This is a genomic window from Limosilactobacillus reuteri subsp. simiae (assembly GCF_020784875.1).
Lineage (GTDB): Bacteria > Bacillota > Bacilli > Lactobacillales > Lactobacillaceae > Limosilactobacillus > Limosilactobacillus reuteri_H.
On sequence record NZ_JAJGUI010000096.1, the window covers coordinates 115,344 to 157,500 of the forward strand.

General features: G+C 38.9%; 41 protein-coding genes, 2 tRNA genes, 2 rRNA genes and 1 other annotated feature (2 of these 46 only partly in view). Of the genes, 18 read left to right on the forward strand and 27 right to left on the reverse strand.

Annotated elements, in window-relative coordinates; all coding sequences use genetic code 11:
- The 4 genes from LMC10_RS03970 to LMC10_RS03985 all read right to left on the reverse strand — a co-directional run.
- On the reverse strand, nt 1-924 hold the 5' portion of the coding sequence (locus LMC10_RS03970) for an L-lactate dehydrogenase (RefSeq protein ID WP_065533596.1). The gene continues 9 nt to the left of window position 1, outside the view; the window shows 924 of its 933 coding nt (coding positions 1-924); its start codon is at nt 922-924; its stop codon lies beyond the left edge, outside the window.
- A 291-nt stretch (nt 925-1,215) separates the two neighbouring features.
- Nucleotides 1,216-1,482 carry a hypothetical protein gene (locus LMC10_RS03975; RefSeq protein WP_086142625.1) on the reverse strand — a complete coding sequence of 89 codons (267 nt, stop codon included), beginning with the start codon at nt 1,480-1,482 and terminating at the stop codon, nt 1,216-1,218.
- 20 nt (nt 1,483-1,502) lie between these two features.
- Complete coding sequence (gene scrK / locus LMC10_RS03980) at nt 1,503-2,378, reverse strand: fructokinase ScrK (RefSeq protein ID WP_229268990.1); 876 nt, start codon at nt 2,376-2,378, stop codon at nt 1,503-1,505.
- Between the two features lie 120 nt (nt 2,379-2,498).
- On the reverse strand, nt 2,499-3,482 hold the full coding sequence (locus LMC10_RS03985; protein WP_229268991.1) for a LacI family DNA-binding transcriptional regulator: 984 nt from the start codon (nt 3,480-3,482) through the stop codon (nt 2,499-2,501).
- Between the two features lie 151 nt (nt 3,483-3,633).
- Nucleotides 3,634-3,876, forward strand: a binding site (T-box leader).
- Nucleotides 3,877-3,967: 91 nt separating this feature from the next.
- On the opposite strand from LMC10_RS03985, the gene LMC10_RS03990 reads away from it, so the two are divergent.
- From LMC10_RS03990 to LMC10_RS04010, 5 genes are all read left to right on the forward strand, one after another.
- On the forward strand, nt 3,968-4,819 hold the full coding sequence (locus LMC10_RS03990; protein WP_003671339.1) for a MetQ/NlpA family ABC transporter substrate-binding protein: 852 nt from the start codon (nt 3,968-3,970) through the stop codon (nt 4,817-4,819).
- Nucleotides 4,820-4,831: 12 nt separating this feature from the next.
- Nucleotides 4,832-5,896, forward strand: coding sequence for a methionine ABC transporter ATP-binding protein (locus tag LMC10_RS03995; protein ID WP_229268992.1), 1,065 nt, complete (start codon nt 4,832-4,834; stop codon nt 5,894-5,896).
- On the forward strand, nt 5,871-6,578 hold the full coding sequence (locus tag LMC10_RS04000) for a methionine ABC transporter permease (protein ID WP_003667163.1): 708 nt from the start codon (nt 5,871-5,873) through the stop codon (nt 6,576-6,578). Before LMC10_RS03995 ends, LMC10_RS04000 begins: the two co-directional genes overlap by 26 nt.
- An 18-nt stretch (nt 6,579-6,596) precedes the next feature.
- Entirely contained in the window at nt 6,597-7,742 is a 1,146-nt protein-coding gene (locus LMC10_RS04005) for an ArgE/DapE family deacylase (protein WP_229268993.1), read from the forward strand.
- Nucleotides 7,743-8,087: 345 nt separating this feature from the next.
- Nucleotides 8,088-9,425: a ClC family H(+)/Cl(-) exchange transporter gene (locus tag LMC10_RS04010; RefSeq protein WP_229268994.1), complete on the forward strand. Its 1,338-nt coding sequence runs from the start codon at nt 8,088-8,090 to the stop codon at nt 9,423-9,425.
- 200 nt (nt 9,426-9,625) lie between these two features.
- On the opposite strand, the gene msrB is transcribed toward LMC10_RS04010, so the two are convergent.
- From msrB to LMC10_RS04035, 5 genes are all read right to left on the reverse strand, one after another.
- Nucleotides 9,626-10,054: a peptide-methionine (R)-S-oxide reductase MsrB gene (msrB, locus tag LMC10_RS04015; protein WP_003665495.1), complete on the reverse strand. Its 429-nt coding sequence runs from the start codon at nt 10,052-10,054 to the stop codon at nt 9,626-9,628.
- 71 nt (nt 10,055-10,125) lie between these two features.
- Complete coding sequence (locus tag LMC10_RS04020) at nt 10,126-10,764, reverse strand: ABC transporter permease (protein WP_229268995.1); 639 nt, start codon at nt 10,762-10,764, stop codon at nt 10,126-10,128.
- Nucleotides 10,757-11,527, reverse strand: a complete 771-nt coding sequence (locus tag LMC10_RS04025) for an ABC transporter ATP-binding protein (RefSeq protein WP_229268996.1) — start codon at nt 11,525-11,527, stop codon at nt 10,757-10,759. The genes LMC10_RS04020 and LMC10_RS04025 overlap by 8 nt, the downstream gene beginning before the upstream one ends.
- Complete coding sequence (locus LMC10_RS04030; RefSeq protein ID WP_003674531.1) at nt 11,502-12,167, reverse strand: ABC transporter permease; 666 nt, start codon at nt 12,165-12,167, stop codon at nt 11,502-11,504. Before LMC10_RS04030 ends, LMC10_RS04025 begins: the two co-directional genes overlap by 26 nt.
- A gap of 64 nt (nt 12,168-12,231) precedes the next feature.
- Entirely contained in the window at nt 12,232-13,131 is a 900-nt protein-coding gene (locus LMC10_RS04035) for a glycine betaine ABC transporter substrate-binding protein (RefSeq protein ID WP_229268997.1), read from the reverse strand.
- Between the two features lie 148 nt (nt 13,132-13,279).
- On the opposite strand from LMC10_RS04035, the gene LMC10_RS04040 reads away from it, so the two are divergent.
- Nucleotides 13,280-13,735 carry an Rrf2 family transcriptional regulator gene (locus LMC10_RS04040; protein ID WP_229268998.1) on the forward strand — a complete coding sequence of 152 codons (456 nt, stop codon included), beginning with the start codon at nt 13,280-13,282 and terminating at the stop codon, nt 13,733-13,735.
- A gap of 2 nt (nt 13,736-13,737) precedes the next feature.
- Complete coding sequence (locus LMC10_RS04045) at nt 13,738-14,592, forward strand: NmrA family NAD(P)-binding protein (protein WP_229268999.1); 855 nt, start codon at nt 13,738-13,740, stop codon at nt 14,590-14,592.
- A 128-nt stretch (nt 14,593-14,720) separates the two neighbouring features.
- Here the strand turns inward: LMC10_RS04045 and LMC10_RS04050 are convergent, their stop codons facing one another.
- The gene (locus LMC10_RS04050; RefSeq protein ID WP_163622572.1) at nt 14,721-15,881 is read right to left on the reverse strand and encodes an RNA-guided endonuclease TnpB family protein; all 1,161 of its coding nucleotides are present in this window, start codon (nt 15,879-15,881) and stop codon (nt 14,721-14,723) included.
- 179 nt (nt 15,882-16,060) lie between these two features.
- Here LMC10_RS04050 and LMC10_RS10485 point away from each other — a divergent pair, with 179 nt between their 5' ends.
- Complete coding sequence (locus LMC10_RS10485) at nt 16,061-16,192, forward strand: hypothetical protein (protein WP_003667147.1); 132 nt, start codon at nt 16,061-16,063, stop codon at nt 16,190-16,192.
- Between the two features lie 52 nt (nt 16,193-16,244).
- On the opposite strand, the gene LMC10_RS04055 is transcribed toward LMC10_RS10485, so the two are convergent.
- Entirely contained in the window at nt 16,245-17,432 is a 1,188-nt protein-coding gene (locus LMC10_RS04055; RefSeq protein ID WP_229269000.1) for a phosphopentomutase, read from the reverse strand.
- Between the two features lie 105 nt (nt 17,433-17,537).
- On the opposite strand from LMC10_RS04055, the gene LMC10_RS04060 reads away from it, so the two are divergent.
- Nucleotides 17,538-19,346, forward strand: coding sequence for a heavy metal translocating P-type ATPase (locus LMC10_RS04060; protein WP_229269001.1), 1,809 nt, complete (start codon nt 17,538-17,540; stop codon nt 19,344-19,346).
- A 49-nt stretch (nt 19,347-19,395) separates the two neighbouring features.
- Here LMC10_RS04060 and LMC10_RS04065 read toward each other — a convergent pair whose 3' ends face one another.
- The 3 genes from LMC10_RS04065 to LMC10_RS04075 all read right to left on the reverse strand — a co-directional run bounded on the left by LMC10_RS04065 (nt 19,396) and on the right by LMC10_RS04075 (nt 21,344).
- Nucleotides 19,396-20,130, reverse strand: a complete 735-nt coding sequence (locus tag LMC10_RS04065) for a M57 family metalloprotease (RefSeq protein ID WP_003667142.1) — start codon at nt 20,128-20,130, stop codon at nt 19,396-19,398.
- 75 nt (nt 20,131-20,205) lie between these two features.
- A complete protein-coding gene (locus LMC10_RS04070; RefSeq protein WP_229269002.1) occupies nt 20,206-20,910 on the reverse strand; it encodes a hypothetical protein in 705 nt (234 codons plus the stop codon).
- 113 nt (nt 20,911-21,023) lie between these two features.
- Complete coding sequence (locus LMC10_RS04075) at nt 21,024-21,344, reverse strand: hypothetical protein (protein WP_229269003.1); 321 nt, start codon at nt 21,342-21,344, stop codon at nt 21,024-21,026.
- 285 nt (nt 21,345-21,629) lie between these two features.
- Here LMC10_RS04075 and LMC10_RS04080 point away from each other — a divergent pair, with 285 nt between their 5' ends.
- Nucleotides 21,630-22,985: an FAD-dependent oxidoreductase gene (locus LMC10_RS04080; protein WP_229269004.1), complete on the forward strand. Its 1,356-nt coding sequence runs from the start codon at nt 21,630-21,632 to the stop codon at nt 22,983-22,985.
- Nucleotides 22,986-23,111: 126 nt separating this feature from the next.
- Here the strand turns inward: LMC10_RS04080 and LMC10_RS04085 are convergent, their stop codons facing one another.
- From LMC10_RS04085 to LMC10_RS04100, 4 genes are all read right to left on the reverse strand, one after another.
- Nucleotides 23,112-23,390, reverse strand: a complete 279-nt coding sequence (locus LMC10_RS04085) for a hypothetical protein (RefSeq protein ID WP_019252848.1) — start codon at nt 23,388-23,390, stop codon at nt 23,112-23,114.
- A 70-nt stretch (nt 23,391-23,460) separates the two neighbouring features.
- The gene (locus tag LMC10_RS04090) at nt 23,461-26,310 is read right to left on the reverse strand and encodes a DEAD/DEAH box helicase (RefSeq protein ID WP_229269005.1); all 2,850 of its coding nucleotides are present in this window, start codon (nt 26,308-26,310) and stop codon (nt 23,461-23,463) included.
- A gap of 20 nt (nt 26,311-26,330) precedes the next feature.
- A complete protein-coding gene (locus LMC10_RS04095) occupies nt 26,331-26,831 on the reverse strand; it encodes a phosphatase PAP2 family protein (protein WP_229269006.1) in 501 nt (166 codons plus the stop codon).
- Nucleotides 26,831-27,784 carry an aldo/keto reductase gene (locus LMC10_RS04100; protein WP_229269007.1) on the reverse strand — a complete coding sequence of 318 codons (954 nt, stop codon included), beginning with the start codon at nt 27,782-27,784 and terminating at the stop codon, nt 26,831-26,833. Before LMC10_RS04100 ends, LMC10_RS04095 begins: the two co-directional genes overlap by 1 nt.
- Before the next feature lie 254 nt (nt 27,785-28,038).
- Between LMC10_RS04100 and LMC10_RS04105 the strand changes: the two genes are divergently transcribed.
- Both LMC10_RS04105 and LMC10_RS04110 read left to right on the forward strand, forming a co-directional pair.
- A complete protein-coding gene (locus LMC10_RS04105; RefSeq protein WP_229269008.1) occupies nt 28,039-30,261 on the forward strand; it encodes an alpha-galactosidase in 2,223 nt (740 codons plus the stop codon).
- A gap of 15 nt (nt 30,262-30,276) precedes the next feature.
- Nucleotides 30,277-30,903: a YczE/YyaS/YitT family protein gene (locus LMC10_RS04110; RefSeq protein ID WP_229269009.1), complete on the forward strand. Its 627-nt coding sequence runs from the start codon at nt 30,277-30,279 to the stop codon at nt 30,901-30,903.
- 42 nt (nt 30,904-30,945) lie between these two features.
- Here the strand turns inward: LMC10_RS04110 and LMC10_RS04115 are convergent, their stop codons facing one another.
- The 3 genes from LMC10_RS04115 to tpiA form a co-directional block, all read right to left on the reverse strand.
- Nucleotides 30,946-31,773, reverse strand: coding sequence for an AraC family transcriptional regulator (locus tag LMC10_RS04115; protein ID WP_229269010.1), 828 nt, complete (start codon nt 31,771-31,773; stop codon nt 30,946-30,948).
- A gap of 95 nt (nt 31,774-31,868) precedes the next feature.
- Nucleotides 31,869-31,943 (reverse strand) — tRNA-His (locus LMC10_RS04120).
- A gap of 55 nt (nt 31,944-31,998) precedes the next feature.
- Complete coding sequence (gene tpiA / locus LMC10_RS04125) at nt 31,999-32,769, reverse strand: triose-phosphate isomerase (protein ID WP_229269011.1); 771 nt, start codon at nt 32,767-32,769, stop codon at nt 31,999-32,001.
- Between the two features lie 131 nt (nt 32,770-32,900).
- Between tpiA and psiE the strand changes: the two genes are divergently transcribed.
- From psiE to LMC10_RS04150, 5 genes are all read left to right on the forward strand, one after another.
- Complete coding sequence (psiE, locus tag LMC10_RS04130; RefSeq protein WP_019252843.1) at nt 32,901-33,302, forward strand: phosphate-starvation-inducible protein PsiE; 402 nt, start codon at nt 32,901-32,903, stop codon at nt 33,300-33,302.
- An 11-nt stretch (nt 33,303-33,313) separates the two neighbouring features.
- On the forward strand, nt 33,314-33,856 hold the full coding sequence (locus LMC10_RS04135) for an RBBP9/YdeN family alpha/beta hydrolase (RefSeq protein WP_229269012.1): 543 nt from the start codon (nt 33,314-33,316) through the stop codon (nt 33,854-33,856).
- A gap of 479 nt (nt 33,857-34,335) precedes the next feature.
- Nucleotides 34,336-35,361 carry a cation diffusion facilitator family transporter gene (locus LMC10_RS04140; RefSeq protein ID WP_019252841.1) on the forward strand — a complete coding sequence of 342 codons (1,026 nt, stop codon included), beginning with the start codon at nt 34,336-34,338 and terminating at the stop codon, nt 35,359-35,361.
- 329 nt (nt 35,362-35,690) lie between these two features.
- Nucleotides 35,691-37,109 carry a Na+/H+ antiporter NhaC family protein gene (locus tag LMC10_RS04145; protein WP_229269013.1) on the forward strand — a complete coding sequence of 473 codons (1,419 nt, stop codon included), beginning with the start codon at nt 35,691-35,693 and terminating at the stop codon, nt 37,107-37,109.
- 145 nt (nt 37,110-37,254) lie between these two features.
- The gene (locus LMC10_RS04150) at nt 37,255-37,488 is read left to right on the forward strand and encodes a cytochrome b5 domain-containing protein (protein WP_003665459.1); all 234 of its coding nucleotides are present in this window, start codon (nt 37,255-37,257) and stop codon (nt 37,486-37,488) included.
- A 65-nt stretch (nt 37,489-37,553) separates the two neighbouring features.
- Here the strand turns inward: LMC10_RS04150 and LMC10_RS04155 are convergent, their stop codons facing one another.
- Nucleotides 37,554-38,204 (reverse strand): NAD(P)-dependent oxidoreductase, encoded by a 651-nt coding sequence (locus LMC10_RS04155; RefSeq protein ID WP_035155687.1) that lies wholly within the window; start codon nt 38,202-38,204, stop codon nt 37,554-37,556.
- Between the two features lie 78 nt (nt 38,205-38,282).
- Entirely contained in the window at nt 38,283-38,510 is a 228-nt protein-coding gene (locus LMC10_RS04160) for a hypothetical protein (RefSeq protein WP_003667122.1), read from the reverse strand.
- A gap of 107 nt (nt 38,511-38,617) precedes the next feature.
- On the opposite strand from LMC10_RS04160, the gene LMC10_RS04165 reads away from it, so the two are divergent.
- On the forward strand, nt 38,618-39,358 hold the full coding sequence (locus LMC10_RS04165) for an SDR family NAD(P)-dependent oxidoreductase (protein WP_229269014.1): 741 nt from the start codon (nt 38,618-38,620) through the stop codon (nt 39,356-39,358).
- A gap of 156 nt (nt 39,359-39,514) precedes the next feature.
- Here LMC10_RS04165 and LMC10_RS04170 read toward each other — a convergent pair whose 3' ends face one another.
- From LMC10_RS04170 to LMC10_RS04185, 4 genes are all read right to left on the reverse strand, one after another.
- Complete coding sequence (locus LMC10_RS04170) at nt 39,515-40,837, reverse strand: MFS transporter (RefSeq protein WP_229269015.1); 1,323 nt, start codon at nt 40,835-40,837, stop codon at nt 39,515-39,517.
- A gap of 642 nt (nt 40,838-41,479) precedes the next feature.
- Nucleotides 41,480-41,552 (reverse strand) — tRNA-Thr (locus LMC10_RS04175).
- 83 nt (nt 41,553-41,635) lie between these two features.
- A 5S ribosomal RNA gene (rrf, locus tag LMC10_RS04180) occupies nt 41,636-41,752 on the reverse strand.
- Nucleotides 41,753-41,831: 79 nt separating this feature from the next.
- Nucleotides 41,832-42,157, reverse strand: a 23S ribosomal RNA gene (locus LMC10_RS04185); its annotated part runs 1,312 nt beyond the window's last position; the annotation flags it as partial.

A 42,157-nucleotide genomic window follows, 5' to 3' on the forward strand; every position in this document is an offset into this window, starting at 1 on the left:
TGCCTGCAAACTTTCTTGATATTTTTCCTTAATGAAATCAGCTGATGTTTGTAGCTTTTGCAGTTCTTCCTCTGTCAAGTCAAGTTGTGCTTGCTCTACAACTCCATCACGACCAACAACCGCTGGGTAAGATAAGTAGACTCCATATTCTTCACGGAAATTTGATACCGGTAATTCAGTTAATGAATCAGATAAAATTGCATTGACGAGTTTAACAGCTGCCGTTGCAACCCCATAGTTAGTATATTTTTTCCCTTGAAAGACAGTCCAGCCACCCATCTTAGCTTCCTTATCAAGCTCTTCTAAGTCTAATCCACGCTTATCTGCTAATTCAGTTAAAGGACGGCCAAGAACGCGAACAGTGGACCATGCTGTAAATTGTGAATTACCATGCTCTCCAAGATTATAACCATCTACAGAACGCGGATCTAAATTAAGCCGTTCAGCCACCGCCCGCTTCATTCGTGCAGAATCAAGTAGTGTTCCCGTTCCTAATACATGGTTCTTCGGAAGACCAGTTATTTTTTGGTAGAGCGAGGTAATAACATCAACCGGGTTAGTAATGGCCACGATCTTGCCATTAAAGCCGCTTTCCTTAATCTTTTGAGCAACCTCTTTTACCGCTTGGCGGGTAAATGGAAGTTCCGCAAAACGATCAGCATTAGGATTGTCTTGAAGTTTGATATTTCCTAACGCAGATACAATTACATCCGCATCCTTCAATGCACTGTAATCATTAACAGTAATATTGGTATGGAAAGGTAAATTAGCCATCGCGTCTTCAAAATCAAGTGCATCTGCCTTAACCTTCGCTTCGTTTTTGTCAATCAGAACTAGGTCATCTGCAAAACCCATTGCCACAATATAATGGGCAACTGTAGACCCCACATTACCCATTCCGATAACTCCAACTTTTCGTGTCATTACTAAGACCCCTTTCAATCTCTTTAATTGTTTTTTAATCTTAACATAATTATTTTTTAATTACTATAGATAGGCAAAATAAAAGAGGTTGGGAGAAAATTTTGTTTTCTCTCAGCCTCAATGTTTTTCACAAATAATAGTAAGATAACGTGGAACTAGCTTCGCGTCGTCACAAGGCTCGAGGCTAAGTCCGAACGATAACTAGCCCGTGCCATGCTAATCACTAGCCTAGCTTAGCCCACCGTCTTGTCGAGAAGATTATTTTCTGCTCCCTCTAAATACCTATTTTCTCTACCACGGAAAACAAGTTAAGAATGTTGCAAAACTAAAGAAAATCCCCGGAAAGTTTGCCCAAAACACTGGCCAATCACGGTTTGTCTTGAAATAAGCGTATATACTCCATAATGTACAGTTTATTCCAGCAACAAATGGCTGTAACGGTGCAGCATAATGACCATGTAAATTATTATAAATCTGAGCAATATACGAAATATACATTAAAACAGCAATAACACTAGCTATTCTTCCTAACCAAATAATGAATTTTTTCTCATCCATTTAACGCATCCCCACTAAAATCATTCGGTTGCTGCCTTCAACGCTAACGCAAAATCACCAATTGTTGCTGAACCATTATTCTGAGCTAATGGCATCGTAATGTATTCGTCAACATTGCCAACATTAACGTAATCATTAAGTAACTTCTTAAATTCACGGCGTACTTTCTTTAAAAACTCTTCACTAACTACTCCTCCCCCAAAAACTATCTGTCCGGGACGGAACATTAAGGTAACATCAAGAGCCGCTTGTGCAACATAGTAAGCCATAATATCCCAAACATGATCAGTTAATGGAACATCGCGCCCGCTCTTACCTAATCGTGCTTCAAATGTCGGTCCACTTACAAGGCCTTCAAGACAATCGCCATGATATGGACAAATTCCTTTAAAATCAAGATCATCAGGATGCCGCTTTAACCGAATATGCCCCATTTCTGGGTGGCCTAATTCGCCAACAAATTTACCATCAATTACACAGCCAGCACCAACACCTGTACCTATTGTATAGTAAACCAAGGAATGGATCCGTTTGTTAAATAAGGTTGATAAAACATATTCTCCGTATGCTGATCCGTTTACATCAGTAGTCCAAGCAATCGGAACATCAAAGGCCTTCTTCAAGGTTCCAACAAAGTCGACATCTTGCCACCCTTTCTTCGGGGTATTGGTAATAAAGCCATATTTTGGTGAACTGCGGCGGATTTCAATCGGACCAAATGAAGCCACCCCAATTGCACTTAGATCATCAAATTGCTTAAAGAAATCAATGCAGTTTTGCAACGTCTCTTCAGGAGTAGTGGTTGGAATATGGATCGATTTCTTAATTTGATAATTGATATTTCCAACCGCACATACAAATTTAGTTCCACCCGCTTCAATGCTTCCTAACAGCATATACGTCACCTCATTTTTACTAACCATTTACATCACTATTATATTTTTAACGCTTTCATGGTATCGCTTTCATGTTTTTATGTCAACCGGTTGACATAAATAAATAAAAAAAGAGCAACATTAAGCTGTTACCCCTGTAATTAGTTTCACTGGTAATTGAATAGAATCTTCAATTACCTCTCCCTTAATTTGCTGTTCAAGTAGCTCAACTGCTACCTTAGCCATTAAATTGATTGGTTGCTGAATTGTTGTTAGTTCGGGAAAAAGAACCCTAGTGATATCAGCACCATCAAAGCCAATTATCTTTAAATCTTCCGGAATCTTACGCCCATACTTTTGGGCTACCTGCATAATCAATGCCGCATTAGTATCATTATCAGCAAAAATTCCATCAACTTCTGGATGTTCACTAAATATCTGTTCAAATACTTTCTTTTTCTCTTCAACTGGCCGATCAAAATCAACCGCATAGGTAATCGCTGGTAACCCCTTTTCCTTCATTACATCTTCATATCCCCGGCGCCTTTGACCATTTGTTGATTCTTCATGAGGAGGATAATTAGTATGGATAATATGGCGACAACCAATTTCTACCAAACGCTCCGTTGCTAAGCGTCCTCCTTCATAATTATTTACACCCACCATTGGAATATGAGAACTTACTAACCGTTCAATTGATACAATTGGTAAATTCTTTTCCTTATATTGGACATCTTGATCATTATGGGCTCCGATTATTAACCCATCAATCTGATGGTTGAGCAATAGTTGCATATACTCTTGTTCTTTTTGCGGGTTATTTTGACTATTTCCCATTAAAACTTTATAGCCCGCCTGATATAGTTCTGTATCTAAAGCTGCCTCCAGTTGACCAAAGAAAGGATTGTTGACCGTGGGAAAAACTAGCCCTACTAAATTAGTTTTTTGTTTAAAAAGCTGGCGGGCAATAACATTGGGACGATATTCTAACTCTTTCATCGCGTTCTGAACTTTTTTAATTGTTTCTTCACTTAAATAGCCCCGCTTATTTAACACCCGCGAGACAGTTGTTTTAGATACGCCGGCTTTTTTAGCAACATCCTCAAGTTTTACTGGTTTATTCATTAATTTTCGATCCTTACTATCTTTAATAAATACTATTATAATCTCATGTAAAACGATTGATGACTCAAATAAAGCAAAATTTAAATTAAAAAATGCGTTGACAAAAATGAGAGAATCATTATAATAAAACACATAATAATTAATTGAACGTTAAAACATATCGAAAAGCAGAGTAAGTAGCGAGGCTTATAAGAGAGCTTCTGGGTGGTGTGAAGAAGTAAGCGTAACTACTGAAGATGGGCCTGGAATGGTATCGATGATTGTTAGTCGATAACGGGTTAGCACACGTTATTAGTGCTAGGTAATTCTAATTGTTTTATTAGAGTAACCTACTGAGGCTGGGTCTGTGAAGATTCAGCAAATAAAGGTGGTAACGCGAGCACTCGTCCTTTGAATAAAGGGACGAGTGCTTTTTTATTTACTAGCAATCTAACGCTTCAATTAACCAACGAAAATATTTAATTGATTGAAAGGGAGTTTTTACTATGAAGAGAAAGAAAAGAAGAAATATCATTATTTGGTCAGTAGTTGCACTTATTGTTGTCATTGCCGGATACTTTAGTTTTATTCGTCCGCAACAACAAGCAAAACGAACTGTTACTGTTGGAATTATGGCAGGTTCAAAACAAGATGATGAAATTTGGAATTCAGTAAGTAAAACCGCTAAAGATAAGTACAATGTTACTTTAAAGTTCAAGCGATTCACTGATTACAACCAACCAAACAAGGCTTTGGAAAATGGCGATGTTGACTTAAACGCCTTCCAACACAAGTTATTCTTACAAACTTGGAATAAAGCCCACAAAACTGATCTGGTTTCTTTAGGTGATACATTTATTACTCCAATCCGGCTATACTCCAAGCAATACAAGAGTGTAAAGGAAATTCCTAATGGTGGAACAATCGCAGTACCAAACGATGCTTCAAACGAATCACGGGCATTATTCGCATTAAAGAATGCTGGTTTGATCGACCTCAAGAAGGGCACAAAGCTTGCAACTGTAAGTTCAATTTCCAAGAATCCACGCGATCTTAAGATTAAAGAATTAGCCGCTGATCAAACAGCTCGGTCATTAGATAACGTTGATGCTGCAGTTGTTAATACTAACTATGCACAAGCTGCTGGTCTTAATTACAAGAGTGCGATTTTCGTTGAACCAGTTAACAAGGATTCAAAACAATGGGTCAACATCATTGCTGTTAAAGACAGCGAAAAGAACAATAAGATTTACAAAGATGTTGTACGTGCTTACCAAACTGAAAAAACAAAACGAGAAATTAAGAAACTATACGGAACTGCAGAAATTCCTGCTTGGGACCTCAACTTCAATAAATAAAGGAGGATTAATATGGCGAACCCGATCATTGACTTAGATAACATTAGCGTAACTTTTAAGCAACGAAAACAGGTTGTTCACGCCGTTAAGGATGTTACTTTAAAAGTAGAAAAAGGCGATATTTATGGGATTGTTGGTTATTCTGGAGCTGGTAAATCAACATTAGTTCGAACCATTAACCTCCTCCAACTTCCCTCTGCTGGATCAGTAACAGTTAATGGTACTGTCTTTTTCAAAGACCATCAACAGCAAATTAGCAATAAAGAATTACAAGAAAAGCGGCGAAAAATTGGGATGATTTTTCAACACTTCAATTTACTAAATGAAACTTCAGTAATTGAAAATGTTCTTTTCGCTCTTAAACATACTGATTTAGATGATGACGCAAAAGAGAAGAAGGCACTTGAACTTTTAGACTTAGTTGGCTTAAAGGATAAAGCTGAATTCTACCCTGTTCAATTATCCGGTGGTGAACAACAACGAGTTTCCATTGCCCGGGCATTAGCTAACGATCCTGAAATTCTAATCTCTGACGAAGCTACTTCTGCCCTCGATCCCCAAAATACAAACCAGATTTTGGATCTTCTTAAACGGCTCAATGATAAATTGGATTTAACGATTGTCCTTATTACCCATGAAATGGACGCTGTTAAACGGGTAGCGAATAAGATTGCTGTCATGGAATATGGACAAATCATTGAGCGTGGTACCTTACAGAAAGTGTTCCTCCAACCACAACAAGACTTAACCCGGCAATTTGTGGGAGGATCCTTAGCCGCAGTCGATACCCTTAAAGCATTTGATCTTGGTCACCTTGATGATGATGAAGAGTTGCTGCAATTGGTCTACGATGCAAATAACGTGACTAAATCAATCATTATCGAGTTATATAAGAAGCTGCAAGTTGAAGCAAGTATGCTTTATGGAAACATTGAAGTCTTGGCTGGTTCACCAGTCGGTACCCTGTTTGTAGTTATCAAGGGCGATGCTGATAAGCGTCAACAAGCTATTGACTTCTTAAAAGAAAATGATGTTACTGTCACAAAGATTGATGATCGGAGGATTTGGAATGAATAATCTTATACCAAATGTAATTCAACTTGGCTGGGGTGGTGACAATGGTTGGGGTACTTCAATCGTCCAAACTATCTACATGACTTTCTGGCCTGCTATTTTCGGTGGAATTTTAGGATTAATCTTCGGAGTTGCGCTGGTGGTTACTGAGCCCGGTGGAATTTTAGAAAATCGAATTGTTTTTAGTATCGTTGATAAAGTCGTATCTGTTTTCCGAGCAATTCCATTTATCATTTTGTTGGCTTTCATTGCTCCCTTCACACAATTGATTGTTGGAACACAGATTGGAACAACCGCCGCATTAGTGCCACTTTCATTAGGTGTATTTGCTTTCTATGCCCGTCAAGTTCAAGTTGCGCTTGAAAGTGTTGACCACGGTAAAATTGAAGCTGCTCAAGCTATCGGTGCTACTAACTGGGATATTATTATTGACGTTTACCTTCGTGAAGCACGTTCTGAACTTGTCCGTGTCTCCACCGTTACATTAATTAGTTTAGTTAGCCTTACTGCAATGGCTGGTGCAATTGGTGCTGGTGGTTTGGGTAATACCGCTATTTCATACGGTTACGATCGCTTTAATAACGACGTAACCCTCGTTGCTACTATCCTTGTTCTTTTATTTGTTTTAATCATTCAAGTAGTTGGCGATATTTTAGCCAAGAAGCTTAACCACCAAGATCGCTAACATATAGGAGGGATCACTATGGAAGTCAGTGAAAAAGTCAAAGTACTGCAGGATTTAATAAAAATCCATTCTGTTAATGGAAATGAAGTTGAAGTAGCACACTACTTACAAAAACTTTTAGCAAATCACGGAATCGATTCAAAAGTTGATGAATTTGGTGATCGCCGTGCAAACTTGATTGCGGAAATTGGGACTGGGGAAAGTAAAAAAATTCTTGGGCTCACTGGACACCAAGACACCGTGGCAGTACCTAATCCAGACCGCTGGCAACATGATCCCTTTGGCGGTGAAATTAGTGGTGATTATATTTTTGGCCGTGGAGCTGCTGACATGAAAAGCGGTCTGGCTGCTCAAGCCATCGTCTTAATCGAATTAAAAGAAGCTGGGCAACTACCATCAGGAACTGTTAGATTTATTGCTACCGCCGGAGAAGAACTTGGTACTCCTGGAGCTTATCGTTTACAAAAGCAAGGAGTTGCTGATGACCTTGACGCATTAGTAGTCGGCGAACCAACTGGTGGGAACGTTATTTTTGCTCACTCGGGGAGTATGAATTACCGCGTTACCAGTTATGGAAAATCTTGCCATAGTTCTCACCCGCAAAATGGTATTAATGCAATTGAAGGGCTGTTAAAGTTTATCGAAGAAGAAAAACACCTTTTTGATAACACCAAAGATGATCAATACCTCGGAAAAGTCCAACATAGTATTACAGTTATCGATGGTGGATCTCAAGTTAATACCATCCCCGACAGTGCTAGTTTACAAGGAAATATCCGCCCTACGGCAGCATTTAATAATGTTAAAGTCGCAGATCGATTAAATGATGCGCTTGAATATATTAACCACACAACTCCTTTCCAACTAGAGCTAAAAATTATTCAAGATTTTTATCCAATTGCGACAGAACCTAATAACGATTTTGTCCAAATTGCCCTCAATGCTGCTCAGCGTAATTATCCAAATGATATCAAACTCGATATTATCAATGGTGCAACAGATGCGAGTGTGTTTACATTAAATCGGCCAGATCTTCCGGTTGTAATTTTAGGTTGTGATGATTGGAATGCGGCTCATCAAAATGATGAATATACAACAATTTCCAGTTACGTCGCTACAATTAAAGCTTATAAGCAAATTATTCGTGATTTCTTCAAAGAATAAGCAAGATGTTTAAATGAATACCCTAATTAGTAAAATAAGAGATGCTTTTTAATCAATTATAGCTAACTAATGTTATAATGTAGTCAATGAAAGCGATGTCAATTTTATTAAGAAAGGGTGTTTACCATGATGTCATTATTGAGTAACGTAATCGCTGTTGTAAGTTTTTCCGCAATTTTATTAGCTTCAATTATAAGTTTATTTGTGGGTGGTAAACACCAACATAGATTTTATTAAAAAGCTCATAGAAAATAAGAGTGAACAATACTTATCTCTCGCAGACTGTTATTGTTCACTCTCTTTTTATGCTAATATAGGGAAAACACCGTATTGGAGGCAGTATTTGTGAAAAATGAAAATACCTTATATCACAAACGGGCACGGGACATTTTAGGAAAACCATTCACCTCCATTGTTTCGCGTTACCTTGGCGTTAGCATTGCTATTGGGATAGTAACTGGTCTTGTAATCGGGGTCTTTCGCTGGATTATCGATCATACGCTGACTTTACTTACTATTATCTATCCTTTTATGGGAAAACATCCCTTAGTTTTGATTCCTTATGTATTAGGTACATTTATCGTTGCATGGTTAATTGGAAAAATTGTAAACCCCTATGAAGAAGATGTTGTTCGTTCCGGGGTTACACAATTAAAAGCTGTTTTGCTAGGAAGACACCGGATCCATTGGTGGCCCGTATTATGGCGAAAGTTTGTCGCTAGTTTGCTTACTATCTGTCCTGGACTTTTCTTAGGACGTGAAGGACCAAGTATCCAAATTGGTGCTTGTATTGGAGCTTGCTTTAACGAAAACTTTTTTCACCTCACAGATAGAGATAAATATTTATTAATGGAATGTGGAGTTGCTGCTGGGTTATCTGCTGCTTTCAGCGCTCCTTTAGCAGGAACAATGTTTTTACTAGAAGAAATGACGCATAATTTCAATTCCCGAATTTGGATTCCCGCTTTAACTTCTTCCATTGTTTCTGCATTTATTACTTTTTTGTTTTTTGGCATTAAGCCCTGCTTATATATTCCAATCACAACCAAATTGCCTGTTGCATCTTATCCATGGTTAATCATTGCGGGGGTTGTTATTGGTTTCTTAGCATACTGTTTTCAATTTGCTGCCCTCAACCTCACCTGGTGGTACAGCAAAATCACCTTTATCCCTAAAGAATTCCATAGCATTATTCCACTATTATTAGTTATTCCTGTTGGGTTATGGAATCCTTATATTCTTGGTGGTAGTCACGATTTTATTAAATATGTCACCAATATGTCACTTTCAACGAATTGGAAAGCAATGGTCGCAATTTTATTAATTTATTTTATCCTTCGTTTTGGTGGCACAATGATTGCGTATGGTGCTACAGTTCCAGGTGGTATTTTCATGCCATTATTCGTTTTAGGAACCGTTATTGGCGCATTGACTGGAACCATTCTTATCCATATGGGAATAATCCCAGCTAGTTGTTATGTCAACGTCATTATAATTTCAATGGCCGCATATTTTGGCGGGGCAGAAGGATTACCATTTACAGCAATTTTATTAGTAACTGAAATGGTAGGTTCAGTTGAACAAATTTTGCCAATGACATTAATTACTTTAGTCGCCTATTATGTTAATCGTTTATTAGGTGGTCGCCCTTCACTTTATGACGCAATGTTAGAAGAAAAATAAATAATTTAAAACCAAAATCGGGAGCGAGACAGAAGTCACTTGTGACTTCGTTTTTCGACGCGAAGCTAGCCTCTGGGAGCCCCCGCAAGCAACAATAGGCCTCTAACGTTCGGTTTTTGCCGGACGTTAGAGGCCTATTGTTGTACTGCGTATTTGCTTTTTATGAAAATGATTTAACTTATGTCACAGTCCCTTTTTAGTTATTTATCAAACAAACTTAGATATTCTCCATAGCCTTTTTCTTGCAATTTATCAACTGGGATAAACTGCAACGCGGCTGAATTAATGCAGTAGCGCAATCCTCCGCGATCAGTTGGACCATCAGTAAAGACATGCCCGAGATGCGAATCAGCTTCCTTACTTCTTACCTCGGTTCGCTCCATTCCAAATGATTGATCACGTTTTTCGGTAAGGACACGCTTCTTAATCGGTTTAGTAAATGCTGGCCACCCACATCCTGCATCATACTTATCTAATGATGAGAATAATGGTTCCCCACTAACAACATCGACATAAATACCTGGTTCATCAAATCGATCATATTTACCACTATATGGTTTTTCCGTAACTCCCATTTGAGTCACGGCATATTGCATTGGCGTTAATTTCTTTAATTCATTTTTATCCATTTAGCATCCTCCTCGTTTTCGTTACCTATTTTGATTATACGAATTCTCAGAGAATACTACTAATTTCTTGCTCAGTTATTTAATACCCCTTTCCACCGATGCAACAACATCCACGAAATCAATTGAACAATTCCGGCACAAACTAACGTCAAAGCCATTGTTAAAATTGTTCCCCATAAAATCGGCACGACCTGTTGGCCCTGCAGTCCTTCAAACAATAATTGACCCAGACCACCGGCATTAATCGTTGCCGCAATAGTTGCCATTGCCATTGTCGAAGCTAGGGCCACTTGGATTCCACTAAAAATTGCCGGTAATGCTAGCGGCAATTGAATTTGGCGAAAAACCTGTCGAGATGTCATCCCCATCCCCACACCAACTTCGCTTAATTGTGGATCAACGCCACGGATTCCCGTAATAAAGGAACGTAATAAAACATATTCAGAGTAGATCGTTAAAACAATAATTGCCGTCTTCATTCCTAATCCAGAAATCGGTAAGAGTAAGGCAAAAAATGCAAAACTTGGAATTGAATATAAGAGTGAAAAGAAATAGATCAAACTGTTAAGCCACTTTTCACGTCGCAAAAACACTAAGATTATTATAACTGCAATCACTAAGGCAATTGCTAATGAAGAAAGAACCATCGTCGCATGTTGCTGCACATCATCAAGCATTATCGGCCAATTTTCATTCCAATACTCACTCATATTGTTGCCTCCACAAATCTTGATTTTGGCGAATCGTTCCTAAAAGCTGCTCAACAAATTCCGTTGCTGGATGGCGCACAATTTCTTCTGGCGTAGCAAATTGGACAATACGTCCTTCATGCATGATCATTACTCGCTGTCCCAAAAATAAAGCTTCGTTAATATCATGGGTTACAAACATAAAAGTCTTTTCTGCCAATGACTCATGAATCTTTTTTATCTCTCGTTGCAATTCCATTCTTGTTAAGGCATCCAGCGCGCCAAAGGGTTCGTCAAATAACACATATGGCGGATTAGTTGCTAAGGCCCTTGCCACTCCTACGCGTTGTTGTTGCCCACCAGATAATTGTTGAGGATAGCGGTTCGTATATTCAGCGGGATTTAGTTGAACAAGATTTAATAATTCTTTAACACGATTATTAATCTCTTTCTTATCCCAATGCAGCATTTTGGGCACAACTGCAATATTTTGTCCAATCGTCATATGTGGAAATAATCCGATCTGTTGGACAACGTACCCCATGTGCCGACGCAATTTTACAAGATCAAGGTCCCGAAGTTTTTGTCCATCAATTAAGATTTCACCAGCGCTTGGCGTTATCAGTCCATTGATCATTTTCAAGGTAGTAGTTTTCCCTGAGCCAGATGAACCAAGAATTGTTATAAATTCACCCTTGTTGACTGTGAAATTGAGATCAGGAATCACCGTTTGATCATTAAAACGCTTTTCAACATGTTTAAATTGAATAATTGGTTCTGTCATGCTTTTGTACCTTTCTAATTAAAAAATCAAAGCTAATCATTGCCAGCAAGGATAAAATAGCAACGCTTACTGCGCCAATCACCACATAACTCATATCGTATAAGCCTAAGCCAGTAAATATTAGGGTTCCCAATCCACCAGCACCAATATAAGTGGCTAAGGTTGCACTAGCAATGATTTCAACCAATGCTAGTTTTATTCCGTTTAAAATATAAGGTAATGCAAGAGGTATCTCTATTTGCCGGCGCAACTGACGCTGATCCATCCCTAGAGCTATCCCAACTTCCTTATATAGTGGACTCACTTCATTAAAGCCAAGAATTGTATTGATTAGCAACGGCGGAAGCGCTAAAACAATTAAAGCAATTAACGCAGGGACAACCCCCGTTCCAATAAATGGAATTAATAAAAACAGTAACGCCAAACTAGGAATGATTCGTAACAATTGCGCAAACATCACACAAAATTGAGCAACTGGTTTTATTCGCGAACCAATATATCCTAATGGCAATGCAATGATCATTGAAATCACGAGCGTTACAACGGTAAGAACTATATGCTGACCAACATATTGCCAATATTGGCCGCTATTTGTTTGAAAATACTGAATTATTTGCCCTAGCAAGCTACCACTCCCCATCTATTGCCTATAACGAAGGAGCAAATATCTAGCAAGAAAAACTAGCTATCTGCCCCTTTGGCACTTATTTCATATTTTGATTATACCAATTTTTAGCAACAGTCTTATAATTTTGCCCGTCGACATTAACTTTCTTATTTAGATCTGTTAATTGCTTAGTTGTTAACTTCGCATCAACTTTATTTAAGGCTTGCTCCATTTTTGGATGACTTTTGGCAGCTTTTTTATTTACTACTGGAACTAAATTATATGGTGGCCATATATTCTTATTGTCCTTTAGTAAAGTAAACTTGCCAGTTGCTAACTGACCATCAGTTGTTGAAACTGGAGCTGCTTGTGCTTTTCCTTGTTCCATAATCTTGTAGAGTAAATTTACGTCATAGTCCTTAATTGACTTAAAATCAAATTTACCATAAACCTTATTCATTTCTGGAAGGGCATCAGCACGTTTTTCGAACTCACCCTGTGAAGCAAAGTTAATCTTCTTTGCATTCTTTTGTAGTTCACTTAAATTGGTAATGTGGTACTTCTTCGCGTCCTTAGTTGGCATTGCAACACCTTGACGATTATCACCTGGTGCGTATTTAAATGTTGTTAAGCCGTCTTTTTGAATACCATCGTGTGCTAATTTAGCCATTTGACTAGCACTCTTGCCAGTTCCCTTCTTTTTAAGGTATGCCTCTACAATTGTTCCCGTATAATCAGGATAAACATCAACTTCGCCTTTTTGTGTTGCACTAAAAATCACATTATTTGAAATATTAGGTTTCCGAGTAACCTTATAACCCTCATGTTCAAGTGCAAGCGCGTAAATTTCACTGACAGTCTTACTTTCTGAAACATTTTTCGACCCTACAATAATTGGTTTATTGCTAGCAGCACTTGCTACTGCCGGCATAATAGTCCCTGCTAGTAAGCCACCAATGCTTAATAATGAAAGAGCAACGATTTTCTTAAATCTCATTTATTTTCTCCTAACTTGTAACTAAAAAAGTTTCAATCAATGAACTAATACTATATCTAAGAAAAATAATTGTCAAGGCAATGATAAATTCAATCCCTTGACATCATGTAACTTCATAAATTACAATCATAATTAAAGGAATGATAATATGAAAATTTCAACCCGTTTTAGTGATAGCATCCACATTCTTGCTTTCATCAATATTTATCAAGGAATTATTCCATTAACAAGTAATAATATCGCTAGCAGCATTGAAACTTCACCAGTTGTCGTCCGACGTTTGATGAGCGCGCTCAACAAAGCTGGATTAATCAATACCGTTCATGGTGCAGCAGATCCAGCACTTGCAAAATCTCCTGAAGACATCTCACTTTATGATGTTTTTCTTGCGATTGAAGGAGATGCTCATCTATTTACGATTGATGAACGAACAAATCCACAATGCATCGTTGGCGGGAATATTCAAGAGACGCTTGATGGCTTTTACCAGCAAGCAGAAACAGCAGCAAAAGCTAAACTCGCAAGAATCAGTTTACAGGATGTAATCGACACTATTCGCGTTAAGCAAGCACTAAAAGATGCTGAAAAAGAGAGAAGGAATTAATAATGAAGTATATGGTTACTGGGGCAACTGGGCACCTTGGTCAACACGTTGTTAAGCAATTAAGCAAGCTTACATCTCCAGATAATATCCGCGTTGGCGTTCACAATCCTGCAAAAGCTTCCCAATTCAAAGATGCCGGATACGAAATTGCGGCAATTGACTACTATGACGTTGCTAAGATGACAGCGGCCTTTAACGGAATTGATGTTGTTATCTATATTCCAAGTATTACCTACTTAGTTAAGGATCGAATTGATGAATTCGAGAACTCACTAACTGCAATGTTTAAGGCAGATGTTCATAATTTAGTCGATGTTAGTTTTATTGCAGATCAATATAACAATCCATTCCAAATGGCTGGTTACTACGCATACCTACCAGCACGACTTGCCAGCTCTGGCCTTGAATATGCTGTTGTTAAGAATTCATTGTATGCTGACCCACTCGTTCCTTATCTGCCAGAATTAATCGAACGACACAACATCATTTACCCGGTTGGTGACCAGGCAATGAGTTTTATTTCCCGCCAAGATAGCGCTGAAGCCATCGCCAATGTAGCAGTCAAGCCGTACTTGCGAGATAAGGGACAAAATTATCTCCTTACCATGAACAAAAATTATACAATGCCAGAACTTAGTTATATTATGACCAATGTTACGGGTGAAAAAATCGGTTATGATCCCGTTACTGTAAAAAAATTTGCTGAAATTTACGCTACTGAGGGTGATGGAAACGAACTCGCTTCTATGTACCAAGCAGCTGCAATGGGCTTGATGAACCAAATTACTGACGACTTTGCGCATATCACTGGACATCAACCAACAGATATGAAAGAATTCCTTATAAAAAACTACTAAGCGCTTAAATGAACTACACACCGACTAAAGTCGGCGGTTTCTGGGAACGCGAAGTAGTATTTAGGCTGTTACATTGGTATTCCAAATACCTAACTTACAGAACTTCGTTCTTTTACCACGGCTAGTCCCTAGCCAACGGCTTTCAAACCTTTATGCAGAATATTAACTGCCGCATTAATATCCCGATCGTGATGGACCCCACACTTTGGACACGTCCACTCACGAATTGCAAGCGGTTTGGACCCACTATAGTAGTCACAATGACTACAGATTTGACTGGTATAGTTGGGCTTAACAGTAATGAGCTGTTTACCGTACCAGTCACACTTGTATTCCAGCATGGTACGGAATTGATGCCAACTAGCGTTGGCAATGGCCGCGGCAAGATGATGATTCTTTTGAAGATTCTTGACTTTCAAATCTTCAATGACAATCACATCGTATTGCGTGACCAATGCCATCGTCAGCTTATGCAGGTAATCACGCCGCTGATCAGCGACTCGTCGTTGATAGCGAGCTTTCTGAATTCGGGCCCTTTGCCAGTTCTGGTAGTCATTCAGTTCCTCTTTGACGTCCTGATGGTTATGGTTCCATTGACGGACACTCACCGTGGCTTGATGACAGCGGCGACTATACTTGGACTGCCAATGTTGTGCCTGTTGAGTTAACCAGGCAGCGTCAAACTTAGCATACTTATGGCCGTCACTAGTAATGGCTAAATTAGTTACGCCGACGTCAATGCCGACCTGTTGACTAGTCTTCGGTAGTGGCTGCACTGTGGTCTCAACCTGCAGTGACAGGTAATAACGACCCGACGGATCGTAACTAACCGTATAGCGTTTGATCTTACAATGGGTTAACTGGCGAGTTTTGCTAGTTTTAATATAGCCAATTTTGGGTAATTTCAAATAGCGGTTCGCCACTATTTGAATTTTGCTTTTACCAGTATAGGACTGCCTAGCAGACCGTCTGGATTTAAAGCGTGGGTAACCACCCAGATGCTTAAATAACCTTTGAAAGGCCTGATATAAGTTATGATTAACAACTTGGAGACTGGTAGAATCACTACGTTTTAGAAATGGATATTCCTGCTTCAAAGGTTTCAACAATGCATCCATGCCATATTGATCAATAAACTGGCTACTAGGATTGTTTTGATAACGTTGTTTTGCCATATCAAGCATCTGGTTCCAAACAAAGCGGTCATTGCCAAACATTTGCCATAGTTGAGCTTGTTGTTGCTTGTTGGGATACAAGCGAAGCTTGATCCCTTTCAAAACTGTGGTCATGTTTTCACCTCCTTTATACTTTAATTTTACTAAATTTGCAGGGGCAAAAACGAGATTTTATAGACTTTTTAGTAAGAAAAAGCAGTCTCATGGCTGCTTTGGAATGCATTCATTCCATGACTAAAGTCACAGGCTTTCTGCCTATAATTTTCAGTAAAATTTGAAAGGATGTCTTTCCTATGTTTACTCTTCCCCTTGGTATTGGACAAATTCATGCAATGCACGAGTTATTTAAAACAAACCCGCGTCTTGCTGCCCTTGTCCTTCTTTTGATTATGGGAATTGCTATTTACTATAAATTTCATCGTTAATATAGTCACAATAAAAGAGGACGGAAAATCAGAATTTTTCCATCCTCTTTTATCAATATGCAGAAAATAATTCTCTTAAAAAACTATTACCAACTGGCAACTTATCTCCTAAATCATAATTATCAAGAATTGTTGCCCCAATATCGCTAAAACTTCTGCCACCGAGAGAAATATTTTGTTTAATCTGCGGGGCTGTTATAAGTAAGGGCACATATTCACGAGTATGTTTTTCACCAGGATAAGTAGGATCATTCCCGAAGTTCCCCGTCACAATCAGCAAATCATCATCTTGTAGTTTATCGATAATTTTTGTAAGTTCGTGGTCAATTCGCATCAATTCCGTTCCAAAGCCTTCAGGATTACGCGCTTTACCAAATTGCTCTATCTCCCCCACCTCTGCTATACAAACACCCGTAAATTTTTTATCGATTAGCTCTTGCAGCTGAACAAAGCTCTCTTTATTATTCCCGGTTATTTCATTATGGTCCAAACCAAAGAACTGGGTACTTTTCCCGATTAACTTCACAGCATAACCCTCTTCCAAGAGACAATCAATAACCGTTGGACTTGCTGGAGCTAAAGGAAATTTATAAAGTTCTTGGGGATAAAAATTAGCCGCCTGGTTCCCGCTAAAAAGAAGACCATTCACATTTTCGATAGTATATGGGGAATTATCCAACATTTTTCGCAAAATCTGACAATCTTCTTTTAATTCGCCAACCGAAATAGTCTGTTCATGCGCAATTAACCAAACACTCGAAGAACTAGCCGTCGCTACTAGCAGACCACCTGTTGTCAATTGTTCAAGGCCATAATCTTTCAACGCAGTACGGATATTCATTAAGGAATTGCTTAAAAGAGGGCGCTTTGCTTTTCGCGCAAAATTAATCGCTATTTCCAACGGCACACCATCAATAAAAACGTCAGGTTCAGCGGTCGTTGCCAAGCCCATCATCTCCCACTGGCTTTCACGATCACTCAGCCCTATTGAGATTGGACTCATTTGTCCATAAGCAGCAGACGGATTTTCAAGCGAAGGCATTCCCATAATTGGGTGCAAGTTTCCTAGACCCAGTTTCTGAAAAGTCGGTAATTGCAACCGCATCCGAAAGTGTTCCCCAAGATGCCCTAGCGTATCAGCCCCTAGACTCTCAAAACGATTTGCGTCAGCCGTTGCTCCAATTCCTAATGAATCAATTATCAATACAAAAATTCGTTGATAAGATTGTCCATTTTGCATTATTTTTCACCAGTTCTCCTTAATATTTCTAACTTTTTTATTATATCACTGCACAAAAACTCTATAATTAAAGTGTAGAAAGTATTAGAACTAAGCGGGGGTATTATGAAAAAACTATCTAATAAGCAAAAATTAATTATCATCTTAGTAATCGCAGCAATCGCAGTTGTACTCCAATTTGGATTCCATTTACACCTTTTCGCACAAATCCTGGTTACTATCGTTGGGGCAATTGTTGCTTTTTCAATGTTTATCGGCATGATAAAAACTATCCGTAGTGGTAAATATGGCGTTGATCTGCTTGCTATTATGGCTGTCGTCGCAACGCTAGCCGTTAGCGAATATTGGGCAGCGATGGTTATTCTTGTAATGTTAACCGGAGGAGATGCCTTAGAAGATTATGCTGCCAAAAAAGCAAGCACCGAATTAAAAGCATTACTTAATAATTCACCACAAACGGCGCATTTAATCACCAATGGCAAAACCAGCGACATCCCAGTTAACAATGTCAAAGTTGGCGACCAGCTTATCGTTAAACCAGGAGAATTAGTACCAGTCGATGGAATTATTAAAAATGGCGAGGGATTGTTCGACGAATCGTCATTAACTGGTGAATCACGGCCAGTTTCCAAAACAGCTGGTGATGAAGTGATGTCTGGATCTGTTAATGGTGATAATGCGATTACTTTACAGGTCACCAAGCTAGCCAAAGATAGTCAATATCAGCAACTCGTTAAATTGGTTAAGGAGGCTGAATCAACTCCTGCCCACTTTGTTCGATTAGCCGACCGATATGCTGTTCCATTTACGATTATTGCCATTATTATCTCTTCACTCGCATGGGTGCTTTCTGGCCGTCCCGAACGATTTGCGGAAGTTCTCGTTGTTGCTTCACCATGTCCATTAATCCTCGCAGCTCCAGTGGCAATGGTTTCTGGAATGAGCCGAGCTTCACGAAATGGAATTGTTGTCAAAACAGGGAGTGTACTGGAAAAACTAGCAGTTGCTAAAACTGGTGCATTTGATAAAACAGGAACTATTACAAGTGGTCAATTGACTGTTGATAAAATCCTCCCTACAGGAAAAATTGACTCAACACAACTCCTCCATTACGCCGCAAGCGCTGAACAACAATCATCACATATCCTAGCACGCTCACTGCTTTCTTACGCCACTGCGTATAATATTTCCTTATCACCTGTCGATCAACTTACAGAAATAACCGGTAAAGGAATTTTAGCAACTGTTGATGGACGGGAAGTTAAAGTAGGAAAATTAAAATTCGTATCATCAGAAAATCTTAACCAGATGTTAGCATCAACGGCTATTTATGTGAGCGTCGATGGGCAATACTATGGTGCAATTACTTTTACCGATCATATTCGTCCTGAAGCAAAGCAAACAATGAACCGGTTAAAAAAGCTTGGGGTTACCAATCTATTAATGTTAACGGGAGACCAAGCTGTTATTGCAGATAAAGTTGCCCAACAAGTAGGGATCACGCAGGTTAAAGCCGACCTTCTTCCACAAGATAAAATCAATGCACTTAAAGCCATTCCAACAAATGAACATCCTGTTTTCATGGTTGGTGACGGCGTAAACGACGCACCTTCTCTTGTGACAGCTGATGTTGGAATTGCGATGGGAGCTCACGGATCAACTGCTGCTAGTGAATCAGCTGCCGTCGTTATCCTAAAAGATGACCTTTCGCGAGTGGCAAAAGCCGTTAGCATTTCCCAGGAAACTCTGCGGATTGCAAAACAGGCGGTCCTAATCGGAATTGCAATCTGTACTATCCTAATGCTTATTGCTAGCACCGGAATTATTCCAGCCTTTTTCGGCGCCATGTTACAGGAAATAATTGATACTGTCTCTATCCTCTGGGCACTAAAAGCACGGAAAATGACAGACTAAATAGAATAGCGAGGCTGAGAGGAATTCATTTCTTTCAGTCTCGCTATTTTTATTTATTATTAGCATATAGTTTTTGGACTGCTTGCACATCATCTGGTTGGATCGTATAGAATGATCCAGCAGGCTGCATTACCGAAACGGCATTGGTATGATCGAGTCCAATTGCATGCCCCAGTTCGTGCTCGGCTGTATTAACAATTCGTTCCTGACTATAGCCATAACTTGGGTCAGTTAAATAATATGTATTTAAGTACACCGTTGCATGCATAAATCTCCTTGTCAACGAATTCGAGGACGTCTTCGTTAACCCAGCAGCATTTGAATCAGAACGGTTCATTGTTGTAACAACGATATCTGCTTTACTTTGATTATTTACTGGTTTGAACGTAAACGCCCCAGTCTGATTCCAGTTTTGAATTGCAGTATTAGTAGCTGCGTCAAGTTGAGCATTATTTGTATTTACATAGACCGTTGCTTGATTAGTCGCCCATCGTCCAGTAGATGGAATTGAAGTTTGTGTACTTGTTTGTTGTTCTGTCGTTGGTCCTTGTTCGTTTTTGGAAGAACCATTATTCGCATCGTTTAAGTGCAGATTAGAATTATCGTTTGAATTTGTATCGTCCCTGCCAATTAACTTAGCAATACGATCACGAACGTTCCATGCAGTTTGGTTCGCCGTTGCTTGAACCCGTGCATCGTTGAAATAAAGCCATCCTCCACCTACTAAAAGTCCTATTATAAATATCCGCTTAAGCAGTCGAAAAATGAAATTTATCTCGTTCACCTTCTTTCAATTGTTACTAATTATAAAAAGTCAATCGGGATAAATCATGAACTAAATTTTAAATTTTGGTAACGATCAGTGGCAATTTAATTCACGTTCTAAATCACGAGCATAAAATTTCAAAATTTGCTCAATCGCTATCACATCATTTTGGGCTTGGTGATATTTAACCCGGGGAAGGTGCAACAAGCGACACATCTTTTCTAGGCTGATCCCATTTTTACTTTTCCATACTTCTTTAGCGACTAATTTTTCCAAATCTAATGACTGAATCGTACGCCAGGGACGATCCTCTTTTCTAATCTTTAATCGATTTGCTTCATAATTTAATGATTCAAAGTCAGTTCCATTATCCCAACTCACAATATAGTCAGGTCGCTCTATCGCAATGAAATGAAAAATCCGGTTAAAAATCTGTCTAACCTCATATTCATTTACTTCCGAAAGGCGGAGGTCATATTGTCGTAAAAAAGCTAATTGTCGCTCAGCAGACATATTCTGGGCATAGAGGTGATAATTAAAGCTGTTTTGTGTTTCAAACATCTTCCCCGCAATCTGAGCAACGCCATTTCGATGCTTCTGCTGATCCTGAAAAAACTCAAGATCCAAAATAAGGAATCGTGCTTTACTATTTAATCGTTGACGTAATTGATCAAAGTTTTTAATGGCCGGTGCTTTCTGTTCCTCTTTGTCCTTCTCAGCGGGCAGGGACTGTAAAATCATCTCTGTCACCGGCGCAAAAGAACTAAAACGAACTACCGACATCCCATTTTTTAGCATCTCTACTCGCCCCTCTAAAACATATGTTCGATTTATTATATCATAGAGTTGGGAGTAAGCGTATAAAAAATAGGAGTGGGGGAAATTTTAGTTTCTCCCACTCCTATTTGTTCTTAGTGTAGACATGTGATAAAGGTGATTAAGCCAAAAATAATACCAGGAAAATTTGCCCAGAAGACTGGCCAATCACGTTGCTGCTTGAAGTAAGCATAAATACACCACAACGTACAGTTAAGCGCTGCCACTAATGGTTGTAAAGGAGCACCGTAATTTCCTGCTAAATTATTCTTAATCTGTGAAATGTAAGACACATACATCAAAATAGCTACAACTGTTGCAACCTTACTTAAGATGTCGATAAACTTGGTCTCTTGAATGACTGGCTTCTTTTCATTTGCTTTTTTGGGGTGTTCTACTAAATGTGCAGCTTTCATTATAATCTCTCCTCAATCAAAACTTTTTGTAGATTAGTAAAACGTTTTATTTCAATAGCACACTATTTATGATCAATAATGTACAATATTTATCTAATACGTTCTTCTTTAATATACAAGTTCTGACTGCAGTTGGGACTAATATATTTACGATATTATCCTAACACTTTGTTCAGTAAAATGCAAACTCCACAATTGTCTTATTTAAGCGTTTTAAGTGACAATTCGTTTATTCTTAGTATAATTTGAAGGTACATAAAATAATTAAAATTGGAGGTTTCTTCCATGAAAACAGTCAAAAATATTATCATTGGTTTTGGGAAGGGCGGAAAAACGCTTGCGAAGTTTCTCGCTCAACATGGAGAACAAGTTCTTGTTATTGAAAAATCGAAGCAAATGTATGGAGGAACCTGCATTAATATTGCTTGTCTCCCTTCCAAACGGCTAATTATTGAAGCTGCTCATGGAACCTCATTTGAAGACGCGGTCGATGGAAAAAATGTAATGACATCCCAACTCCGCCAAAAAAATTATCAAATGCTAGCAAGCGAAGAAAATATCACTGTCTTAGATGGAACCGCTCATTTTACTGGTAACCATACGATTGATGTGCAAACGCCAGATGGGCAAACTCTTTCCTACAAGGGTGACCGTATTTTTATCAATACTGGTGCAACACCAACCATCCCTGATATTCCTGGATTGAAGAATAGTCCATTTCTCATGAATTCTACCCAAGCAATGGAGCAGCCTAAGTTACCACGTGAACTCGTGATTATCGGTGGCGGTTATATTGGTCTTGAATTTGCAAATATGTTCACTTCCTTTGGTTCACACGTCACGGTTCTTGATCACCATCAGACTTTACTACCACGTGAAGATGATGATGTGGCTGAAATGGTAATTCAAAACTTTAAGGATAACGGGGTTCGCTTTGAAGTTGGGGTTGATATTAAAGCAATTAGCGAACAAGATGAGCAAGCTGCAATTACTTTTGCTAAAGCGGATAATCGTGAAACAACTATTTTTGCTGATAAAATTTTAGTGGCAACCGGCCGGAAACCTGCAACGGCGGACCTTGATTTACAAAACACAGATATTAAGGTCGCTAAAAACGGCGCGATTGTTGTCGATGACCTCCTCCATACTAGCGTTCCTAATGTATGGGCAATTGGGGATGTTAAAGGTGGTCCCCAATTTACTTACATCTCACTTGACGACTTCCGAATTATTAAAGATGAATTATTCGGTAATAAGGAACGGCGAGTTAGTGATCGTTTAATTGTCCCAACCAATGTCTTTATTGAACCTTCCCTTGCACAAGTCGGTTTAACGGAAAAAGAGGCGCAAAAACAAGGGAAAGATTACCTGCTCTTTAAGATGCCTGCTGCTGCAATTCCAAAAGCAAAAGTATTGAAAGATACCCGTGGGCTGCTCAAGGTATTAGTCGATCCACAAACAAACTTAATTATTGGGGCTACCCTTTATGTCCAGGAAGCACAAGAGATTATTAACATGATTGTTCTTGCAATGCGGGCAAAACTCCCCTATCAAATGCTTCGGGATCAAATCTATACCCACCCAACAATCAGTGAAGCATTCAATGATTTATTTAAACAACCAGTAAATAAAAAAGAATGATGAGAAATGGAAGTGGAAAATAATCTCCTCGACAAGGCTCGAGGCTAGTTCCACGATATCGTAACAATATTCGTATAAAAAACGAGGCTGTTGAAAAAACAAAAGTTTTTTCTCAGCCTCATTTTTTTATAGCTTATTATCAAGACGATCAATTAGTTTAGAAATATGATTGTTAAGTTGATCAATCGTGTCTTTTTGTTCATCGATATGTTCTTGTTGTCGTTCAATGGTATCGCGTAATTCATCTTTCTTGCTTTGCTTGTTCTTCTTTTGACTCTTCTTTAGAGATTTTACTAGTGCTCCCATCGTGTTGACATCAAATTCATTTAATAAGCCAGCCAATTCATCTAATTTAACATCCCGAACTGAACGCTTATCGCTAGTTTTTACCTTTCCTTTTGCCATAATATTCATCTTCTTTCTACGCCTTTAATTATAGAAGATTTAGCAAAAAATGAAAGCGATATATTTGTGGTTACATCGCTAATAGGTTCATCATAGTTGAGGTCAATGGATGTTCTAAAACTAAATCCATCCCCACTGCCGCTTTTTTCTTTGGCCCAACCAATTCTTCTCTTACGGAGTCCGGTTGAATATAAGCAGGACCTAAATAATAAAATTCTTTGCCAACTGCATCACTCTGTTTTACAAATAAGTGTAATTTTACTTGCGGCTTACCCTCTTTTACTCCTGCAAGCAACCGCTGCACCTCATCAGATGAAAGATGGCGAGGTGTCCGTGTGTACCAGCGCAACGAACGGCCATCTTGGAGTTGATTATTATAGATAGCGTTTCTTTTTTCTTCTGCATCCTTATGGTAGGTAATGAAAATCGGACACACATCTTCTGCCACCCGATACCCATATAACGGCGCACTTACATCGAGGGGCCAATTTAATAAGCGACAAACATCTTTGCGATCATATTGCTGATAAAGGGTAAATGCTTGCTTGAGATCATATTGCTTGGCGATTTCAAGGCCCGTTGTTAATACATCGGTAAACAAGCGCTTGAAATCATTGTGACTTTCTAGTCCTGCTCGAATTTTTGAATTTAACTGATACGTTAACAAATCTAGATAATCAACAATCGGCTGTCCGCCATACTGATCCTTTTTTAACTGTTTACCAGCTTTTACATTAAAGAATTGCAAACTTAAAATATCATCAACTGATTGTAAAACAGCGGGTGTAACGCGAATATTTTGTTGCTTTAATTCTGCTTTAAAAGCATCAATTGAACACGTACCGCGAAGTAAGCGTTGAAGGAGAATCAATTCATGTGGCCGTTTACCGTTAAGCAGCTCTTTAGTTAAAAAGGCTAGTACTTGACGCTCATAATTAGTTAATTTAAGTTCTATCCCCATCTTTTCTAAGAAGTCACCATAATGGTTGAGCTGGGAATTTTGCGCAAATACGCGGGGATCAACAGAACCATAACGATAAAAGTCATCCAGCAAGGGTGTTCTCCCTAGTTGGTTAGTTAAATCATGGTATGCCTGCCGCAATTCACGCATCGAGTCCAATTTAACTTTATCAAGGGAAGCTAAAATTTGTTCTTCGGCAACCTTCGTAAAGTTAATGGTTGAAACATCAAAATTCGTTGGCACCTTAACTTCACGCCGCGCTTGATCCTTACTTCGGCTATTGTCCTGGTTAAGCGCAAGAGGAATCATGTAATTATGCTGGTAATTTCCAATAAAATCAATAACTGTCACAAAATCTTTACCAGGATATTGACGCAAGCCGCGCCCGAGTTGTTGGGTAAAGACAATTGGTGATTGGGTATTACGCATCATTACAATCTGATTTACAGATGGGATGTCGACCCCTTCATTAAAAAGATCGACGGTAATGATATACTCAATCTTTCCTGCTTCTAATTGCTCAACTGCCTTTGCTCGCTCTTGACTACTGCTTTGATTTGTCAATGCAATCGCAGGATGGTTAGCCGTGCTAAATTGGACCGCCAATTCTTTTGCCTCTGCCTGCCGACTACAAAATACTAATCCCCGAGGCTGATCGCCACAATATCCATAGTAGTCTAATTGATCAAGGACATAATCAACCCGTTTCGAAGCAATCAATCGGTTTAACTTAGAAGTCTCAGTAATAACCTCTCCATCAACTTCATAATCGGTGACCCCTACATAATGAAAAGGAGTTAACATTTTAGCAGCTAATGCATCTTTCAGACGAATTTCATAAGCCAAATGATAATCAAACAGTTTAAATACATCTTGATTGTCCATTCGTTCAGGAGTTGCAGTCATCCCCAACCAAAATTGCGGCATAAAGTAGTTTAAAATCCGTTGATAACTAGGTGCTGCTGCACGATGGGCCTCATCGATCAAAATGTAGTCAAATTCGGTAGCCTTAAGCTTATCCAGCACTGCTTGTTGGCTTAGTGTTTGGACAGTTGCAAATAAATATTTAGTATTCCAATCATGGCAATTACCTGTCAGCAATCCATAATCAGTTTTCTTGCCGCCAATAACTCGTCGAAAACTAGCTAACGATTTTTTGGCAATTTGTTCTCGATGAACGATATATAAGAAACGGCGCGGCTGATATTTTTTAACCGCAAATGCTCCCAGATATGTTTTTCCAGTTCCCGTTGCTGAAACGACCAGTCCTTTTTTTGCGCCAGTTTTTATCAGATTGCTTAATTGTCCTAAAGCGGCTTGTTGCATTTGATTAGGGTCAATTGGTTTTAATTTTTCTGGTTGCGTCACCCTAGTCTTTGGTGGTTGCCAATTCTTGCGATACGCCGCAATCCACTCTGACGTTAGAACAGTACTCTCATGTTTAACAGCGTTCAATTCCGCCGTTAGTTGTTGAAAAAGGCTTCCTTCTTGGCGGGAGCTTAATTTCAAATTCCACTCCTTATTAACTAATAAAGCAGACCGTGTAAAATTAGCACTCCCAATAATTACGGTCTGATATTTCCCATGATCAAATAAATACCCCTTAGTATGAAATCCATTAAGATCAGCAATCCTGACCGTTAAATTAGGAATTTTTTGCAGTTCTTCAAACATCGCGGGGTGATTAAAATTCAAGTAATCACTGGTAATGATCGTCCCTTGTACCCCCTGCTGTGCTAAGTCAGCCATCACTGCCTTAAATGGAACCAACATATCTAACGTAATAAAGGCGACTGACCACGTAAAGTTTTTACATGACAGTAATTCGTGCCGTAACGTTTGCCAAATTGTTGATGATTGGTTATTGGTTAATAATTGCGGACCTAGCAGCGTATTGCCTTGATATTGAGTACTAATAAGTCCATTCAAAATTGCGTCTTGCAGCACTGAATTGTCCATGAAATCCACCTTTCTAAAAATCAGCTAAGAAATAAAAGCGAACCACAAATAACGCCACAAATAAACCCGATAATCACATCACGGGGAAAATGAACTCCGCCAATCACTCTCGTAATAGCAGAAACAACAGCTAGAGCGAGTAGGGTTATTCCTAAAATCAAATTTAGCCTTAACCCACACATCGCAATAACAGTCGCAGAAAAAACATGACGACTAGGCAATGAATCACCAGTTTTTTGCCGTCGAATTAAGGAATTAATCGGAAATTTTTCGTATGGTCGTGGCGCGTCAATCCGTTGGCGAATAAAAGAAAGTAGAATAAAGCCAATACCAGGAATAAGCAGAAAAGGCCCTGCTTTCAAGACATCATTTTTCCCCACCCATACTAATATAACGATATAGGCAACGTACATAACCCACACAACAAATTTATTAACCGCCCGTAATAACGGAATTGTCCACGAGTGTCGATAAAAAGGAGCTGTAATATGCTGATAAAACTGTAGATAATCTTTTTTCATTATGGCAAATCATTCCCGGCCGCAAGATATAGGTCATACCATTCTTGGCTCGTCAACGTAATATCGCTCCCCTTAGCACTGTCAATAATATGAGCCGGTGTCATAGTACCAAGCAACACTTGCATATGCGCGGGGTGCCGTAAAATCCATGCAACGGCAATTGCATTTTTACTTACCTTATATTTTTGCGCAAGAGTTTCTAACATTGCGTTTAGTTCAGGGAATTGATCATTATTAATAAACGTCCCAGCAAATGTACCGTACTGGAAAGGTGACCATGTTTGAATCGTCATCCGTTTTCGACGCGTGTATTCTAATAATCCCCCGTCACGATTAATTGCAGCATCATCAGTCATGTTTGTATGCAGGCCAAAATCAATCATCCCCGTATGCTTTAAACCAAACTGTACCTGATCAATCAAAAGCCGTTGATTTGTCGCCGCTTGAAGGAGCGCAATTTGTTGCGGATTAAAATTTGATACTCCAAAATGGCGGACTTTCCCAGATGCTTGAAGTTGGTCAAAGGCTTCTGCTATTTCTGCGGGCTCCATTAAGGGGTCTGGACGATGAATCAAAAATGAATCAAGATAATCAATCCCCATTCGTTGCAAAATTCCATCAACAGCAGCGATTAAATGCTTCTTTGATGAATCATACCGCGTTATTTTGTTATCTGCGTTCGCAAAAAGGCCTCCTTTTGACTGAATGTAAAAGTCATCACGGGTAAAACTGCTTTTCTTTAACGCTTCACCAAAATGGATTTCTGACGATCCGCGTCCTAACTTTGGATCATTGCCATAAATATCAGCTGAATCAATAAAATTTATTCTAGCATCGTGGGCGGCTTCTAAGGCATCGATCGCTTTGGGCACTGCTAATGTCCCCATCCGCATAATACCTAATGCAACGTTCGATACTTCCCAATTTGTTCCACCAATTTGTACGTTTTTCATAATTAAAGCCCCTTTTTTCTTTCTCCATCTTATCCTGTTTCTATTTTAAATTATTCATTTACGTTTTGCCATTTATTCAAAATCAAATTCGGATTACGTTAAAATTTAAGCATGCAACTGGAACACCCAGGGCTTCAATCATACTTAGAATAATCTAACATTTAGCATTGTTTTACCAACAAAATTCACGATCTCTCAATAATGAAAACGCTAAACTAAGGGTGAACAATAAATTCGAAAGGAAGTTATCATCTATGCCTATTAAGTATCACCAAATGAGTCGTGAATTTCACTTATACAATAATCAAATAAGTTACATTATCAAGATTCTTCGTAACGATCAATTAGGGCAGCTTTTTTTTGGTCAACGTGTTCCTGACCGTCCTAATCACGATTATTTAGTCGAAAATACGTATCGGCCAGTTACTTCATATGTGGATGATAACAATTATTCTTTTTCATTAGGTAATTTAAAACAAGAATATCCTACTTACGGAACAACTGACTATCGTATGCCGGCTTTTGAAGTTAAACAACCAAACGGGAGCACTATTACTAATTTTAAATATGTTTCGCACAAAATTTTTCCTGGGAAACCACAGCTTGATAATTTGCCCGCCACCTATACCGAAGACGACAATGAAGCAACAACTCTTGAGATACTCCTTCATGACTCCCTTATTAATGTTGACCTCGTCCTAAGATACACTATCTTCAACCATTACAATGCCATTGCGCGGAGTGTCAAATTTATCAATCACAGCGAAAAATCTTATCAACTAACAACTGCCATGAGTTTAAACCTCGATTTGCCAGATGATAATTATGATTGGCTACAATTTTCTGGAGCATGGGGCCGTGAACGACAATTAAAATCGGCTCACCTTCGTCCAGGTATTCAATCAGTTAACAGTACTCGAGGCGCTTCTAGTCACATGGAAAATCCATTTGTTATTCTTAAAAGGCCCCACACAGATGATTTTCAAGGTGAAGCATATGGTTTTTCTTTAATTTATAGCGGGAATTTTCTTGCCCAAGCTGAAGTTGATCCTTATAAAGTTACACGAGTTCAGCTTGGTATCAACCCATTTCATTTTTCTTGGAAACTTGATTCGCAACAATCATTTCAAACTCCAGAAGCCGTAATGGTTTATACCCATAACGGACTTAATGATCTCAGTCAAAATTTCCACCAGCTCTATCAACACCGATTAGTTCGCGGATATTGGCGTGATCGGCAACGTCCAATTCTTATTAACAACTGGGAGGCAACCTATTTTGATTTTACTGAAGAAAAACTACTGACTCTGGCAAAGACTGCTAAGAATTTAGGAGTTGAACTTTTTGTCCTTGATGACGGCTGGTTTGGTAAACGGACAACTGAAACAGCCGGTTTAGGTGACTGGTGGGTTAATCGGGACCGCCTTCCAGCTGGGATTAGTGGTTTATCAGCTAAAATCCATGATTTAGGAATGATGTTTGGATTATGGTTTGAACCGGAAATGACTAATAAAGATAGTGACCTTTATCGTCAGCATCCTGACTATATCATTGAGACTCCTAACCGGCATGCATCCCAGGGACGAAAACAATACGTCCTTGATTTCTCACGATCAGAAGTAGTGGATTATGTATATCAATTAATGGCAAAGGTTTTACGTGAAGGTAAAGTTGATTATGTGAAATGGGATATGAATCGAAATATTACCGAATGCTTTTCAGCTGCATACCCCGCTGATCAACAAGGAGAAATTTTTCACCGTTATATTTTAGGCGTTTATCGTCTTTACGACCGCTTAATTCACGAATTTCCGCAAATCTTATTTGAGTCTTGTGCCAGTGGCGGAGGACGTTTTGACGCTGGAATGCTTTACTACGCTCCCCAAGCTTGGACAAGTGATGATTCGGATGCAATTGAACGCTTAAAAATTCAAACAGGAACATCATACTGTTATCCTACTAGTTCAATGGGCGCTCATGTCTCAGTCTCACCAAATGAACAATTACAACGACAAACTCCGCTTAAAACCCGTGCTGATGTCGCCTACTTTGGTGCATTTGGTTATGAATTAGACCTTAATGCTTTATCAACCGAAGAATTAGCCCAAATTAAACGCCAAATTGCCTTTATGAAAGAGCATCGGCAACTTTTTCAATTCGGGACTTTCTACCGCTTACAGACACCTTTTGAAAGTAACATTGTCTCCTGGCTGGTTGTTTCTCCTGATAAAAGACATGCAATCATGGGATATTTCAAAATTCTAAATGATGTCAATGCTGAATACCGTCTGCAACGTGTTCCCGGTCTAAATCCTTCAACAGAGTATAAAGTTAAGGAAGAAGCTGGCGATAGTCTTGGCTCCTTTAGTGGTAGTGAACTTGCTAAGATCGGGCTCGTTACTACTGATGCCTCAGCTGGTGAAAATAAGGAAACAACCGATTTCTATAGTAAGTTATTTATCTTTGACGCAGAATAAAAGCGAGGTTTGCTTATGTATCAATTAAAACGAATAATCATGGCATTCCTAGGTGTAACACTCTGTGGATTTTGCGTTGGCATGCTGCAAAAGGCTAATCTGGGAGTTGATCCCTTCACCTGCTTTGTCACCGGAATTGCTAATATTTTCAGTTCGACTTACTCAACCTTTTATTTAATTTTAACAGGAACGCTATTGCTTCTTGTACTAATCTTACGCCGGCATTATATCGGAATTGCAACAATAATTAATCTTCTTTTCACCGGAATAGCGGCCGATGCGATGCACGCAATTTTAGATATAGTAATCCCCCATCCTTCTCTTACTATTCGATGGTGTCTTATGCTGGTTGCGATTATTTTCACTTGCTTAGCAGCCGCTCTATACTTTACAGCTGATCTCGGTGTTTCTGCCTATGATGCAATTGCGCTTATTGCCGCCTATAAATACCAACTTTTACCGTTTAAGTATTGTCGAATTATTACTGACAGCATCTGCGTTCTCGTGGGGTTTGCTTTTAACGTTACGCTGGGTGTTGGTACAATAATCACCGCCCTTTTCATGGGACCGTTAACGCAATGGTTCAAAAGCCATATTGCAGAGCCAATACTCGCTCATGATCAGGTAAAAACTGTACTCTAAGTGCCAATAGTTTCTAATGTTTAAGAAATTGAACGTTAGAAGCTATTTTATTTTCACTTGCTGCCGATATTGACGTGGACTAATTCCATAGGTTCGTTTAAAAACGCGTGTAAATGAATTTGTTCGCTGATAACCACATTGTTCAGCCACTTGATCAATACTGATATCAGATGACTCTAAAAGGTGCCGCGCCTTAGTAATCCTAAAATTCTGAATATATTCACTCGGCGTTAAATCCAAGTCTTGCTTAAATAAAGAAGTAAGATAACTTCGATTAAGATTAACAGCTTGTGCAAGACTTTCGACCGTTACTTTTGACAAATGATGGCTGATATACTGAATTGCCTGTGTCACATACTGATTTTTCTCTGAATTAGCTTGTTGAATATTAGCAACTGTTCCCGCAGCAATATAACTCAAAAAGCGAAAAAAGCAACTTAAAGCTCGTAAATTATTTTCCGTACTTAACTTATCAAGTGTCAGAATTTCATTAACACAGTTAGCAAGCTCATAGGAGTTATCACTATTAAACACTGGTCTTGTTTCTGAAAGATTAATCTGATCAAGCCAAGTTGCTGCACTCTTTCCAGTAAATCCTAACCATACGTAAGACCATGGTGTTTCCTCATCCGCAATATAGGTAGTCCGACAATTAGGAACAATTAAAAATCCTTGACCAGCATGAAGATGATAAGTAACATTATTCACTTTAAATATTCCTGATCCAGATAAAATGTAATGGATTAAATAGTACGGGCGAACTGCTGGACCATACTTATGTCCAGGCATTGTATCTGAACGGCCAACTGATGTCAGTCCTATTTCTGCCTGTGATGAAACAGTATAATCACGTGCGATAGCCCTTTCCATTGTTTATCTCCTCCATTTTAACGTTATTGATATCGTTTTCAAAAAGTATTAAAAAAAGACAGCTCAGATTAATCTGAACTGCCTTTTTAGGTCAGGGCGGTATGTGGGATTCGAACCCACGCGTGCCGGACCCACAAACCGGTGTGTTAACCAAACTTCACCAATACCGCCATAACAACTGTTAATAACTATAACATAAAATGACGGCAAAGAGAAATACTTTTTTTATTTTTCTTGGTCCTTTTTTAAATAATTGACCATTCGCAAGAAATTATCAACATCTAAACTTGCCCGACCGATTAATACTCCATCCACATCCGGCTTGTTCATAATCATTTCGATATTATCTGGATTGACACTGCCCCCATAAAGAATCCTGATCTTATCAGCAATCTCATAAGTATAGTTATCAGCAATCGTTCGCCGAATTTGACGGCATCCTTCTTCAGCAAGAACTGGATTAGCATGCTGACCATATCCAACTGCCCAACTTGGTTCATAGGAAACAACTACATTTTTTATTTGGTCAAGAGAAACGCCCCTCAATACACTCATTAATTGTTGGAAAACGTAATGAATCTCTCCGTTGACTTCTTTTTGAACCATCGTTTCATCCGTACAGATTATCGGGGTAACACCCATTTGAAGGGCTGCCAACACTTTTCGATTAACCAACTCATTATCCTCGTGGAATAGACGGCGCCGTTCAATATGACCCAGCATAACATAAGAAACGCCGGCATCAGCTAGTCCGCGCAGACTAATCTCACCAGTGAAAGCTCCCGAATATTCAGCAGCTGCATTTTGCGCGATTATCTTTAATCCTGAATCATCAGCAGCCTGAACCATACTGGGTAATGCAAAGGCTTGGGCCGCAATCCCTACTTCAACTTCTTTCGGATCCGGTAGTTTTCCTTTAATTGCGTCCACAAATTCAACCGATTCCTGGACATTCTTATGCATCTTCCAATTAGCAGCAATAAAGGGTTTTCGCATTTCTCGCCCCTCCTTTTAGTATTCATCTTTAAGTATCGCATATTTTTAACAACTATTTTGTTAAATATTAGCTAAATTTCTTGATCATTGCTATCCTAAGGTTAAAGCGTTTTCTTGAGGAGTATAAGAGAATGAAAAAAATATATAAATTAGCAGCTAATTTTAGCCATATTTTACGTCTATGTACAATCGGCGCACTAGCAATTCTAGGGATTTTATTAACTATTATCTTATTTACGGAAACTTTTTCGCTGATTCCCCTTATGCAAGATGGGAATACGGATCATGTTATTTTTAAGATTTTAGATCGTGTTATTGTCTTTTTTCTTTTCTTTTCATTTATGACAATGATAATTGCCGCGCTAAAACATCATGGCCGAATTGCGGTCGATTTCCTATTAAGCTTAGGAATTATGGCTTTAATCCGGGGACTAATTGCCGCCCACGGTCAGCCTTATGAAATTCTTACTAATTCGATTGCCATTTTATTGTTAATCATCGGCATGGTAATATTGAAACACTTTATGAAATAGGAGTCTTAATAATGAAGAACGCATACTTAATTCATGGTACGTCTACCCGTGATGACGACTGGTTCCCGTGGCTCGAAGAAGAAGCGAAACCAGTAATTACCCTTGATCGGATATGGTTACCAAATCCCTTCAATCCCCAACAAGCTGAATGGGATCAAGCGGTTGACGACCAAATTCATCCCCAAAATAACCTCATCCTCGTCGCTCATAGTCTCGGCTGCATTACGGCCCTTCGTTATATTGAACGTCATCATGTTAAAGATGCACGACTTTTACTGGTGGGAGCATTTGACAAAGGATTACCAGCTTATCCTGAATTAGATGAGTTTATGAAAGATCGGCCTCATTATGAGCATATACTCCCTAAACTTGCTAAAGCTACCATTATAACAGCTAAAGATGACCCAATCGCTCCCTATCAAAATAGCATTGCGGTCGCTAATAAAATTAGAGCAAAACTCATAGTTAAAGAAAAAGGCGGCCACTTTTTGACTAGTGACGGCTTCACAAAATTTCCTCTAGTCTTAAAAGAATTAAACAGATTAGCTAAATAGATTAATTTTATAAAGAAATAATTCGATTTTACTTAATAATTAAAATTCATTAATTCATATGATAGTTACTTATAATATTTTGCTTATAATCACTCCTTTCTTTCGTAGAAAAGCTCATTAAAAGCTTAGCCAATTATTATCGTCACTATTGCTAAGACCTGTTACAATACTTGATGGAGAGGGGAAAACAATCATTATAATTTGTTTTCCAAAAAGGCAACTGTAATTAGTTGTGCTGTAAAAAATATTTTAATTATGTAAAGGAGTTGTTCAATATGATGTCAATTATGAGTAATATGATCGCTGCAGTAAGTTTTATGGGACTGATTATTGCAACATGCGCCCACGTAATTAATAACCGGGCCTAGCAATTATTTTCATTATTATTTTTAGTAAAAGCTGAGAAAATCGTTTTCTCGGCTTTTATTTTTTGCGTTACAATTAAACTGATTTTATTAATCAAGGAAGTTCTTAAATTAATGACTAAATTTAAAAGACATACAACCGAAGAAATGAATAACTGGGAAAAAACGCAAGCAAATGAACTAGCAAAGATTCGAGCTTCCCAACACCATTTAATCTATAACTTGGTTGCTTATGTTGTTATTTCAATTATCGAGTACTGGTTAGCTGAAATAAGTAAATCGCAGACGTTACGAGCCGATGCCTTTAACAACCTTTCGGGAATTATCTCGACCTTTTTACTGATGATGGGCTTACACATTGCCCAGGATGTGGATGATGATGATATTATCGGCGCACGGTTGCCTTCTGGAAATTATCAAGCGCATATGGGATCTGACCAGCGAGTACAATTTGTTCGTTGGCGTTATGAGACAATTTTTTCCCTTGTCACAGCGGTCGTTATGGTTGCGATTGCCTTAAGCGTTATCATCGATGGCATTAAAAGTCTCCTCAATCCTGCAAGTCGGGTGGTTCCCCAACCAGTCGCATTGATTGGAGCCGGAATCGCGTCAGTTATTATGTTAGTTGTTTGGTATATGAATCGCCAAACAGGGCTTAAATTAAAAAACGCCGCGTTGCTTGCTTCTGCCCAAGATAGCCTGAGTGATGCTTTCACCAGTATTGGAACTTTGATTTCAATTGGCGGTGCTCTCCTCTTTAACCTTCGTTGGCTTGATGGTGCTACGAGTATTGTCGTTGGTTTCTTCATTCTGTATTCTGGACTAAAAATTTTCTTTGAAAGCAGTCTTAACTTAACCGACTACTTTGATCCGCGGGCTGAACAGGAATACCGCCAAACAATCACCAATATTCCACACGTTGTAAAAGTCGTCGAACTAAAAGCTCACTATAACGGAAATGTGGTCACGCTTGATGCTTCCGTGATGGTTAACGCTAAAATGACGATCCTCAAAAGTTTCCAATTATCAGAGCACATCGAAAATGTAATGCGAGAAAAATTTGGAATAATTGACACTGATATTTCTTTTGTCCCCGATCCTCATTCATTTTCTGATAAGGATATTTCTGGTGAATTTTAAAATTAGAGTTTGACAAAATCAAATTAGAATGTTTTAATAATTACAACTTAACTTGAAAGGAACGACTAACATGATTCAACACTCATTAACTTCAATCAAGTATTATAACAACTATGCTTACCGTGCATAATTGTCTGTACTCATTTAGGTACGGACAGCGGTGTTCGTACCTAAGCAGGGTTGTTTTAATGAGTCCTTTGCTAGGTACATTGATCTAGTAAGGGCGTGTAGTTTTCCGCGATTTTTATACTACCGTAATACCAACTAGATTAAGCAAATGCCGCTGATCTAGTTGGTATTTTTTATTAAAAAATAAGGAGAATTACACAATGAAAACTATTAACAAATCAAAAAATAGTTCTGAGCCAGTGATTGGTTTTAGCGAAAGTTTACTTATTCTTGGCGTTATTTTATGCATTTTAGGCTACCCTATTATTTTTAAGCACCAAGAACCGCAAGCACCATTATTTATTTCTTTTGTTTTGCTTGCTATTTACGGGCGAATTCGTGGATTTAAATGGGATACCGTGATGGGGGGAATGCGTCATGGTTTGCGAGCCGGTGTTGACCCTCTCATTATCTTTCTTTCTATCGGCGTCTTAATTGCTACCTGGATTTTCTCAGGAACTATTCCAACAATTATGTACTTTGGTTTTGAGATTATTTCTGTAAAGTTCTTCTTACCAACAGTTTTTATTGTTTGTACCCTTGTTGGGGTCGCGTGCGGAAGCTCATTTACCACTGTATCGACAATGGGAATCGCTTTTATTGGCATTGGCGCAACTCTTAAAATTAACCCCGGTTTAACTGCGGGGGTAATTGTTTCAGGGGCCTTTTGTGGTTCAAATATTTCCCCGCTTTCAGGAACAACCAACCTTGCCGCCAGTGTTGGTGAAATCAGTATCTACAAGCATATTAAATCCCTACTTACTACCGATATCCCTGCCTGGGCAATCTGTCTTATTCTTTACACCTTCCTAGGATTGAACTCCAAAAATGTTAGCTTAGGCGCCGTTCACCAAATGATGGCCGGGCTACAAAATGGGTTCTGGATCTCTGGATGGGCTCTTCTCCCAGTTCTGCTCCTAATCGTATTAGCCATTTTCCAAGTCCCTGCTATCCCTTCCCTTGGCCTTGGCTCACTCTTCGCGGTCGTACTTGGCTGGATTCATGCACCTAAAACCAGCCTTACTACGATTACTAATACCATCATGACTGGTTACGTCTCCCATACCGGTGATAAAACAATCGATACATTGCTTTCTAAAGGCGGTATCTCTAGTATGCTTACTTCTCTAGCATTAATTATCTTCGCGCTTGCTTTAGGTGGCTTATTGATCAAGTTCAATATTATTAGCGCTATCATCAATCACTTAACTGGGATTGTAAAGACACCTGGTCGATTAACATTTGCCACAGCACTTACTTGTATTGGGGTTAACCTCCTTGTTGGGGAACACTACCTTGCGATTATTCTTCCCGGGCAATCATTTCTTCCATCATTTGACAAATTAGGCTTAAAGCGGGTTGATTTAACCCGAATTCTCAATGATGCAGGGGCGGCAGTTAACGCAATTGTCCCATGGAGTGTTTCTGGGGTATTCATCGCTAGTACCTTACAAATCAATCCGTTGAGTTTCATTCCTTGGGCATTTTTCCCATTCCTCGTTACGATCCTAACTATCATTGCAGGAATGCTCGTAAAAGTCCCATTCAAAAGCCCTGCTGCAAACTTAGCAACTGAATAAATTGAATTTCAGATGTCATTACCATTTTCGTGTTATAGTGGTGATAGGATAACGAATAAACTCGTCATCTATTTTCATATCTCATTACACTCATACAGGAAGAGGCCGAGTCAATTCCCAGCTTCTTATAGGAGGGATTATTATTATGCGGTCATTTACTCACAATGAATTAGCGCAATATAACGGGCAAGAAGGTCGTCCAGCATATATTGGAGTTCGCGGAAATGTTTATGATGTTTCTGAAGTTCCAGAGTGGAAGGGCGCAGAAATCCACGGTAATGTTTTCGGCCATGATTTATCAGATGTCACCTATCAACAAGCAGCTAAAAAGTATTCACCGGTTTCAAAACTCCCAATTATTGGAAAATTAGTTGATTAATATTAAAAGGCATGAGAATTGATTTGCGTTCTCATGCCTTTTAGTATTTATTGTAGTTCCAATAACTATTCTGCATCAATAACAGTAATTCGTTCACGATGGTGGCGTGGTGCTAAAATTTCATTGACCACTAACTTCGCCATTGTCCCTGCAGTTACCTTTGATTCATTTTGTTCATTAAATAATAATTCATCCTGACCAAGAATATAATTAGTCGCAACTCCAGCTTCAAATATTGCTGAAGGTGAAATTCCTAGCCAGTCAATGTCAGAAATGGTTTCAAGATACTGTAATTCTTTTAACTGCTGGCGGGGTGTATTAATCCATGTCTCAGCACCAGGCATCTTTTCAATATCATCAACAAATAGATGCTTATCCTTACCAGTTTTAAGGCTTCCGGCACCGAGGATGAAAATTAACCGGATTTTATGTTTCCGGGCTAAAACTACTAATTTCTCAGCCAGTCTTACTTGCCGATCCGCATTCTCTGGACTAGTACCATATGCATCAACAATCACATCAAACCGCGACAACAAACTATCATTTAAGGCAAAAATGTCACCACTGATCAAATTAGCATCGGCACCAAGAATCTTTCTAGCCTTACTCTCATTTCGAACAATTCCAGTTACATTCAAATCTTTTTTCGTCGATGCTAATTTATAGATTGCGCTGCCTGCCATTCCAGAAGCACCAATTATTCCAACTCTTATCATGACTATCCCTCCTTGGACTATATTCCCTTCATGAATAACTCTATCACGAGGAAGTATTCTTGCCAAAGAAAAGGCTTCCTATTCGTTACTAGCTAAATAATGGCGAATATTCCGAATGCATTTATTAAACTCAACCCATTCATTAAAATTCAGGTCAAGGTCTTTCACTTGATAGCGATCAGGTGGCGTAATGACTGCTCGTTCTTGTCCATGATATTTAAGAATTAGTTGTGCGTCTACTTGTTCTAATGTATAGCCACGTCCATGAAGCCAATTTTGGAGCGCTTTTAAGGTTGCTGTATTCATTGCGTTTCCTCCTCATCCTTATTTTATTATAAAGACTTTTCTAACAAATAGCTAAATCCAACCAAAAATGCCATAATTAGAGAAAAGATTAGAGAGGAGTTTTATATATGCAGACAGTTGTTATTACTGGTGGAACCTCTGGGATTGGTCTTGCCACTGCTGATATTTTTCTTAAAAACGGGTGGAATGCGGTGCTTATCGGTCGTGATGCAGAAAAGGGAATGCAAGTTGAACGACAATTAGGCGAAACGTATTCTCCGGCACAAGTTGCTTTTATTCAAGCCGATATTAGTAAATCAAGTGAGGTTGAACATGTTAAGCAAATAACCCTCAATAAATTTAAAACCGTTGATGCGATTATCAATAATGCAGGAATCGTTATTCACGGCGAGGTTCATGAAACAAGTGAAGAAGATTGGGATAAAATCTTTAATGTTGATGTTAAGGGAACTTTCCTTATTAGCAAAGCCTTCTTGCCAACAATGATTGAACAAGATCATGGTAGTATCGTTAATATTTCCTCTGTCTCAGGAATGGCTGGTGATCGAGCAATGGCTGCTTATAATGCCGCCAAGGGAGCGATTATTAACATGACTCGGGCAATGGCAATTGATTACGGTAAAAATAATATTCGCGTAAATGTTGTTGCACCTGGTCCGACTAATACCCCGCTTTTTCACCAAGATAAACAAAAATTCGCAAAGAACAGTCCGTTAAATCGGATTGTTGAACCCGAAGAAGTCGCCGCTGCAATTTATTTTGTTACTAGCCCAGCTGCTAGTGCAATCACGGGAGAAGTAATTCCTGTAACAGCCGGCTTTGAAATCTCAACTGGACAACCAATGTAAATAATAAAGCCACTAGTAGCACTTAATGTGTGTTACCAGTGGCTTTATTATTTATGACTTGCCCCAAATTTTTACATCAATTTTTAACGGGGACATAAATTTTTATCTAATAACTATAGGCAGTAAGTTTTCTCACTAATTCCTCTAAACAAGATATTATTTAGTATAATCCACATCCTTTGTTTCTTTTGTCAATAACCAAGAAATAACTGCTAGTACTGATAAAACTAGCATATAATATCCAGCCGAATGTAATCCATAATTAGCAATTAACCAAGTTGTTACAGTTGGAGCAACGGCTGCCCCAACCACTGCAGCTAAGTTGTAAGTAATTCCTGCACCAGAATAGCGAACTCTGGTTGGGAACAGTTCAGGCAAGACAGCTCCGACTGGACCATAAAGAGTACCCATCACTAAGAATCCTAGTCCTAAGAAGAGTAAAACGCCAACTAAGTTATGTTGTCCTGTAAGAAAATATGGGAATACCAAGGAATAGCCAACTAGTGCTACTGACGCAGTTAATAAAACTTTTTTCCGGCCAACACGATCCGCTAATACAGAAGTTAGCATGATCAAAACAGCGAATTCAACAATTGCACCCATTAATAATAATAAAAATTCCGAAGAGGTAAAACCTAAAGCTGTTGTAGCATATGATAATGACCAGGTTGTTAATGTAAAGAATAGTGCATAGGTTGCTCCCATGATGAAAGTTCCCTTTAAGATTTCACACCAATTAGATTTGAATACTTCACGAAGAGGCGAAACAGTTGTGTTATCACGTTCTTGAGCCAACTTAAATAAAGGTGTTTCCTGTAAACGACGTCGGACATATAACCCTATAACGACTAAAACAGCTGAGGCCCAAAAAGGAATTCGCCAACCAAACGTCATCATTTGCGTTGGTGTTAGTACCCGTTCTAAAGCAAAGAATAAGCCATTGCATAGGAAGAATCCGATTGGTGCTCCTACTTCCGGAAATGCACCATATAATGCCCGCTTATTAGCCGGAGCATTTTCAGTAGCTACTAATACAGCCCCGGACCATTCACCACCAAGCCCGATTCCTTGGACAAACCGACAAAGGCAAAGTAACAATGCTCCCCAAACGCCGATAACCTGATAGCTAGGAATGAAACCAATGGCTACCGTCGCCACTCCCATTACTAAAAGTGAGACCACAAGTGTTTTCTTGCGTCCTAAACGATCACCATAATGTCCAAATAGGAAGGAACCTACCGGGCGTGCTACAAAGGCCACTCCAAAAGTTAACAAACTTAAAAGTGTTGCAAGTAAAGGGGTCATTTGCGGAAAGAAAATTTTGGGAAAATAAGCAGCAGATGCAGTCCCGTAAGCGTAAAAATCGAAAAACTCAATTGCCGTTCCCATCATCGAAGCCAAAATTACTGTCTTGACAGGATCACGTTTTATATTAAGCTTGCTGTTTGTCTGCGGGGTGTTAGTTACTGTACTATCCATAGTATTTACCTCTCATTTCAGTTTAATTTACGATCTATTATCACTTCTAGTCTTAATTTCACTTTCCATTTTTCCACATCCCTTCAATAAAAAAACCAGCTAACTGTTGAACAGTCCGCTGGCCGACAGAAATGTCTCTCCCACTATCACTGTTCACATCCCTAGTATGGTGATGCGAACAGCACTAATTATTCGCATCATCTAATTAATGATCCGAATAATAATAATATTTACGTGTACATTAGTAGTAAATGACATTAATCTGTTCTCGCTTTCGTCTTAATTAATAGTATGATCTTATCATAGTTATAATTAGAAATCAATAAAAATTCACATCTATTTTTAATCTTCATAGAATATCAATAAAAATTCGAAATAGTTTTATAAACTGTGCCACTGATAAGTTTTATAATATCATTTTCAATGACTGTTTACCTTCTTAAATCTATTTGTACACAAAGAATCTGCTATAAAGCCTATTAAACCAATAGTTCCTGCAATCTCTCGACGCAAGTTCGTGCACACGTTTTTCGTGTGCATAGCTGTGTGTATGATATTCTTAAATAAACAAAAACAGTCCTTGATACATCTTCGTAAAACGTTGATATATCAAGGACTAATAAACTTTGTAAGTTTTAATAATGCTGACTAGAGGATTCGAACCTCCGACCTCATCATTACTAGTGACGTGCTCTGCCAACTGAGCTAAGTCAGCATAATAACAATTCCTAATTAATTATACCAGAAACTGTTATTAAAGAAAAGACGCGAATCGTTTAACCGGTTCACGTTTTGATCGCATGGCAACGTCCTATCCTCGCAGGGAGCGATCCCCCAACTACTTTCGGCGTGTTGAAGCTTAACTTCTGTGTTCGGCATGGGTACAGGTGTATCCTTCAAGCCATCATCACCACACTCTTTGTCCTTTCGGACGAGAGCTTGTGCTCTCAAAACTAAATCCTATCTATTCTCTTCCAATAAACCTTACCGCTCCTTGGTTAAGTCCTCGACCGATTAGTAATGGTCCGCTCCATGCCTCACGGCACTTCCACTTCCATCCTATCTACCTCATCATCTCTGAGGGGTCTTACTTTCCCGAAGGAAATGGGAAATCTCATCTCGAGGCGAGTTTCACACTTAGATGCTTTCAGCGTTTATCTCGTCCATACATAGCTACCCAGCGGTGCTCCTGGCGGAACAACTGGTACACCAGCGGTATGTCCATCCCGGTCCTCTCGTACTAAGGACAGGTCCTCTCAAATTTCCTACGCCCGCGACGGATAGGGACCGAACTGTCTCACGACGTTCTGAACCCAGCTC

Bases quoted from the DNA above. Each gene is read 5' to 3' on its own strand.
- LMC10_RS03975 (WP_086142625.1), bottom strand. From the start codon at position 1,482: ATGGATGAGAAAAAATTCATTATTTGGTTAGGAAGAATAGCTAGTGTT.
- scrK (WP_229268990.1), bottom strand. From the start codon at position 2,378: ATGCTGTTAGGAAGCATTGAAGCGGGTGGAACTAAATTTGTATGTGCG.
- LMC10_RS03985 (WP_229268991.1), bottom strand. From the start codon at position 3,482: ATGAATAAACCAGTAAAACTTGAGGATGTTGCTAAAAAAGCCGGCGTA.
- LMC10_RS03990 (WP_003671339.1), top strand. From the start codon at position 3,968: ATGAAGAGAAAGAAAAGAAGAAATATCATTATTTGGTCAGTAGTTGCA.
- LMC10_RS03995 (WP_229268992.1), top strand. From the start codon at position 4,832: ATGGCGAACCCGATCATTGACTTAGATAACATTAGCGTAACTTTTAAG.
- LMC10_RS04000 (WP_003667163.1), top strand. From the start codon at position 5,871: ATGATCGGAGGATTTGGAATGAATAATCTTATACCAAATGTAATTCAA.
- LMC10_RS04005 (WP_229268993.1), top strand. From the start codon at position 6,597: ATGGAAGTCAGTGAAAAAGTCAAAGTACTGCAGGATTTAATAAAAATC.
- msrB (WP_003665495.1), bottom strand. From the start codon at position 10,054: ATGGATAAAAATGAATTAAAGAAATTAACGCCAATGCAATATGCCGTG.
- LMC10_RS04020 (WP_229268995.1), bottom strand. From the start codon at position 10,764: ATGAGTGAGTATTGGAATGAAAATTGGCCGATAATGCTTGATGATGTG.
- LMC10_RS04025 (WP_229268996.1), bottom strand. From the start codon at position 11,527: ATGACAGAACCAATTATTCAATTTAAACATGTTGAAAAGCGTTTTAAT.
- LMC10_RS04030 (WP_003674531.1), bottom strand. From the start codon at position 12,167: ATGGGGAGTGGTAGCTTGCTAGGGCAAATAATTCAGTATTTTCAAACA.
- LMC10_RS04035 (WP_229268997.1), bottom strand. From the start codon at position 13,131: ATGAGATTTAAGAAAATCGTTGCTCTTTCATTATTAAGCATTGGTGGC.
- LMC10_RS04040 (WP_229268998.1), top strand. From the start codon at position 13,280: ATGAAAATTTCAACCCGTTTTAGTGATAGCATCCACATTCTTGCTTTC.
- LMC10_RS04045 (WP_229268999.1), top strand. From the start codon at position 13,738: ATGAAGTATATGGTTACTGGGGCAACTGGGCACCTTGGTCAACACGTT.
- LMC10_RS04050 (WP_163622572.1), bottom strand. From the start codon at position 15,881: ATGACCACAGTTTTGAAAGGGATCAAGCTTCGCTTGTATCCCAACAAG.
- LMC10_RS10485 (WP_003667147.1), top strand. From the start codon at position 16,061: ATGTTTACTCTTCCCCTTGGTATTGGACAAATTCATGCAATGCACGAG.
- LMC10_RS04055 (WP_229269000.1), bottom strand. From the start codon at position 17,432: ATGCAAAATGGACAATCTTATCAACGAATTTTTGTATTGATAATTGAT.
- LMC10_RS04060 (WP_229269001.1), top strand. From the start codon at position 17,538: ATGAAAAAACTATCTAATAAGCAAAAATTAATTATCATCTTAGTAATC.
- LMC10_RS04070 (WP_229269002.1), bottom strand. From the start codon at position 20,910: ATGCTAAAAAATGGGATGTCGGTAGTTCGTTTTAGTTCTTTTGCGCCG.
- LMC10_RS04075 (WP_229269003.1), bottom strand. From the start codon at position 21,344: ATGAAAGCTGCACATTTAGTAGAACACCCCAAAAAAGCAAATGAAAAG.
- LMC10_RS04080 (WP_229269004.1), top strand. From the start codon at position 21,630: ATGAAAACAGTCAAAAATATTATCATTGGTTTTGGGAAGGGCGGAAAA.
- LMC10_RS04085 (WP_019252848.1), bottom strand. From the start codon at position 23,390: ATGGCAAAAGGAAAGGTAAAAACTAGCGATAAGCGTTCAGTTCGGGAT.
- LMC10_RS04090 (WP_229269005.1), bottom strand. From the start codon at position 26,310: ATGGACAATTCAGTGCTGCAAGACGCAATTTTGAATGGACTTATTAGT.
- LMC10_RS04095 (WP_229269006.1), bottom strand. From the start codon at position 26,831: ATGAAAAAAGATTATCTACAGTTTTATCAGCATATTACAGCTCCTTTT.
- LMC10_RS04100 (WP_229269007.1), bottom strand. From the start codon at position 27,784: ATGAAAAACGTACAAATTGGTGGAACAAATTGGGAAGTATCGAACGTT.
- LMC10_RS04105 (WP_229269008.1), top strand. From the start codon at position 28,039: ATGCCTATTAAGTATCACCAAATGAGTCGTGAATTTCACTTATACAAT.
- LMC10_RS04110 (WP_229269009.1), top strand. From the start codon at position 30,277: ATGTATCAATTAAAACGAATAATCATGGCATTCCTAGGTGTAACACTC.
- LMC10_RS04115 (WP_229269010.1), bottom strand. From the start codon at position 31,773: ATGGAAAGGGCTATCGCACGTGATTATACTGTTTCATCACAGGCAGAA.
- tpiA (WP_229269011.1), bottom strand. From the start codon at position 32,769: ATGCGAAAACCCTTTATTGCTGCTAATTGGAAGATGCATAAGAATGTC.
- psiE (WP_019252843.1), top strand. From the start codon at position 32,901: ATGAAAAAAATATATAAATTAGCAGCTAATTTTAGCCATATTTTACGT.
- LMC10_RS04135 (WP_229269012.1), top strand. From the start codon at position 33,314: ATGAAGAACGCATACTTAATTCATGGTACGTCTACCCGTGATGACGAC.
- LMC10_RS04140 (WP_019252841.1), top strand. From the start codon at position 34,336: ATGACTAAATTTAAAAGACATACAACCGAAGAAATGAATAACTGGGAA.
- LMC10_RS04145 (WP_229269013.1), top strand. From the start codon at position 35,691: ATGAAAACTATTAACAAATCAAAAAATAGTTCTGAGCCAGTGATTGGT.
- LMC10_RS04150 (WP_003665459.1), top strand. From the start codon at position 37,255: ATGCGGTCATTTACTCACAATGAATTAGCGCAATATAACGGGCAAGAA.
- LMC10_RS04155 (WP_035155687.1), bottom strand. From the start codon at position 38,204: ATGATAAGAGTTGGAATAATTGGTGCTTCTGGAATGGCAGGCAGCGCA.
- LMC10_RS04160 (WP_003667122.1), bottom strand. From the start codon at position 38,510: ATGAATACAGCAACCTTAAAAGCGCTCCAAAATTGGCTTCATGGACGT.
- LMC10_RS04165 (WP_229269014.1), top strand. From the start codon at position 38,618: ATGCAGACAGTTGTTATTACTGGTGGAACCTCTGGGATTGGTCTTGCC.
- LMC10_RS04170 (WP_229269015.1), bottom strand. From the start codon at position 40,837: ATGGATAGTACAGTAACTAACACCCCGCAGACAAACAGCAAGCTTAAT.